This is a genomic window from Limisalsivibrio acetivorans (assembly GCF_000421105.1).
GTDB lineage: Bacteria > Chrysiogenota > Deferribacteres > Deferribacterales > Geovibrionaceae > Limisalsivibrio > Limisalsivibrio acetivorans.
In genome coordinates this window covers 346,030-403,700 of the sequence record NZ_ATWF01000001.1, presented here as the reverse complement: position 1 = coordinate 403,700, position 57,671 = coordinate 346,030, and the positions used below count along the sequence as shown (strand labels likewise).

General features: G+C 48.0%; 46 protein-coding genes and 1 tRNA gene (1 of these 47 running past the window's edge). 17 read left to right on the top strand and 30 right to left on the bottom strand.

Annotated elements, in window-relative coordinates; all coding sequences use genetic code 11:
* Window positions 1-245: 245 nt before the first annotated feature.
* The 4 genes from K300_RS0101900 to K300_RS0101885 all read right to left on the bottom strand — a co-directional run bounded on the left by K300_RS0101900 (window position 246) and on the right by K300_RS0101885 (window position 4,820).
* Window positions 246-584 (bottom strand): hypothetical protein, encoded by a 339-nt coding sequence (locus tag K300_RS0101900; protein ID WP_022849972.1) that lies wholly within the window; start codon window positions 582-584, stop codon window positions 246-248.
* Window positions 585-1,465: 881 nt separating this feature from the next.
* Window positions 1,466-2,899 carry an adenylosuccinate lyase gene (gene purB / locus K300_RS0101895; RefSeq protein ID WP_022849971.1) on the bottom strand — a complete coding sequence of 478 codons (1,434 nt, stop codon included), beginning with the start codon at window positions 2,897-2,899 and terminating at the stop codon, window positions 1,466-1,468.
* Complete coding sequence (locus K300_RS0101890; protein WP_022849970.1) at window positions 2,899-4,188, bottom strand: amidohydrolase family protein; 1,290 nt, start codon at window positions 4,186-4,188, stop codon at window positions 2,899-2,901. The genes purB and K300_RS0101890 overlap by 1 nt, the downstream gene beginning before the upstream one ends.
* Window positions 4,185-4,820, bottom strand: a complete 636-nt coding sequence (locus K300_RS0101885; RefSeq protein WP_022849969.1) for an HAD family hydrolase — start codon at window positions 4,818-4,820, stop codon at window positions 4,185-4,187. The genes K300_RS0101890 and K300_RS0101885 overlap by 4 nt, the downstream gene beginning before the upstream one ends.
* Before the next feature lie 111 nt (window positions 4,821-4,931).
* On the opposite strand from K300_RS0101885, the gene K300_RS15870 reads away from it, so the two are divergent.
* The 3 genes from K300_RS15870 (at window position 4,932) to cydB (ending at window position 9,337) form a co-directional block, all read left to right on the top strand.
* On the top strand, window positions 4,932-5,363 hold the full coding sequence (locus K300_RS15870; RefSeq protein ID WP_162139835.1) for an RrF2 family transcriptional regulator: 432 nt from the start codon (window positions 4,932-4,934) through the stop codon (window positions 5,361-5,363).
* 1,602 nt (window positions 5,364-6,965) lie between these two features.
* Window positions 6,966-8,309, top strand: coding sequence for a cytochrome ubiquinol oxidase subunit I (locus K300_RS0101875; protein ID WP_022849967.1), 1,344 nt, complete (start codon window positions 6,966-6,968; stop codon window positions 8,307-8,309).
* Complete coding sequence (gene cydB / locus K300_RS0101870) at window positions 8,309-9,337, top strand: cytochrome d ubiquinol oxidase subunit II (RefSeq protein WP_022849966.1); 1,029 nt, start codon at window positions 8,309-8,311, stop codon at window positions 9,335-9,337. The genes K300_RS0101875 and cydB overlap by 1 nt, the downstream gene beginning before the upstream one ends.
* Window positions 9,338-9,503: 166 nt before the next feature.
* Here cydB and K300_RS16795 read toward each other — a convergent pair whose 3' ends face one another.
* The 3 genes from K300_RS16795 to K300_RS0101855 all read right to left on the bottom strand — a co-directional run bounded on the left by K300_RS16795 (window position 9,504) and on the right by K300_RS0101855 (window position 11,512).
* On the bottom strand, window positions 9,504-9,650 hold the full coding sequence (locus K300_RS16795; RefSeq protein ID WP_022849965.1) for a hypothetical protein: 147 nt from the start codon (window positions 9,648-9,650) through the stop codon (window positions 9,504-9,506).
* A 9-nt stretch (window positions 9,651-9,659) separates the two neighbouring features.
* Window positions 9,660-11,114 carry an ABC1 kinase family protein gene (locus tag K300_RS0101860; RefSeq protein WP_238320631.1) on the bottom strand — a complete coding sequence of 485 codons (1,455 nt, stop codon included), beginning with the start codon at window positions 11,112-11,114 and terminating at the stop codon, window positions 9,660-9,662.
* 101 nt (window positions 11,115-11,215) lie between these two features.
* Window positions 11,216-11,512: a phasin family protein gene (locus tag K300_RS0101855; protein ID WP_022849963.1), complete on the bottom strand. Its 297-nt coding sequence runs from the start codon at window positions 11,510-11,512 to the stop codon at window positions 11,216-11,218.
* A 147-nt stretch (window positions 11,513-11,659) separates the two neighbouring features.
* On the opposite strand from K300_RS0101855, the gene K300_RS0101850 reads away from it, so the two are divergent.
* Complete coding sequence (locus tag K300_RS0101850) at window positions 11,660-12,586, top strand: metallophosphoesterase family protein (RefSeq protein WP_022849962.1); 927 nt, start codon at window positions 11,660-11,662, stop codon at window positions 12,584-12,586.
* Window positions 12,587-12,781: 195 nt separating this feature from the next.
* Here K300_RS0101850 and cimA read toward each other — a convergent pair whose 3' ends face one another.
* The 5 genes from cimA to K300_RS14215 form a co-directional block, all read right to left on the bottom strand.
* Entirely contained in the window at window positions 12,782-14,365 is a 1,584-nt protein-coding gene (gene cimA, locus K300_RS0101845; RefSeq protein ID WP_022849961.1) for a citramalate synthase, read from the bottom strand.
* A gap of 3 nt (window positions 14,366-14,368) precedes the next feature.
* On the bottom strand, window positions 14,369-15,583 hold the full coding sequence (locus tag K300_RS0101840; protein WP_022849960.1) for an aspartate kinase: 1,215 nt from the start codon (window positions 15,581-15,583) through the stop codon (window positions 14,369-14,371).
* Between the two features lie 12 nt (window positions 15,584-15,595).
* Window positions 15,596-16,771, bottom strand: coding sequence for a cofactor-independent phosphoglycerate mutase (locus tag K300_RS0101835; protein WP_022849959.1), 1,176 nt, complete (start codon window positions 16,769-16,771; stop codon window positions 15,596-15,598).
* Window positions 16,772-18,091 carry a homoserine dehydrogenase gene (locus K300_RS0101830; protein ID WP_022849958.1) on the bottom strand — a complete coding sequence of 440 codons (1,320 nt, stop codon included), beginning with the start codon at window positions 18,089-18,091 and terminating at the stop codon, window positions 16,772-16,774. It lies immediately after the preceding gene.
* A gap of 177 nt (window positions 18,092-18,268) precedes the next feature.
* Window positions 18,269-21,127, bottom strand: a complete 2,859-nt coding sequence (locus K300_RS14215) for a DEAD/DEAH box helicase (RefSeq protein WP_022849957.1) — start codon at window positions 21,125-21,127, stop codon at window positions 18,269-18,271.
* A 116-nt stretch (window positions 21,128-21,243) separates the two neighbouring features.
* Between K300_RS14215 and K300_RS0101820 the strand changes: the two genes are divergently transcribed.
* Window positions 21,244-23,769: a cache domain-containing protein gene (locus K300_RS0101820; protein ID WP_081646856.1), complete on the top strand. Its 2,526-nt coding sequence runs from the start codon at window positions 21,244-21,246 to the stop codon at window positions 23,767-23,769.
* A 102-nt stretch (window positions 23,770-23,871) separates the two neighbouring features.
* Here the strand turns inward: K300_RS0101820 and K300_RS15865 are convergent, their stop codons facing one another.
* Window positions 23,872-28,068, bottom strand: coding sequence for a beta strand repeat-containing protein (locus K300_RS15865; protein WP_155827552.1), 4,197 nt, complete (start codon window positions 28,066-28,068; stop codon window positions 23,872-23,874).
* A 192-nt stretch (window positions 28,069-28,260) separates the two neighbouring features.
* On the opposite strand from K300_RS15865, the gene K300_RS0101805 reads away from it, so the two are divergent.
* On the top strand, window positions 28,261-29,403 hold the full coding sequence (locus tag K300_RS0101805) for a response regulator (RefSeq protein ID WP_022849954.1): 1,143 nt from the start codon (window positions 28,261-28,263) through the stop codon (window positions 29,401-29,403).
* Here the strand turns inward: K300_RS0101805 and K300_RS0101800 are convergent.
* A complete protein-coding gene (locus K300_RS0101800; RefSeq protein ID WP_022849953.1) occupies window positions 29,400-29,780 on the bottom strand; it encodes a hypothetical protein in 381 nt (126 codons plus the stop codon). The two genes, K300_RS0101805 and K300_RS0101800, sit on opposite strands and share 4 nt — an antisense overlap.
* Window positions 29,781-30,095: 315 nt before the next feature.
* On the opposite strand from K300_RS0101800, the gene K300_RS0101795 reads away from it, so the two are divergent.
* Both K300_RS0101795 and K300_RS0101790 read left to right on the top strand, forming a co-directional pair.
* On the top strand, window positions 30,096-31,511 hold the full coding sequence (locus tag K300_RS0101795; RefSeq protein WP_022849952.1) for a sigma-54-dependent transcriptional regulator: 1,416 nt from the start codon (window positions 30,096-30,098) through the stop codon (window positions 31,509-31,511).
* Window positions 31,512-31,522: 11 nt separating this feature from the next.
* Window positions 31,523-32,959, top strand: a complete 1,437-nt coding sequence (locus K300_RS0101790; protein ID WP_022849951.1) for a flagellar assembly protein A — start codon at window positions 31,523-31,525, stop codon at window positions 32,957-32,959.
* Here the strand turns inward: K300_RS0101790 and K300_RS15860 are convergent.
* Window positions 32,956-35,445, bottom strand: coding sequence for a PAS domain S-box protein (locus tag K300_RS15860; RefSeq protein ID WP_081646854.1), 2,490 nt, complete (start codon window positions 35,443-35,445; stop codon window positions 32,956-32,958). The two genes, K300_RS0101790 and K300_RS15860, sit on opposite strands and share 4 nt — an antisense overlap.
* 98 nt (window positions 35,446-35,543) lie before the next feature.
* The gene (locus tag K300_RS0101780) at window positions 35,544-36,560 is read right to left on the bottom strand and encodes a hypothetical protein (protein ID WP_022849949.1); all 1,017 of its coding nucleotides are present in this window, start codon (window positions 36,558-36,560) and stop codon (window positions 35,544-35,546) included.
* A 193-nt stretch (window positions 36,561-36,753) separates the two neighbouring features.
* On the opposite strand from K300_RS0101780, the gene K300_RS0101775 reads away from it, so the two are divergent.
* Window positions 36,754-36,969, top strand: a complete 216-nt coding sequence (locus K300_RS0101775) for a hypothetical protein (protein WP_022849948.1) — start codon at window positions 36,754-36,756, stop codon at window positions 36,967-36,969.
* 115 nt (window positions 36,970-37,084) lie between these two features.
* On the opposite strand, the gene K300_RS0101770 is transcribed toward K300_RS0101775, so the two are convergent.
* Window positions 37,085-37,158 (bottom strand) — tRNA-Pro (locus tag K300_RS0101770).
* A 144-nt stretch (window positions 37,159-37,302) separates the two neighbouring features.
* A complete protein-coding gene (locus tag K300_RS0101765) occupies window positions 37,303-37,668 on the bottom strand; it encodes a molybdenum cofactor biosynthesis protein MoaE (RefSeq protein ID WP_022849947.1) in 366 nt (121 codons plus the stop codon).
* A gap of 165 nt (window positions 37,669-37,833) precedes the next feature.
* On the opposite strand from K300_RS0101765, the gene K300_RS0101760 reads away from it, so the two are divergent.
* A complete protein-coding gene (locus K300_RS0101760; RefSeq protein ID WP_022849946.1) occupies window positions 37,834-38,853 on the top strand; it encodes a sodium:calcium antiporter in 1,020 nt (339 codons plus the stop codon).
* Window positions 38,854-38,872: 19 nt separating this feature from the next.
* On the opposite strand, the gene K300_RS0101755 is transcribed toward K300_RS0101760, so the two are convergent.
* The 3 genes from K300_RS0101755 to K300_RS16655 all read right to left on the bottom strand — a co-directional run bounded on the left by K300_RS0101755 (window position 38,873) and on the right by K300_RS16655 (window position 39,637).
* The gene (locus K300_RS0101755) at window positions 38,873-39,106 is read right to left on the bottom strand and encodes a hypothetical protein (RefSeq protein WP_022849945.1); all 234 of its coding nucleotides are present in this window, start codon (window positions 39,104-39,106) and stop codon (window positions 38,873-38,875) included.
* A gap of 17 nt (window positions 39,107-39,123) precedes the next feature.
* The gene (locus tag K300_RS0101750) at window positions 39,124-39,387 is read right to left on the bottom strand and encodes a hypothetical protein (protein ID WP_022849944.1); all 264 of its coding nucleotides are present in this window, start codon (window positions 39,385-39,387) and stop codon (window positions 39,124-39,126) included.
* Window positions 39,388-39,466: 79 nt separating this feature from the next.
* Entirely contained in the window at window positions 39,467-39,637 is a 171-nt protein-coding gene (locus K300_RS16655) for a hypothetical protein (RefSeq protein WP_022849943.1), read from the bottom strand.
* 372 nt (window positions 39,638-40,009) lie between these two features.
* Between K300_RS16655 and K300_RS0101740 the strand changes: the two genes are divergently transcribed.
* The 3 genes from K300_RS0101740 (at window position 40,010) to K300_RS14195 (ending at window position 43,582) form a co-directional block, all read left to right on the top strand.
* Entirely contained in the window at window positions 40,010-41,416 is a 1,407-nt protein-coding gene (locus tag K300_RS0101740; protein ID WP_022849942.1) for a sigma-54-dependent transcriptional regulator, read from the top strand.
* Window positions 41,417-41,547: 131 nt separating this feature from the next.
* A complete protein-coding gene (locus K300_RS0101735) occupies window positions 41,548-42,813 on the top strand; it encodes an HD-GYP domain-containing protein (protein WP_022849941.1) in 1,266 nt (421 codons plus the stop codon).
* Window positions 42,814-42,826: 13 nt separating this feature from the next.
* Window positions 42,827-43,582 (top strand): ABC transporter permease, encoded by a 756-nt coding sequence (locus tag K300_RS14195; RefSeq protein WP_022849940.1) that lies wholly within the window; start codon window positions 42,827-42,829, stop codon window positions 43,580-43,582.
* Here the strand turns inward: K300_RS14195 and K300_RS14190 are convergent.
* From K300_RS14190 to K300_RS0101685, 9 genes are all read right to left on the bottom strand, one after another.
* A complete protein-coding gene (locus K300_RS14190; protein WP_022849939.1) occupies window positions 43,579-44,004 on the bottom strand; it encodes a bifunctional nuclease family protein in 426 nt (141 codons plus the stop codon). The two genes, K300_RS14195 and K300_RS14190, sit on opposite strands and share 4 nt — an antisense overlap.
* An 18-nt stretch (window positions 44,005-44,022) precedes the next feature.
* The gene (miaB, locus tag K300_RS0101720) at window positions 44,023-45,333 is read right to left on the bottom strand and encodes a tRNA (N6-isopentenyl adenosine(37)-C2)-methylthiotransferase MiaB (RefSeq protein ID WP_022849938.1); all 1,311 of its coding nucleotides are present in this window, start codon (window positions 45,331-45,333) and stop codon (window positions 44,023-44,025) included.
* A 4-nt stretch (window positions 45,334-45,337) separates the two neighbouring features.
* Window positions 45,338-46,759, bottom strand: a complete 1,422-nt coding sequence (gene wbaP / locus K300_RS0101715; RefSeq protein WP_022849937.1) for an undecaprenyl-phosphate galactose phosphotransferase WbaP — start codon at window positions 46,757-46,759, stop codon at window positions 45,338-45,340.
* Window positions 46,752-47,792, bottom strand: coding sequence for a glycosyltransferase family 9 protein (locus K300_RS0101710; protein ID WP_022849936.1), 1,041 nt, complete (start codon window positions 47,790-47,792; stop codon window positions 46,752-46,754). Before K300_RS0101710 ends, wbaP begins: the two co-directional genes overlap by 8 nt.
* A 1-nt stretch (window position 47,793) precedes the next feature.
* On the bottom strand, window positions 47,794-48,732 hold the full coding sequence (gene rfaD / locus K300_RS0101705) for an ADP-glyceromanno-heptose 6-epimerase (RefSeq protein ID WP_022849935.1): 939 nt from the start codon (window positions 48,730-48,732) through the stop codon (window positions 47,794-47,796).
* A 1-nt stretch (window position 48,733) separates the two neighbouring features.
* Complete coding sequence (hldE, locus tag K300_RS0101700; RefSeq protein WP_022849934.1) at window positions 48,734-50,137, bottom strand: bifunctional D-glycero-beta-D-manno-heptose-7-phosphate kinase/D-glycero-beta-D-manno-heptose 1-phosphate adenylyltransferase HldE; 1,404 nt, start codon at window positions 50,135-50,137, stop codon at window positions 48,734-48,736.
* Window positions 50,138-50,227: 90 nt separating this feature from the next.
* The gene (locus K300_RS0101695; protein ID WP_022849933.1) at window positions 50,228-50,965 is read right to left on the bottom strand and encodes a hypothetical protein; all 738 of its coding nucleotides are present in this window, start codon (window positions 50,963-50,965) and stop codon (window positions 50,228-50,230) included.
* Window positions 50,962-52,224: a hypothetical protein gene (locus tag K300_RS0101690; protein ID WP_022849932.1), complete on the bottom strand. Its 1,263-nt coding sequence runs from the start codon at window positions 52,222-52,224 to the stop codon at window positions 50,962-50,964. Before K300_RS0101690 ends, K300_RS0101695 begins: the two co-directional genes overlap by 4 nt.
* Window positions 52,209-55,037 carry an anaerobic glycerol-3-phosphate dehydrogenase subunit C gene (locus K300_RS0101685; protein WP_022849931.1) on the bottom strand — a complete coding sequence of 943 codons (2,829 nt, stop codon included), beginning with the start codon at window positions 55,035-55,037 and terminating at the stop codon, window positions 52,209-52,211. The genes K300_RS0101690 and K300_RS0101685 overlap by 16 nt, the downstream gene beginning before the upstream one ends.
* Before the next feature lie 154 nt (window positions 55,038-55,191).
* Between K300_RS0101685 and pdxA the strand changes: the two genes are divergently transcribed.
* The 4 genes from pdxA to accD form a co-directional block, all read left to right on the top strand.
* Window positions 55,192-56,154 carry a 4-hydroxythreonine-4-phosphate dehydrogenase PdxA gene (pdxA, locus tag K300_RS0101680; protein ID WP_022849930.1) on the top strand — a complete coding sequence of 321 codons (963 nt, stop codon included), beginning with the start codon at window positions 55,192-55,194 and terminating at the stop codon, window positions 56,152-56,154.
* Entirely contained in the window at window positions 56,138-56,956 is an 819-nt protein-coding gene (gene rsmA, locus K300_RS0101675) for a 16S rRNA (adenine(1518)-N(6)/adenine(1519)-N(6))-dimethyltransferase RsmA (protein ID WP_022849929.1), read from the top strand. The genes pdxA and rsmA overlap by 17 nt, the downstream gene beginning before the upstream one ends.
* Window positions 56,937-57,557, top strand: coding sequence for a 3'-5' exonuclease (locus K300_RS14185; RefSeq protein WP_022849928.1), 621 nt, complete (start codon window positions 56,937-56,939; stop codon window positions 57,555-57,557). The genes rsmA and K300_RS14185 overlap by 20 nt, the downstream gene beginning before the upstream one ends.
* An 89-nt stretch (window positions 57,558-57,646) precedes the next feature.
* On the top strand, window positions 57,647-57,671 hold the beginning of the coding sequence (gene accD, locus K300_RS0101665; protein ID WP_022849927.1) for an acetyl-CoA carboxylase, carboxyltransferase subunit beta. Its footprint extends 824 nt past the window's final position; the window shows 25 of its 849 coding nt (coding positions 1-25); its start codon is at window positions 57,647-57,649; the stop codon falls past the right edge of the window.

Below are 57,671 nucleotides of genomic sequence, written 5' to 3'. Positions count from 1 at the left end.
ACTAGGAAATATCATATCGATATTTCCTCCTTTGTTGTGTCTTTAGAATCAGATACATCTTAAAAACATACGTTTACACCTTTTACCAATGGTTTACGAGTTTCTGCCCTTCTTCTTATAATCAATTATTATATTCAATAGGAACTTATGCTCCATGAACCGGTAATTGTTCCTTTTTAGCAATAGCTTGATATTAAACACTTATGGGGAGTTCTAGATGGGGTATACAAGGATGAGATATTATTTCAGCATTTCCTGTCAAAGGCCTTGGGGCTCTTCTTTCCGCCGTAATATTTCTTTCTGAGCGATGAACCTTTATTCAAACTCTGGATCACCGCTCTAAGCTTCTGCTTATCATCCTGCAGTTTCGCCTCAAGCTTTCTATGGAACTCATGGAGCCTTTGAAGCTCCTCTCGCTCGGTAGCGTCAATATCTTTTTCTTTAATAATCTGTAGAGCTTGGCCGAAGAAGTTATTGTATTCATTTAGTCTCTGGACATACTTCTCGTCAACATCAGCTTCGAGAAGCTTCTGTCCAAGATCCACAGTTTTCTTACAAATGATTTCGAGGTTTTTATTGCTCATAGCAGGATCTTATTACATGTCGATCATGTTGACAATAGAATAATCCGCGGGGAGGTAGGATGCTTATTTTAGTTACTGTTCAATATCGCATTGTTTTAAGACAGGGCTTATTTTTATCTATGGAATTTTCCATCCATGGAAATTCCATTGCCGCTTCACTCGGCAAAGCCTTCGCTCCGCTTACTTCCGGCTACGTCAGACCAGCAAAGCTGTTCTTTCTTTCGCCTTCAGAGCCAACATCCATGTTGGCTGTTTACTCATAAACCTTCATCGTCAGAATTGAATCAAGTTGGCTATAACGTTTACGCTCAAGAGAAAACAACGTGAGACGTGAAGAGGTTTTCCAGTTAGATGGCTACTAGTAGCCCATAACCAGTTTTGTCACAAACGCTCTTAATCTTCCCCGAATGTTTTACAGCCGAATAAGCTCTTTTGGAACCGCCCGGAAGTTTTGGCCGCACATGATAGATGAGTTAATCTTAAATGTTGAACATCTTAAATATATGAAGTGCGGTTACACTCCTCAGCATCAGCAAAACTTCAGGTGGAAAAAGAGTGAAATGAGGGAACCACGATCTATTACGAATTTATGATAATAAATGAGTAACAATGGCGGCTGGAAAACCCTGAGGGAATAGTTTTGCATACTTTTCTAAAAAGTATGTGGCGCGAAAGCGCAAAACAAATAAGTTAGTGACTAATTACGAATATAAGTGTGAAAGAAAAAGATCGCAGGGAACTTTTTAGGAACAAAGTTCCCCGCACCCCTCAAAAAAACATTTTGAGGAGATTTCTAAATGCTTATGTAGTTTTGCATAAGCAAAATAAAGGGGATTCTAAGGGGAAGGTTTCCCTTAGAGATTTCCCCTTAGTCATAATCCCTATACCTTTATATCCACATCGAGCTTGAGTTCATCCTTAAAGCATTCGAGGACGGGTTTGACCTCTTCATTTATGAACTCAGTTGTTTGCTCCGGTGCACGGCCGACAAATTTGACAGGGTCGAGCAATTCGTCTATTTCATCTTTTGTGAGAGGAACATCCTCATGGGCGGCAAGTCTGTCCAAAAGGTCGTTTTCTAATCCTTCCATCTTAACCTGTTTTGCAGCTTCCATGGAGCACTGGCGCACGATCTCGTGGAGCTCCTGTCTATCTCCGCCACGTTTTACCGATTCCATGATGATATTCTCCGTTGCCATGAAGGGGAGCTCCTCCATAACACGCTTGTGGATCATCTTTTCGTAAACGACCATTCCGTCGGTGATATTGTACAGCAGTTCGAGTATCGCATCGAGGGTAAGGAACGCCTCTGAGTTTGATATTCTACGGTTAGCGGAATCATCAAGGGTACGCTCAAACCACTGCGTGGAGTGGGTCATGTAGGGGTTCATGGAGAGAGTTATTACATGCCTTGCAAGTGAGCAGACACGCTCGCTTCGCATGGGGTTTCTTTTATACGCCATGGCGCTGGAGCCTATCTGGTTCTTCTCAAAGGGCTCTTCGACCTCCTTGAGGTTGGCAAGGAGCCTGATGTCGGTGGCCATCTTATGGGCGGTTTCGGCAACGGAAGCGAGGGCGGAAAGCACCCTTGTATCCTGCTTTCTGGTGTATGTCTGCCCTGTGATGGTGAGAAACTTGTCGAACCCCATCTTATCGGTGACAAGCCTGTCCAGCATGCGGACCTTGTCGTGGTCGCCGCCGAAAAGGTGGAGAAAGCTTGCCTGGGTTCCTGTGGTTCCCTTAACGCCCCTGAATCGTATGTTGTCTATGGCGAAATCTAGGGCTTCGAAATCAAGCATCATATCCTGTAGCCAAAGACAGGCACGTTTGCCCACCGTGGTAAGCTGGGCGGGTTGGAAATGGGTGAAACCGAGGGCAGGCATGGATTTATGTTCCATCGCAAAGCGGGCCAGGTTGTTCATTACAGCGGCAAGCTTTCGCCTGATAACCTGCATCCCCTCACGAAGAACGATTACATCCGTGTTATCACCAACATACGCACTGGTTGCCCCGAGGTGTATGATAGGCATAGCCTTGGGGCACGCCTTGCCGTAGGTGTGTACATGGGCCATAACATCGTGGCGGAACTTGCGTTCCATCTCCTTGGCGTAATCGAAATCGATGTTCTCGATGTTATCCTTCATCTCGGAGATCTGCTCATCTGTTATCTCAAGCCCCAGCTCCTTCTCAGATTCTGCCAGAGCTATCCAGAGCTTGCGCCATGTGGTGAATTTCTTGTGGGGTGAGAAGATATAAAGCATCTCCTCGCTAGCGTATCTTTCGTTAAGAGGGTTTGAATAGGTTTTGGGATCCATCAGTTCTTACTTTCCTTTATCTTTTTTGCCCATCTGCGGGCTTTGTTTTTAATCTCTTCCTCATCTGCCACAAGGATCTGCCTGTTCTCCATGAGCGGTTTGCCTTTCACATATGTGTCTGTAACATCATGCCTTCCTGCGGAATAGACGAGATGGGAAACCGGGTTGTAAACAGGGGTTACTCCGGCATCCTCGAAGCTGAGCACGAAGAAGTCTGCCTTATAGCCCTCTTTCAGCTCGCCAGTATTTCCAAGTCCTAATCCCTTTGCGGCGTTTGATGTTGCCATTTTGAGAACAGTCTCTGCGCTGAAAGCCGTTGCATCATGGTTAACCGCCTTATGCACCTTTGCGGTGGTGGCCATCTCGCCGATCATGTCTATATCGTTATTGCTGGCGGCACCGTCCGTGGCTATGGTGAGGTTTGCCCCAGCATCCATAAGCTTTTTAAGGGGTGCAAAACCGCTGACAAGCTTAAGGTTGCTCTCTGTGCAGGGGGCGATATTTACGTTCTTCTCCCCCATTAGTTCAATCTCTTCATCTGTAAGATGAACGCAGTGGGCGAAGATGGAGCGTATATCGAATGCGCCGGATTCGTTCATTATTTCAACGGGTGTTTTGCCGTATTTCTCTTTTATCTGCCCTATCTCAAAGGCGGTCTCTGCAAGGTGTGTATGCAGAACAAGGTCGTGCTTTCCGCAGAAATCAACGCATTTAAGATAGTTTTCAGGGCTCACTGTATAGGGCGCATGGGGACAGAGGGAAACATCGATATCCGGATGTTCCTTGTATCTGTGGTAAAGGTCCGAAGCTTTCTTGATGTACTCATCGGCGTTGTTGGCAAACTTTGTTGGGAAATCCAGTACACCAACGCCTACCACACCCTTGAGACCCGTCATGGAAAGGGCAGATGCAATTTCTCCTGAGAAGAAATACATATCAAAGGCAGTGGATGTTCCGCATCGTATCATCTCCATGCATGAGAGGAGGGTGGCATCATGAACGAACTCATCGGAGAGCCACTTTGTTTCGGCCGGCCATATATGATTCTGGAGCCAGTCCATGAGAGGCAGGTCATCGGCCATCCCTCTGAATATGGACATAGGAAGGTGGGTATGGGTGTTGATCAGTGCAGGGAATATTGCTGCGTTCTTCTTCTCTTTAATATCGTACCCATCGGGGGCCTTATCTGCCAGTCCTTCTATGATTTCTCCATCAATAAGGAGATACTTGTTTTCCTCTATGCGGCTGTCGTAATGAATAAAATCGGCAAATACGGCAATCTTGTTCATAAATCCCTCACAAATAATGTAATATCGCTGGGTTTAGATGCCCTGTAATCCGGCTCGACGGAGGCGAGTTTACCATATCCGTATTCGCAAAAGCAAGTTTTTACCCCGGCGGCGTGCCCCGATTCAATATCGGTGTAATTATCGCCGATAATCACCGTTTTCTCGATGGGGGAAGCGAAGCGCCGCATTATGACCTGTAAGGGGAGTGGGGAGGGCTTTTTCTCTGGGAAGCTGTCTCCACCGTACCAGGCATCGAAGTACCTGTCGGCACCAAGACCTGTAATGATCCCGTCTGTGAAAATGCGGGCCTTATTTGAGAGGACAATGAGCCGGATTCCCATGCTTTTCAGAACGGAAAGCATCTCTTCTACACCGGAGTAATAGGTTGTTGTCTCAACCATTCTGCGGTTGTACACATCCCTGAAGTGTTCCAATAGTTCTTCGGTGTAATACTCTTTACCCACTGCTCTTTCCAGAAGCTTTGGCAACCCGTTGCCCACATAGCCTGCTGTTACATCTATATCAAATGTGGGTCGACCGTTCAGCTCAAGGGTTTCCATGAGCGATTCGTGGATATCGTTAAGGGTATCTAGGACGGTGCCGTCCAGATCGAATACAGCGGTTTCTACCATTTTTGCCAATCCTTGAATTTTTTAACGATTATATCAGGTATGGATGGATACTAAAACTTGAAATAAATTAAATAATTGTCTAAATTCCTCAAGAGGGTGCGGAATATGAGGATGTCCAAGAAAACTGAGTATGCTCTACATACTGTTTTATATTTAGCATATAAAGAAAGGGATGCTGTTCAGCTTGAGGAGCTGGCCCAGCGTCAGAATATATCAAAGACATATCTGGCGAAGGTTATGCAGGATCTCAGCCGGGAAGGGATTGTTAGCGCAACTCCCGGCGTGAAGGGAGGGTATACCCTTGGCCGTGATGCTTCCGATATAACCTTTGCGGATATATTCCGGATCTTCGAGGACGGAGAATCCACCGTTGCATGTCAGTATGAGCAGAGGGATTGCGATGCCGTTCCGGGATGCGCCATACTGGTTATCGTAAAAAACGCTTTTGAGAAGTTTTACTCCGACCTAGCTCAAACAAGTATAGCAGACCTCAAAGGCATGGCTCAGGAGGCTCCATTCTCTGCCCTTTGGCTGAAGGGGTGATTGAGAATCTTCCTTCTCACTTACGCAAGCGAGCTTTCGTCCATGAAAGCTTATGCTAATCATACAAGCAAGGTTGAAATGCAAAAGGCTTCCATAGATTAGTAAACCTAAGATCGCAGGGAACTTTTTAGGGAACAAAGTTCCCCGCACCCCTCAAAAACTCCTTTATCTATCTGAATAATTTTCCATCCATGGAAATTATTCTGCCGTTCGAAGAAAGAGACTTCCTTCTCACTTACGCAAGCAGCTTTCATCCATGAAAGCTTATGCTAATCATACAAATATGGTTGCTACTCAACAGGCTTCCATGGATGGAAGCCTTGAAGGCGAAAGGAAGAACAGCTTTGCTGGTCTGATGTAGCCGGAAGTACGAGAGAGTGGGGTTCCCCCGCTTGAACAACAATGGAATTTCCATGGATGGGAAATTCCATAGATTTAATCGGTAGCTATAACGTTTACACTCAAGAGAAAACAACGTGTGATGTGAAGAGGTTTTTCAGTTAGGTGGTTACTAGTAGCCAACAACTAGTTTTGTCACAAACGCTCTTAATCTTCCCCGAATGTTTTACAGCCGAATAAGCTCTTTTGGAACCGCCTGGAAGTTTTGGCCGCATATGACAGACGAGGTAATCCTAAATATTGAATACTTTCACGTATGATATGCGGTTACACTCCTCAGCATTAGCAAAATTTCAGGTGGAAAAAGAGTGAAATGAGGGTACCCCCATCACTTACGAATTTATGATAATAAATGAGTAACAATGGGGGATGTAAAACCATGAGGGAATAGTTTTGCATACTTTTTTAAAAAGTATGGGGCGCGAAAGCGCAAGACAAAGAGATTAGTGACTAATTTTGGATGTGATTATGTAAAGAATAAGACTAAGGATAAATTTTTAGGGAAAACTTTCCCCTTAGGATCCCCTTAAAAACTCCTTTATCTATCTGAATAATTTTCCATCCATGGAAATTATTCTGCCGTTCGAAGAAAGAGACTTCCTCTCACTTACGCAAGCAGCTTTCATCCATGAAAGCTTATGCTAATCATACATTTGAGGTTGTTACGTAACAGGCTTCCAAGTATGGAAGCCCTGAAGGCGCAACTAAATTGAATTGTTTTCAATTTATGTAGCCGGAAGTAAGCGAAGCGAAGGCTTTGCCGAGCATAGCGGCAGGGAAATTCTCAGGAGGATGAATTTCCCAGATAAATTAAGACCAGGGTTCCCCCCGCTGATCAGCCAATTAGTAACCATTACGGCATTGGATAAATCAATAATCGACACCGGTTTACAGAGTCATTCAATGCATACTGTATACAATACGCATAAACCCCATCAATTCATACTTCTTGACTAGGATAAAAAGTTCAATATATCTGCATGTTATAATAAGAGTAAAAAGGTACAATTAGTCTTGACAAAAAATAGACAAGGATAGTATAAAATAGATAAGTTAATAATAACGGATAAACAGATCTGAAACTACAGTGTGCGGGCTGTATCGAAAGAAGAAGTTTTTTTGGTTCATTTAATTGGACACAAATTGTCCAAACTTTGGTTGCAGTATGGTCGAAGCAGGTATTTAATTCCTTAGGAGGTATATATGGACGCATTAATGCTATCGCGGCTTCAGTTCGCAATGACAGCGGGTTTTCATTTTATTTTCGTACCGCTGACCCTTGGCCTGGTTATACTTGTTGCTATTATGCAGACTATCTATGTGAGAACCGGTGACCAGGACTATCTCAGAATGACGAAATTCTGGGGTAAACTCTTTCTTATCAACTTCGCCATCGGAGTAGTAACCGGTATAACCCTTGAGTTTCAGTTTGGTATGAACTGGGCTGAATACTCTAAGTATGTGGGTGATATCTTCGGAGCCCCCCTTGCCATCGAGGCTACTGTCGCATTTTTCCTTGAATCTACTTTCCTCGGTGTCTGGATCTTCGGCTGGAAAAAGGTATCAAAGAAGGCGCACCTTTTCGCCATCTGGATGGTTGCCCTCGGTTCAAACCTTTCAGCACTATGGATTCTGATTGCAAACGGCTGGATGCAGCATCCTGTGGGCTATGAGCTACGCAACGGAAGGGCAGAACTCGTAGACTTCGTTGCTGTAATATTTTCACCCTATGCCTGGCTTAAATTCTTCCACACCGTATCCAGCGGCTGGGTGATAGGCGCATTCTTCGTGATGGGAATATCCGCATACCATCTCCTTAAGAAGAATGAGATACAGCTCTTCAAAAAATCCATGAAGATAGCCTCGGTATTCGGTCTCCTTTCCGCTTTTGCAGTATTTCTCATTGGTGATTTCCACGCTGCAGAGGTTGCTAAAACACAGCCCTCAAAATTTGCCGCTATGGAATCTATATGGGAAACCCAGGAAGGTGCTCCCGTTATAATGTTCGCAGTACCCGATTCTGAGAACGAGCGCAACAGTGTAGAAATACTCCCCCTCCCCAAGCTCGCATCCATACTCGCTTATCACAGTCCCAATGCCGAGGTGACAGGTCTTAAGGATATTCCAAAAGATGAACGTCCTCCTGTGGGGCTGACATTCTTCAGCTTCCGTATCATGGTGGGTCTTGGAACACTGTTCCTTCTGCTCACTGTGCTTGCATACTACTATTCGAGAAAGGGTGTTATAGAGAACAAGACGCTCCTTCTAAGGGTTCTGCTCTATTCCATACCACTCCCCTATATTGCGGCACAGGTGGGCTGGATTGTTGCAGAGGTTGGCAGACAGCCCTGGATCGTTTACGGACTCATGAAAACATCCGATGCGGTATCGGTTAATATAACTACTTCACAGGTATTCCTCTCGCTCCTCGGCTTCCTCGTCTTCTACGGAACCCTTGGCGTTGTAGATATATACCTTCTTTTTAAATTTGCCAGAAAAGGTCCTGAAGCTCCTAAAAACGCTCAGACCGCAGGGGAGGTGCAGTAATGTTAGAAACAATCTGGTTTGCACTCTGGGGACTGCTATGGGCGGTCTACTTTATGCTCGACGGGTTTGATTTCGGTGCCGGAATGCTTCATCCCGTCCTCGGTAAGGACGACACCGATAAAAGGATAATCATCAACACTCTGGGCCCTGTATGGGATGGTAACGAAGTATGGCTTATCACAGCTGGCGGTGCCACTTTTGCGGCATTCCCAACAACATACGCCTATATGTTCAGCTGGCTCTACACACCGCTTCTTCTGATCCTCTTCGGTCTCATCATAAGAGGCGTTGCCTTCGAATTCAGAGGAAAGGCGGAGAGCGAAACATGGAAAAAAGTATGGGATACCTGTATATTCCTTGGAAGTTTTGTACCTGCTCTTCTATTCGGCGTGGCATTTGGAAACATCTTTGAGGGGCTTCTCATTGATGCAAACAACGTATACAGAGGAAACCTTTTCAGCCTCCTCAATCCCTACGGGCTGCTCACAGGCGTGCTCTTTGTAGCCCTCTTTCTTACCCACGGCGCACTCTGGCTAAGCATGAAGACAGAAGGGGATTTACAGGTAAGGGCGAAGGCTTTGGTTCCCAAACTTTGGATTGCAACGGTTGTAATAGCGGTACTTTTCCTTGTTATGACATATTTCGTAACTCCGCTTTTCAACAACTTCTTTGATATGCCTGCATTCCTGCTCGTTCCTGTAATAGCAGTGGCGGCACTCCTAGCCCTGGGCATACTCTTTAAGAAGAGCTCTTTCCTGGCTTTCATCGCATCATGCTTAACCATAGTTATGGTTACTTTCACAGGTGTAATCGGGCTTTTCCCCAATCTTCTCCCATCGAAGATCGATCCTGCTTACAGCCTTACAGCCTTCAACACCTCTTCAAGCGAGTATACTCTTACGATCATGACAGTAGTTGTTGTTCTGTTCGTTCCTGTTGTTATCGCTTATCAGGTTTGGACTTATTACGTTTTCCGCCATTCAGTAAGGCCGGAGGATGTTACGGATCCTGATGTGGAGGCATACTGAGGCTGATTTTATGTATGGAATTTTCCATCCATGGAAATTCCATCGTTGTTCGGGCAGGGAAACCCTGCCCTCTCGAACTTCCGACTACATAAATTGAATACAATTCAATTTAATTGCGTCTTCAGGGCTCCCATCCATGGGAGCCTGATTTAATCTGGGAAATTCATTATCCTGAGAATTTCCCTGCCGCTCCAATTGGCAAAGCCTTCGCTCCGCTTGCTTCCATATATTTTATGAAGCGGAGCTTAATAAAATCTATTTCAGGGCTCCCATCCATGGGAGCCTGATTTATTCTATGGAGTTTTCCATACATCAATCCAAGTCAAATCGCAAAAAACACCCTCAACATACCAACAAAAAAGAATGCCGAACCAACATACTCGCTCTTGTCAAAACCAAGAAATACCACAAAAAAGCCGACAACAACAAGCATCGCTCCATTGACTATGGGTCGGTAGTAGCTTCTGGACTTCTCTCTAATATAATCGATACTCTCCTTGGAGATCTTTATCTCAAGGGAGTTGTCGCTAACATCGTTGATAATCTTCTTCATCTTGCGAAGGGTGAAGGGAACTTCAATAGCCTCACCCTTGAGGAACTCGATGAATTTGTCATCAATACCAAGCGCTCTCGGCATGTTCTCCTTGAGCACGGGAAGTATATCTTTGATGCCGTTGAAATTATCTATATAGTTGGTGCCCAGCCCCTCTATGATGGAGCTCACACGCATTATGTATATCGCCTCCTGAGGAAGCTTGAAGGGGAGGTTTTTCACCGAGTTCAGAACCTCAAAGGCTAATGTCTGCATGCTCTTTGCATCAAGCGTTTCATTGGAGAAGATATCGAACATCCGCTCTGCAACCTCCTGCAGAAGGTTGTCGGGTGCATCCACACCTATGATGCCGAGCTTCTTACACGCTTTGATATAGGTCTCAAAATCCCTTTCATTTGCAGCCTTGATAATCTCGATTATGGATTTCCTGGTACGCTCTGAGATACGCTTCACCATGCCGAAATCGAGCAGAATAAGCTCTCCATCCGGTGTAATCATAAGGTTACCCGGGTGGGGATCCGCATGGAAGAAGCCGTTTACAAGCATCTGATCCGTATAGAAATAGATCAGCTTCTCCATAACCTCTTCGAAGCTTACATTGAGCCTCTCAAGTACACGCCTGTCGTCAAACCTAAAACCATGCTCAAAGCTCATAACAAGGGCATCGGAACTGCAGTATTTATCGTAAGGCTCCGGATACCGTATCCCGCTGTTGGGATATGTTTCAGCGAATTTTTTCATATTCTGGAGTTCGACGTACAGATCCACTTCCCGGGTGATCATGTTAGTAAATTCCTCGATCACCCCTTCTATGGAGTTCTTCGTATACTCCGAAAAGAGCGGCTTAAAAATACGGTTAAAGAAACGCAGAATCTTAATGTCCGCCCGTATAATCTTCTCAATATCATAACGGCGGAGCTTAACGGCGGCCTCGGTTCCATCCATTAGTACAGCATGATGCACCTGCCCTATGGATGCGCTGGCAATGGGGTTTTCGAGGAATGTTTTGAACGGATCCCGCTCCCCGAAGGCCTTTTCATAAACCTTGCGGAAATCCTCATGGCTCATCTTCGGGATGTCGTCATGCACACCCCGAAGCTCATCAAGGTATTCTTCTGTAAAGAAATCTGCTCTGGTAGCAAGCACCTGGGCAAGCTTTATAAAGCTCGCACCCAGTGCCTGAATATAAGCCCTGAGCCTTGCCGGCCTCAGGGGCTTTATCATCAAAAAACTCTTTCGGTTCTTGATGATAAGAAATGTAGTAAGGAGAACCATAAAAACACGGTAGATTCTCCTCGGCGAATAAAGTTTCAGGATTTTTTTTTTCACTTGCTCTCTTCCACCTTCTTCCTGAGTTCTTCAAACTCCTCTCTGGTAGGGATATCAAGTTCCTTGAGTATTTCCTGAACCTTCTCTTTCAGCTTACTGTCGAATTCGCTTTCGAACTCTTTGGCCTTCTTTTTGGCCTCTTCACTCATTTTATCCTTCGCATCCTGGGCTGCTTTACCTCTGTGCATAAAGGTTTCGATCTCCTTATCCAGCTTCTCCTTTGCCATGAGAGCCGCTCCAAGACCTACATAGAAAAAATCCTTCAGTTCGTTATCTTTGTCGCCTTTATTCATGTTTCACCTCCGCTACCTAAATAATATCTGTTTTTGTCAGTATTTCAATGTTTTATGAGTTATTCATTTCTGCATAAAATAGTCATTTATGACTGTAATTCAATTTTTCTGTAACATTTTGATCACAGTAAATACAGATAATGACTCATGATAAAGAGATTGCGGTTCCTTTCAAGAAGACGGTTCTGGAAGCTTCTACTTGTCACGCTGTTCTCCACGGGCGTGCTTTATATAGCATTCATATTCTTTATATTTCTCTACTTTCATTACGAAATTAAACACGACCCTATTTCACGTATACCTAAGATAGTTATATATGGCGACACACGAACCTATCACGACACCCACAGAAAGATAGTCGAGATGATAAGGAGCGAGAGCCCTTCTGTTGTTTTCCACACCGGGGATCTCATGACCCATGGATGGGGGCTCCCGGACTGGTTCGCCTTTCACCGCATCGAAAAGGAGCTTATCAAAGAGACGGACTACTACGCGACCCTTGGCAACCACGAACATAACTCTCTGCTCTATTACCTGTACTTTGACTTTCCCGGCAACGAGGAATACTACTCCGTCGATCGATACGGCATACATTTCACTGTACTTAATTCAACTGGGGATCTCAGCAAAGATTCGGAGCAGTACAAATGGTTTGTGCATGATTTGCGTGATCATAAGGATGCGGCATTCAAATTCGTAATATTCCATCACCCCCTATACAGCCGGATGAAGGTTGAGGATGAGATGAATATCGGTGAATCTATTCTCCCAATTATGAAAAAGTTCAAGGTTCATGCCGTATTCAACGCCCATCTGCACAGCTATGAACGCTCATATGTTGACGGCATACACCATATAATCACGGCAGGCGGCGGCGCACCTCTGAGGGGACCGAGAAGGGAAAACGACTACAGCAAGGTATACGTAAGAAATTATCACTACACAAAGATGTACTTTGAGGGTGATGAACTTGTTTACAAAGCGATCGATATCGACGGCAAAGAGATCGACTCCCTCCGCTTCTACCCCCATAAGGACCCCCATTACAACCTGGTCAAGCATAAAAGAGACTAGGCAGAGAGGAGTATACTTCTCTTAATTATAAAGAATCCTGTAAGCAAAAAAATCCCGGCTACATGCTTTAAGGGGGGAGGAGGGATAAAGCATAGAAATAGCCGGGCAATAGTACTGTTATATTCTAGAAACCTATTATTATTTCACTGATAACGAGTGTAATTATACAAATATCTTTGCAATTTTCAAGAGTTTTTAAACACCGTTATCACGATCCTTTAAAAGCTTATACTCAATGGAATCGATGAGCGCCTGATAGCTCGCCTCGATAATGTTGTGGGCAACACCCACAGTGCCCCAAACATCCTTGCCGTCCTTAGATTCGATAAGCACTCTTGTGAGAGCCTTTGTGCCCGTTCCGCTTGTAAGGATACGAACCTTGAAGTCCACAAGGGTCATCTCCTCAAGGTTGGGATAGAACTTACTGAGCGCCTTCCGGATTGCGTTATCGATGGCGTTAACAGGGCCGTTCCCTGTGGCGGCTGTATGCTCCGCCTCGCCGTGCACCTTGAGCATAACGGTGGCCTCTGCATGGGGCTGTTCACCCTTTGAACGTTTCTCATCTATAACACGGAAGCTGAGAGAGTCGAAGAAGGGTTCGAATTTGCCCATGGTCTTACGCATGAGAAGCTCAAAGGATGCCTCTGCACCTTCGTACTGGAACCCTTTGTTCTCAAGCTCCTTAAGCTGCTCCACAACCTCGGCAATCTTCGGGTCCTTGCTGTCGATATCAAGACCAAAATCCTTCGCCTTGTAGATAAGGTTGCTCCTGCCGGAGAGATCAGAAACAAGAACACGCTGGGTGTTCCCCACAAGCTCCGGTTCAATATGCTCATAGGTTCTTGAGTTCTTAAGGATTGCACTCACGTGCACACCGCCCTTATGGGCAAAAGCGGAACGTCCTACGTAGGGCTGATGTATGTTGTGCTTAAGGTTGCCAAGCTCATTAACAAACCTTGAAACCACACGCAGATCGCTTAGCTTCTCCGGCGGTACGCATTCATGCCCCAGCTTAAGCTGTACGTTAGGGATTACAGAGCAGATGTTCGCATTACCGCACCGCTCCCCGTATCCGTTCACCGTACCCTGTACCTGCACGATCCCCTTCTCCACAGCTATGGTGGAGTTGGCAACGGCGCAGTCGCTGTCGTTATGACAATGGATACCCAGGGGATAATCCCCCAGCTCGGATTTAACATCGTCTAAGATATCTGCAAGTTCAAAGGGCATGGTTCCGCCGTTTGTATCGCAGAGAACGAGGCAGTCCGCACCGGCATCCCTTGCAGCCTTGAGGGTCTGGATTGCGTAATCCCTGTTCGCCTTATAGCCGTCGAAGAAGTGCTCTGCATCGTAGAATACCTTATCCACCTTGGTTTTAAGGTATGCCACAGAATCATTGATAAGCTCAAGGTTCTGGGGAAGCTCAAGCTTAAGCGCTTCGGTTACGTGGAGGTCCCATGTTTTGCCGAAGATGGTGAGGTTGGGAACCTCCGCTTCAAGCAGAGCCTGAAGGTTCTCATCGGTATCGCATGTCCTCGCCGCCCTTCTTGTACTTCCGAAGGCCGCAACCTTATCTATGGGGACATTTGAGTCCTTCACACTGCGGAAGAACTCGATATCCCTGGGGTTGGAACCTGGCCATCCCCCTTCTATGTATGCTATGCCGAAATCACTGAGTGTCTCGGCTATCTTCACCTTATCCTTAACGGTGAAGTTGACATCCTCCGCCTGGGTTCCGTCCCGCAGGGTGGTGTCATATATGTCGATTTTACGAGCCATATATTAATCCTCTACAAATGCCTCATGGAGAACTCTAACAGCGAGTTCAGAGTATTTTTCCTCAACAACACAGGAAACCTTTATCTCGCTGGTGGTAATCATTATAATGTTGATATTGTTGTCCGCAAGAACCTTGAACATCTTGGCGGCAACACCCGCATGGCTTCTCATTCCAACACCGACGATGGAAACCTTGGCTACCTCCTCGTCTGTGAGAACCTCGCCCGCTCCGATCTGCTCGGAAACCTTGCGGCAGGACTCCATTGCCCTGTTAAGATCGGTCTTTGCAACGGTGAAGGAGAGGTCTGTATTACCTTCAACGCTCACATCTTGTACGATCACATCAACATTTATAGCATCCTCAGCAAGACTGCTGAAGATAGTAGCAGCGATACCGGGCTTGTCCGGTACGTTCCTGATTGTAAGTTTTGCCTGATTTTTATCGCTCGCAACGCCTCTGACTATTACCTGCTCCATCTCATCATCCTCCTTGGTAACAAGAGTTCCGGGCTTTTCCTCGAGGGAGGAAAGCACCATGATGTCAACTCCGTAGTTCATGCCGAATTCAACACTTCTTGACTGAAGTACCTTTGCTCCGAGTGATGCGAGTTCGAGCATCTCATCGTAGCTTACCCTGTCCATCTTCTTCGCCTTGCGCACAACACGGGGATCGCCGGAATAGATTCCGTCAACATCCGTATATATCTCGCATACATCCGCCTTGAGTGCAGCGGCGATGGCAACGGCTGTGGTATCTGAGCCCCCTCTTCCGAGGGTGGTTATATCGCCTGTGGGGGGATAATATCCCTGGAACCCTGCAACGATACAAACCTTGCCTTCGGCAAGCTCCTTGCGGATTCTGTCACCTTTTATATTCATAATGCGGCATTTAGAGTGTGAGCCGTCCGTTTCCATACCGATCTGGATTCCTGTGAGCGAAACTGCGGGGCAACCCATCGTTATGAGTGTCTGCGCAACGAGGGGGGAGCTCGCCTGCTCACCTGTGGAAACTATCTGGTCATACTCGCGAAGGCTGTAGTTTTCATCGACCTCTTTAAGAAGACCGATGAGCCTGTCCGTTTCGCCTGCCATTGCGGAGACTGTAACCACGACATCGTGTCCTGCTTCCTTCTTCTTCGCAATAATCCGTGCTACGTTCCTGATTCTTTCGATGGAGCCGACGCTGGTTCCTCCGAACTTCATTACAACAAGGCTCACTAATGTTCCTCCTTAACCCTTTATGACAGGAGCCTTAAGAAAAAGCTCCGCTATCTTGTACCCCTCTTCCATAAAGAAGGATGGGTCCACATATTCGGTATATTCGCTGTTGGAATCCGCCTCTACCCCGGTTCCGTATATTATAGCGGGAACGGGTTCGTTAACGTGGGTCCGCAGAGCGACAGGCGTCGGATGGTCCGGCGTTACGAGAATTCTGAAATCCCCGAAGGATTTCATCCCTTCAAGGATAGTCGGAATCATAAGGCTGTTGATATTCTCAACAGCCTTCACCTTCTCTTCCACACTGCCCATGTGACCCGCCTCATCGGGGGCTTCCACATGTACGAATACGTAGTCTGTATCCTCAAGGGCCTTAACGGCGTATTCCGCCTTCCCTTTGAAGTTTGTATCGATAAACCCGGTGGCTCCGGGCACATCTATAATCCTGAAACCGGCAAAATTGCCTATACCTTTGATTAGATCCACTGCTGCAACAACGGAACCTTCAACGCCGTAGAGATCTTTGTAGAGGGGCATCTGGGGTCTTCCACCCTCCCCCCAAAGCCATATAGCGTTGGCACGCTCATAACCACCGCCGGCAAAAACAACCCTCGCCTTGGCCATTATCTCACGTACACGCTCAGCACCCTTACCTTCGGGAAGGTGATCCGCAATCTCCTTACCCATTATATCGTGGGGGGCTGTGGTTTTTAGCTCGAAATCCACATCACGCAGGACAAGTATATGGCGGTAGCCCACTCCGGGGTAAAACTCAACGCCATCATCATCTTGAAAAACTTCCTTGAGAGCCTCAATAGCCCTCTTACCGGTTTCGTTACCCGCATGATGGGCACTGAAATCGTCCATTGTTTTGCCGTCTTCGGTGAGTGTAACGAGGTTGCAGCGAAAGGCCATATCCCTGTCACCCAGTTCGATATTCATCGCACCGGCCTCAAGGGGGCTTCTGCCGCTATAGTATTTATGGGGGTCATACCCCATAACGCTCAGATTGCATATGTCGCTCCCGGGATAGAGTCCTCCGGGGGCTGTGGCTATCTTGCCGCATACGCCGTTTTTTGCCAGATAGTCAAAGTTGGATGTATCGGCATATTCCATTACGGTTTTATTGCCGAGCTCTTCTATTTTATGGTCGCTCATGCCATCGCAGAGCAGTACTAGATATTTCATTTAGTCAAGTCCTTCAACTCTTATTACAACAGTCTTGTCACGTACAACGCCGAGGTTGTTTATCTCCTCCACTGCATTCATAACCTTGGAGCCCTCTGTGAGGTGTGTCATAAAAACAAGGGGGACCACCTCTCCCGTATTCTGGGGGGTGGACTGGATTGCCTGGGATATGCTTATGCCGTACTTGGAGAGTATTCCGGCGATCTCCGCCATGGAACCGGGCTGGTCCACTGCGGAGAAACGGAGATAGAAGCTTGATTCGATCTCCTTGATGTCTCTGAGCGGGAAGTAGTATGTGTATTCCTTGGTGAAGCCGAGCACAGGAACACGCTTATCGCCGCCTGCGGCAACATCCCTTGCGATGGAGATTATATCACCCGCAACGGCGCTTCCTGTGGGTTCGCCACCGGCACCTCTGCCGTAATGCATGGTGTCGCCCACCATATTACCCTTAACCTGAACGGCGTTGAAAACATCCCCAACCTGTGCCAGAAGCTCTGTTTCGGGGATGATGGTGGGGTGCACACGCACCTCAATATCGTCATCGTGTCTTTTTGCTATGGCAAGGAGCTTTATCTTGCATCCAAGCTTCTTGGCAAACTGTATGTCCACCTGCTTAATGCTAGTTATACCCTCAACGTAGATCTTCTCGAAGGGTACGAGGGTTGCAAAGCCTATGGATGCGAGAAGGGCAATCTTATGGGCTGTATCCTGCCCCTCCACATCGAATGTGGGATCCGCCTCTGCGTAGCCGAGCTCCTGGGCATCGGCGAGTACCTCGTGGAACTCCTTCCCCTCGGTTTCCATACGGGTAAGGATATAGTTTGCTGTTCCATTGATAATACCGGAGATCTCAAGTATTCGGTTTGCCGCCAGATCCTCTTTCAGGACACGGATTATAGGGATGCCCCCAGCCACTGCAGCCTCAAAGCCAATATTAACACCGTTGTCCTGGGCGGCTTTGAAGAGCTCCGCACCGTGAACAGCCAGAAGAGCTTTGTTTGCTGTAACAACATGTTTTCTGTTATTGATTGCGGCAAGGATAAACTCCCTCGCCACGTTGTAGCCTCCGATAAGCTCCACAACGATATCTATCTCGGGATCGTTTATAACGTCCATTCCGTTCGTGGTTTTTACGGGCACTTTCTCCAGAAGCTCATCACTCGTGAATTCCTCGATTTTAAGGTCGGCAACCGTCTTAACCGTTATATCCAGCCCTGTTTTAACTGCGATACTATTGGTGTTGCTGAACAGGTTTTTGAGAGTCCCCTGCCCCACTGTGCCGTAACCGATAATTCCGACGTTTACTTGTTTAGCCATGTAAGAAAATACCTCCAAAATGATTTGCTTCTCTGCCAAAGGTCTGTGCCCTTAAAATCTAAGCCTTTCGGCAGTTTACAGCAGTACAAAAATAGTCTGCAAATACTACTTTATAAAGGATGCCAAGTCAAGATAAGGAGACAAAGCCCCTCTTTTAGAACCATGGTTTAAATCAGATTATTCTGTACTGCTCCCTTCGGGGGTGTAGCTTTCGAGTATCTCCCCCCATTCAACGGGGATCCGGATAACGCTTCCATCCTTCATGGGGGCGTGTATAAACCCTTTATTCACGCCGAAAAGGAACAGATCCCTCGTTACCTCCACATCCTTGCGGCAGTATTCCTCTATGAGGTCGAGCCGCCCCTCCTTGTACCAGCGCAGAGCGGCCAGACCGTCCGCACTTTTGGCCGCATTTATGGTCGCCCCCGCCAGCTTGTCCAGAGAGAAACGCTTTCCCGTTTTAGTGCGTATATCCGCCAGCATATCGAAGATAAACGTACCCCTGAAGTCAAGCTTCCTGTAGCCGGAGAGTACTTTGTTGTCGAAGGATATATTATTGAAGCCGAAGACCATTCTTGCCGCCTCGAGCCTCTCTATCATCTCTTCAACCCGCTCCTCTGTGTAAGCTGTAAAGGTGTTGTCTATCATATTGCACACAACGGCCACGGAGACACCCATTTTGTGGGCATTGTTCCATCCCCCCACCTCATCGGCGGAGTATTTTGTCTCGATATCGTAAACCAGCACCTCATCGCTGATCCGTTTCTCACCCACCTCTTCGGATACTTCCCTTGCGGGTCCGCAGTTTTCCTCTATGTCGCAGTCGAGCAGCCGCTCCATGAGGAAAACCGAGCCTGGTTTATCCAGCGGATAGTTTCCGCTTCCGCACTTGGGTGAATAGATGCAGGAGGGGCACCCCTCCTCGCAGTCGCAACCCTTCACCTGCTCAAGGGTCCGCCTCACAAGGGACAGCATATCCGGATACATGCGCTTTGTTATCCCCACACCGCCGGGGTAGCCGTCGTATACAAAGACCGCTGAGGCTTCGGTCTGGGGGTGCATGGGGTATGAGATACCCCCAATGTCATCACGTGAGCTTAGTATGAATGTCGGGATCATAGATATTACGGCGTGCTCAAAGGCGTGGATGGCGCCCATGAAGTTCATACCTTTCTGGACGATCTCCTCACGAAGCTGTTCGGGGATACGTATGTAGAAACCCTTGGTCTCAAACTCTATGGGCTCCGCCTCCAGAGGAACATCCTGAATCTTCTCCCCTGTCTTTTCGGATACCTTGGAATAGCCTGTGAGCGTTTCGGTTACCCTCAGATCGCAGAAGGAGTATGCCAGATTCCCTTTCAGGGCTGTGTCATGATCTTTGAGTATGGTGGTCTGCTTGTCCGTATTAGGCCATGTGTAGTAGTTCCCCCGGAAAGGCTCAACGATAATCTCCCGCTTCTGCTTATCCATCTTCTTAACGATGAAACGGCTCCCCCTGTGGAGATATACGGCTCCGGGGAAGTTCTCCGTATAGGCTCTGCGTCCGGAGTTTGTGGCAATAAGCGAGCCTGAGCAGTTAAGGGTATAGCTCTCACCCGCCATGCGGAGATCCACGTTTCTATAGGGGTAACTGCCTAGACTGAACAGGCGTTCGCCATCCGTCTCCACAAACAGCTTCCCCTCCCGAACCATCTTTTCGGCGAGCTCCCTGTTGTTCTCGAGGTAAGCTTCACCACCCTTCAAGGGTTCCTCATAGGCAGCACAGATAAGATGGCCGGAGTTTATCTCATGGTTGTCCCTATCCACGGTGAGTTCCTCATATCCACTTTCAAATAGGAGGTGGGGGTATTTAACGTAATACTGATCCAGGGCATCACGCCCTGCGATCAACATGATAAGGCTGTCTTTCTGTTTCCTGCCGGCCCGCCCTGCTCTCTGCCAGAGGCTCATCATCGAACCGGGGTAGCCCACAAGGATGGTGGAGTCAACACCGCCTATATCTATACCCAGCTCAAAGGCGGATGTTGATATAACAGCCTTCAGCTCCCCCCCGGAGAAACGTTTCTCTATGTCCCGCCTCTCTTCGGGCAGGAAGCCCGCTCTGTATGAGCTGACGTATCTGGAGGCTGTGGGCTCGGCGGATATGATTCGGGAATATATGGTCTCGGTCTGCTTGCGGCTCTTAGTGAAGCAGAGGGTTTTAATCCCAGCTTCAAGGTTTGTTTTGAGCAGATAGTTTGCCATGGCCGCAGGTGGGATCTCCGGATTGAACATCATGAACCGCTTACGTCCCGCCGGTGCGCCGCTTTTATCTATATGCACAAACTCACGCCCGAAGAGCTGTTTTGCAAACTCCGAGGCTCCACCAATGGTGGCGGAGCTTGTGATTATCCTGACATCGGGATAAAGCCTCAAAAAACGCTGGAAGAGGTTGTGTACATGGGTTCCGAAGACACCCCTGTAGGTATGAAGCTCATCGACTACAAGATATTTAACCCTGGAGAGGAATGGATCCCAGTCGTTGCGTTTGACGAGCATTGAGTAATGGAGGAGATCGGGGTTACTTATGATTATGTTGGGCGGATCCTTGAGGATCTTCCGTCTTGTCTGCTTATCCGTATCGCCGTCCACAACCGATGAGGATATCCCTCCACCAAGGGGTATCTCAGACAGCAGTTCATCTATGCCCCTCTTCTGGTCGTGCCCCAGAGCCTTGAGAGGAAAGAGGTACAACGCTCTAACGTTACGGTTATGGTACATATCTTCAAGGATGGGTAGATTATAGCAGAGGGTCTTCCCGCTGGCGGTAGGGGTAGTCACGATAATATTATCCCCACCCCTGACACGCCGGTAGCTCTCCGCCTGATGAGAGTACAGTGAGTTGATCCCCATATCGCGCAATGCTTCACGAACTATCTCAGACTCAATTATCTCGAGGGGCTCGGTATCGGTTCCTTTGGCAGGAATCTCACCCTCATAGGAGAGGGCATCACCGAACTTTCCCGACTTTATGTATCCGGCGGCGGCATCGATCATGGGTAAATCTATAGCATGTTTTTCTCCATTGCAACTTGCTTTATCCAAACCCTATCTATGAAGTATTGAAAAAAACATTCATATGGTACAAAATAATAAAAACACAAGGGAAAATTATGTCCAACAGATTAAAGAGCCTGAGTAGTCTTTTTTATTTATCAATGCTGATAACAGCTCTTATATCTGTTATCCCCATAGCCTATTTCTGGATCTCCTCCGAATACAGCCGCTTTGAGGATGAGGCTAAAAACCTGCGAAGAGAATACATAGAAGAACGCAAAGCCCGTATAAAATTCGAGGTTAAACGTGTTGCGGAGTATATCGCCTATGTCCGCTCCAATTCAGAGGTAGAGCTTAGAGAAAGGCTTAGGGAAGAGGTAAATAAGGCCCACGCCATCGCACTCTCACTATACAACACCCATAAGGAAACCCACAGCAGTGTTGAAATAAAAGGGATCATCAAGGAGGCTCTGCGGCCTGTACGTTTCAGTGACGGCAGAGGGTATATATTCATCGGCAGTATGAACGGAACCGAGATCCTGTACCCCATAGCACCTGAATATGAAAACGAGAACATAATAAACCTCGTTGATGCCCTCGGCAACTTCGTGATCAGAAAAGAGATCAGACTTGTAAAAAACCGTGGGGAGGGGTTTGTTAAGGGTCACTGGCGAAAGCCCGCCGGCAACGGCGAGATGATATACCCAAAACTCACCTATGTTAAAGGGTTCAAGCCCTTTAACTGGTACATTGGCACAGGGGAATACCTCGATGATCAGGAAAAAGATCTTCAGGAAAGTGTCCTGGACCGCATTTCATCCATACGTTATGAGGATGATGGTTATGTTTTCGCCGCCACATGGGACGGGCTCAGCCTTTCGGGCCCTGCCAAGGGCAAAAACATGTACAACGTCACAGATATAAACGGAAAGAAGATCGTTCAGGAGCTTATAAAGGCGGCCCGTGAGGGTGGAGGATTTGTGGATTATGTACTCCCCCGCTTCAACTCCGATAAGCCAAGGCCGAAAATCAGCTACGCCCAAGGCATTGAGGACTGGGAATGGTACATAGGGACAGGGGTAAACATAGACCAGATCGATGATATTATCGCAGTGAAGCGTCAGGAACTTGAAGAGAGTATCCAGAAGCAGCTCGTCTTCATCGGGATCATCTTCGTATTCTCCCTTATAGCGGGGGCCACCGCAGGACTGTTTTTCACAAACCGGCTTAACAAAGAGCTTGGAAGCCTCATGGTTCTGTTTCGAACGAGCATCGAGGATGGAGATACCGATTCAGTTAACCTTAAATACAACGAGTTTATCAATATCGGAGAGTCACTCCATGAAATAATCGAAATGAAGAAGTCGGCAGAGAATGAGGCTGTAAGGAAGGAGATCTTTTTAACCTCCATTATTGAGAATCTGCCGGTGGGTCTTTTCACAAAGGATCCTTCCGATGGTTTCAGGATAGTACTCTGGAACAGGATGGCCGAAAAAATCTTCGGCGTATCAGTTTCAGAAGCAAAGGGTAAAACCATCTCTGAGATAATGGACAGTACATCGAGAACATCCTTTGCTGACTACAAAGATCAAGAGATTGCCACAGAATCGGATATAGCAACCATCCAGGAGGGTATTGTCACCCGTAATATTGTCGAGATCAAGACGCCGGAAGGGTTAATCACTGTTCGTAACACTAAGGTCCCGATATTTGACAACGAAGGAAAGGCTTATATGCTTCTGGGTATCCTCGAGGACCTCACCCAGGAAAAGAACATGGAGAACGAGCTCAGGAGTAAAACAAGGGAACTGGAAATGCTTAACAGAAACCTTGAAAAAACAGTAGAGGTGGAAACGGAGAAGCGCAGGAAGAATGAATCCCTCCTCTTTGAGCAGTCGAAGTTCGCATCCATAGGGCAGATGATAAGCGCCATAGCCCACCAGTGGAGACAGCCGATAAACGCCCTCGGTCTTTATATTCAGGATCTTGAGGACTCCTACGAACTCGGCGAGCTGGACAGGGAGTACATAGACAGCATGACAGAAAGCTGTATGCATCTTATTATGTATATGTCGAAAACCATCGATGACTTCAGAAACTTTTACATAACTAACGACTCACCGGCAGACCTTGATATTCTCAAGCATATATACGAGTCCTCCTCCCTTGTTTATGCACAGATGGAGAGCAAGGATGTAAAGCTACTCATAGACAGCGGCATCGGTGCTGTACCCTACAGACGCACATCCAAAACAGATGAGGAGAGCGACTTTAAGGTACGGGGCATACCGGGCGAGTTCAAGCAGGTTGTGATAAACATCCTTCACAACAGCATTGAAGCGATAACCAAGTACAGAAAGAAGGGTGATATCCGTGTTGGAGAGATAGTTATTGCCGTATCCAGAGATAACGGAGATATTATTGTAAGCTTTTCTGACAACGGCGGCGGTATCCCAGAGAATATAATGTCCATGATTTTCGACCCCTATTTCACCACCAAGGGGGAGGGTGAAGGAACGGGGATAGGTCTTTTCATGTCCAGAATAATTGTGGAAAAACATATGAATGGCCGAATGAAAGCAGAGAACAGTGAAAGGGGTGCAGTTATTACACTGCGCTTTCCTGCTGCTGATTCAGAGTAAAAGCACCCTTCCTGTATACCCAAGTAATAATAAAAAAGGGTCCCCCGGTATTTACTGGAGGACCCTTATGTCTGTTGTTATTCTTTCCGTTAACCGTCTCTCTTAGTTAACCGTAATGCTTGTTGAGCCCTCCACTCCGGATTTCTGAGCCCTTACGTTAGTTGTTCCCGTATTGACAGCATCACCCGTCGCTAGCCCTGTTGCATCGACTGTGGCGATATCGGTATTATCCATCACCCACGTACAGCTGTTGGATATATCCTCGGTGGAGAAATCGCTGTAAGTACCGGTTGCGGTAAACTGGATGTTAGCACCGGTAAGTATGCTTGGATCCGCAGGGGTTACGGTTATATCGATGAGCGGAAGTCCGGTTACCTGAAGGGGTGTTGTACCTGTAATCCCGTCCAGAGTAGCCTCGATGTTGGTGCTTCCCGCCACGATGCCGGTTGCCAGCCCCTTATCAACCCCCTGGGTGTTTCCAACGCTTGCCACAGAGGCTGTGGTGGAAACCCATGTTGCCTGATCGGTGATATCCGAAATGCCGCCGCCTGAATAGTTACCTATGGCCGTGTACTGCAGGGTATCCCCAACGGCTATGGATGTGTTCGCAGGGAGAACGCTTACGCTCTGGAGCTGGGGAGCTGTAAGCGTTATGGAGGTTGTTCCGGTTATTCCTCCCATATCTGCAGTAATATTGGCAGTGCCCTGAGCCATGGAGGTCGTGAGTCCTTCACTTCCACCCGCATTGCTTACAACGGCCACTGTATCATCATCGGACTGCCAAGTAACCTGCGTGGTTATATCCTGTGTGGTGGTGTCGCTGTATGTACCCGTAGCGGTGAACTGCTGGGTAGTGCCCAGAGGTATGGAGGGATCCGCAGGTGTTATGGCTATGCTCTGGAGCGTTGCGGCTGTTACGGTAAGGTTCGTGGAGCCTGCTTTGCCGTCTAGAGCTGCGAGTATGGTGGTTGTACCAGTTCCGGCGGATGTTGCAAGACCTTCGCTGCCACCAGCGTTGCTTATGGAGGCCACACCCACATCGCTGGAGAGCCACGTAACCTGAGTCGTGACATCCTGGGTGGAACCGTCGCTGTAATTGCCTGTTGCGGTAAACTGCTGGTTTGTACCATTAACTATAGAGGGGTTCGCCGGTGCTATGTCTATGCTCTCGAGCTGTGCCGCAGTTACAGTAAGCGGAACGGTTCTTGTAACGTTATCGTAGGAGGCGGTTATATTAGCCGAGCCAGTACCAACGGAGCTTGCTATACCCTGTGAGCCAACGGCGTTGCTTATGGAGGCCACAGCGGCGTTATCCGAGGTCCATGCAACGATGTTAGTAAGGTTCTGGCTGGTGCTGTCGCTGTAGTAGCCCGTGGCTGTATATTGCTGGGTATTCCCCTGCGCTATGGATGCGTTTATGGGGTTAACAACGATCGATGTCAGCGTAGCGGGTGTGACTGTGAGCTTCGCCGTTCCTGTTACGCTGTTGTAATCCGCTGTGATAACAGCATTCCCGGTTCCTGCGGATGATGCAAGACCCTCGCTACCCCCGGCATTGCTTATGGAAGCGACGCTAGCATTATCAGCCGACCATGTAACAGATGCTGTGAGATCCTCAGTGGTAAGATCGGAGTATATACCCGTAGCCGTATACTGCTGGTCGTTACCCAGCGGCAGAGACTGGTTCGCAGGGGTAACAGTGATATGCTGAAGCGAGACGGGGGTTACACTCATCACCGTACTGTCGGTAATGTTATCCATGGTTGCACACAATGTTGAGGTTCCTGTGGCAAGGGATACGGCAAGTCCTTCGGAGCCGCCGGCATTACTTATGCTTGCCACTGTTCCATCCGAAGAAGCCCATGTAGCCTGTGATGTTACATCAACGTTCGTGTTGTCCGTATATATACCCACTGCGTTCATCTGTTTGGAGCCGCCAAGAGCCACAGAGGGGGTTACGGGGCTCACTTGAAGCTGGGTCAGCTCTGCAGGGGTTATGGTGAAGCTGGTTTCATCGGAAAACTCACCATAAACCGCCCGCACCATTGTGGTGCCCTCCCCTATGGTTTTAGCGAAGCCCTTTGTTCCGGAGGCGTTGCTTACGGCCGCATAGGGATCCGTTATATACCATGTGCACGATTCGGTCATGTTTTGGGTCGTGTTGTCTGTGAAAACAGCCGTAGTGGTGAACTGCTGGTCCACACCAAGGGGAACGGATGACCCCTCTGGGGTAAGCTGTATCTCCTTGATCTGGGCGGAGGTTACCGTAACTGTTACTGGAGCACTGGAAACACCTGCCAGAGCGGCTGTAATATCCGATGTGCCGGATGTGAGCGTACTGAACAGCCCCTTGCTGTCCACGGCGTTGCTTATCACGCCCACCGATGTGTCCGAAGACTGCCACGTAACCACTGATGTCAGGTTCTGCTTTGAGCCGTCACTGTATATACCTGTGGCGGTCATCTGCTTCTCAAGACCGAGGGGAACCTCCGGGGATGCTGGGGTTACCTCTATCTTATCAAGCTCCGCCGCCTTTACTGTTACCTGTGCCGTTCCGCTTACACCGCCGAAGATTGCCGTTACCGTTGCAGTACCTGAGCCAACTGCAGTGAGAACTCCGTCCGTATCAACGGTGGCTACGGAGGGGGTGCTTGTGGACCAGACAGCATCGGAGGTAACATCGGAGGTGGAGTTGTCGTTGTATGTACCGGTAGCGGTCATCTGCTGTGTATTCCCTGCGGCAAGGGTTTTAACCGCAGGTGTAACGCCAATGCCCGTTATCTGAACAGGTGCCACCTTTAAGGTTGTCATCGCGGTAACACCACCTTTTGTGGCCACAATACCTGTGGTTCCTGTATTGTCACCGGCCTCTGCAAGTCCGGCTGTGCCGTTATCGTTGCTTATCTCTGCAACGCTCGAGTTGTCCGAGATCCAGATAACAGAACCGGTTATATCCTGTGTTGAAGAATCTGTGTAAATACCGGTGGCTGTGAACTGAACGCTCCCGCCGGGGCCTATCTGGGGCGCAGAGGGGGATATGTTTATGTACTGCAGTTCGGAGTTTGACACGTTTATATTTGTGCTTGATGAATACCCCTCAAGGGATGCTGTGACAGTAGCGGTTCCAGAGGCTATCGTGGTCACAAGACCCTTAGTGCCGTTGTCGTTCCCTACCTTCGCAACCGATTCAGCGGAGCTTGCCCAGTCCGCACTCTTTGTAACATCCATCGTTTTGGAGAAACCCTGGGTTTCTGAGTCGTAATAGATGCCCGTGGCGGTAAGCTGTTTTGTATTGCCGTAGGGGACAGAGGGATTGACCGGGGTAACGCTGAGACCGATGAGGTAATCACCCCCTTCACTTACAGTAATATCCGCGGTTTTACTCACAGAGCCAAGTGCCGCCGTAAGCAGAGCAGAGCCAGTGGAAAGGCCTGTCACTATACCCGTATCCACAGATGCCACCGATGAATTGTCAATGCTCCATGAGGCCACCCTGTCGATATTATGAACCGAGCCGTCCACATAGGAACCCACTGCGGCAAAGGTGCGAGAATCTCCAGGACGAAGGGTTGCCTCAGCAGGGCTAAGGGATATGGATGTGAGGTAGGAATTATCGTTTATTGTATCGAAGGTATTATTGTCGAAATAAAGACTAGGCGAACCGCCCGATGAGTACTGAACATCTATGAGAGGATGACCGGAAATCTTTGAGCTTATCTCTGCATCCGATGTATTAAACCGGAAATACATATCATCGAGAATCATATCCAGATTGCTCCCCACGTAAAGATTCCCTGTGAAGGGGCTGACAGCTGTTTTATAGCTATCATAGGGTGTGGAGAACATGCTGTTCACATCACTTTTCGCAGTTTCATAGCTGAGAAGCGTATTCTCGAACAAAGTTGTATTATCCCAAGCCTGTGCGAGGGTAACATTCCCTTCACCTGCAAGCAAGAAGGCAAGATGGCTGAAGGGTGTAATATTGTACCGCCCTCTCCCCTCGGCGATTGCAGCATATTCCATACCGCTTTCGGAGGATACCGCCTTCAGGAGATAAGGTGCCCGAAGTGTTGATGTGTTGAAGCTGAAACTGCCGTCGGACTCTATGGAGACAGCATCGGAACGTACACCGTTGGAATCGGTGAGATAGACAGTACCGTTGATGGCCTCCCCTTCGGCTGCGACACCGTAAACGGCAAAATCACTTCCGCCGCCTCCGCCGCCCCCGCCGCCTCCGCAGGCGCTGAGGAGCAATGTTGAAAACAGAAGAAGCATCAATAAGGTAAATTTATTTCTCACAGGGAAACCTCCGGTATTTTTCTCTATTATGGCACGAACACAAAGAGTAATAAACAACAGGTTGCACCTTTTTGAAAGTGAATATGAACCGGTTTTCGAATAAGTATGGAAAATATACCCATACTGTTGGTAATGAATTCCAGTTAATTTTGCTCTATAATGTAATTGAATTATGCTATAGGGGGAAAGGCTGTGAGAATCCTTATTGTTGATGATGATTTAGATACCAGAAAACTGCTCGTAAGGAGCCTTGAAAACTGGGGGCATGAACCCGTTGAGGCTGAGAGCGGCGAGGAAGCTCTTGAGATCTTTGCAAGAGAGCATATCAGCATGGTTATTGTGGACTGGATGATGCCGTATATGGAGGGAACCGAGCTTGTCAGAAAACTGCGCTGGGAACTGACCGAGCGATACATCTATATCATCATGCTCACAGCAAAATCAGGCTCTGATAACTACATAAAAGGGATGGAGGCAGGATGCGATGACTTCCTGAGCAAACCCTTCGATCCTCAGGAGCTCAGGGTTCGTGTCCGTGCTGGAGAAAGGGTTGTCCAGCTTGAAGCGGCTCTGGAGGAGAAGAACCGTAAGCTCGAGGAGATTCTCAGGTATGCCGAGAAGGATCTCGCCTCGGTACATTACATTCAAAAGAGCCTGCTCCCTGCGGCGGAATACAGCTATAAATCATTCACTCTGCGCCATGTCCTGTTTCCGGGACTCCATGCACCCTGCGATCTGCTGAACTACTTCCCCTTCGACAGCCGGTTCGTGGGCTTTCTATCAGCTGATATGGCATCCTCCGGTGTCAGCGCATCGATGATGGCCATCGCTCTTAACCGGATTCTGATGCCCGATGAACCCGGCTCACCCCTTTTTGCAGACGGCACAAAGAAACCCGCCCGCCCTTCGAGTGTTATGGAATACGTAAACAACCACTTCTCCGAGGATGAATCAAACTATTTATCACTCACCTACGGAATTCTGGATACAGAAACGGGCGACATCACACTCTCATGCGGAGGCCAGCCCTCCCCTATCCTTTACAGAGACGGAGACCTGCAGGAGATCATAACTCCCGACACGGATCTCGGACTTGTGCCGGATATGGTATTCAACGAGAAAACATTTAACCTGGGCAAGGGGGACATACTGCTTATACACACGGACATCTATGGTATGACAAAGAGTTCCCAAAGGAGACTATCCGAGAGACTGATGGACTACGCCTCCAGAATAAAAGAGGCCGCAGACCTTGAGAAGGAGTTCTCCAAAGAGATAGACACCTCCGCCCTCGAGGACGATGCGGCCTTTATGCTTATTGAGAACAGAGCCTAGCAGTTAGCGCATATATCCAGTACCTGGAATATGCTGTCGCCGATGACGGGCTTAACCATAACGAAGTCCGCTTCGACAATATTATCCGCTACATCACCCGGTTCTGAGATTACTATCACAGGAAAATCGCCGCTCCTGCTCTTAACCGCACCGATAAAGCTGTCCACCTCCGGAGCATCGTTGTTCTCGATGCTTATATCAAGGAGCATCATATCTATGTATCCATCCTCCATAAGCTGGAGTCCGTAAACCTTGTCCATTCCTATATAAAGCTTATCCACCGATGTATTAAGCGCTTTAAAGAAAGGTGTTGCCGCAACGCTTCCATCCGCCATGAAATAAACTCTGGAGCATTTTATATTGTATCTTGTGTTCATAATTTCACCCTCTATTACATACTGAATGTTCACTTGCTCGCATCTCTATTGCAACGCCTATGCCATATGGCCAGCCGCCGAGGTGTATAAAGATGAAGCTTGTTCAGATTCTCCCGCACATGAGGGATTTGGGTTCGAATAATTCTCTTCGAAACGTTAGTGTCTAATGTATATGACTAAATATAGCCTTTAAAAGTGAACAAAATCAATACACTTTGTTTTTTTACCTAGTAATTACCCGTAACAAAAAAATACATTACCCTAATACAACGCATTTACTTGAAAAAGTTAGACTATGTGAATAATATTTTTATTATGACTAATTATAAAATCATGATCGTGGATGATGACCACGAATTCCTTAAACTCTCCGAGAGGCTGCTAAAGGAAAACGGAATTGGAGCCATTGAAGCTGTTGCAGACAGTAGAGAGGTTCTTGGAAGGCTCAGTGAGGAGAGATACAGTGTTATCCTCCTGGATCTGAACATGCCACACATAAGTGGAGAGGAACTCCTGACAGAGATAAACTACACCTTCCCCGATATACCCGTAATCATTGTTACGGCAAATGAAGGGAGTGAGGCTGTGGTTTCTGCCATGAAAGGGGGCGCCTTCGACTATGTGACAAAATCTTCTGGAACCAACAGGCTGATTACTTCTGTACGCAAGGCATCGGAACATTTCTTTATGACCGTTGAGCTTAACAGGCTCAAAACAGACTATATGGAACGTCCCGAGGAACCTGGTGCAAGGGAATCGGGGTTTATCACAAACAGCCGGAAAATGCTGAGAATCTTCCGGTATATCAAGAATATTGCAGCCGCACCAGTGCCGATACTCATAACAGGAGAAACGGGAACAGGGAAAGAGCTAATGGCGGATCTCATCTATGAGATGAGCGGTTTCAGCGGTGAACTCGTGAAAGTGAACGTTTCCGGTCTGGATGATACAGTGTTTTCCGACACCCTCTTCGGACACACCAGAGGTGCATTCACAAACGCTGATTCCAAACGGGAAGGTCTTATCAAAACAGCCGAAAACGGTATACTGTTCCTCGATGAGATAGGGGATCTTGAGACAGGTTCGCAGGTTAAGCTTCTCAGGCTGCTACAGGATGGAACCTATTACCCCCTCGGTTCGGACAAGGTGATGAAAACCAATACAAAGATCATCGCCGCAACTAATAGAGACATCCGCAAGCTTGCCGACGAAGGGGAATACCGGAAGGATCTTTTCTACAGGCTTTCATTCCATCATGTCAAGATTCCCCCGCTCAGGGAACGCCGTGAGGATATATTCCCCATCGCAGAGCATTGTCTTAGCGAAGCGTCACAGATATACGGTGTTGAACAGCCGGAGATAACCCCCGAAGCACTGCTGGAGTTGACCAAATACGACTATCCAGGCAATGTTCGTGAGCTGGAGGGGATCCTCTTCGATCTCACGGCTAAGCTGAGAACAGAGAGGATCGATGAAAGGATGGTGCGGGAGCATTTCCGAAATAACGGCATCGAGGTTGAGGACGAGCCCGGCTATGATATATTCAGCGGCCTCAGCATCAGCTATTCCGGAAGATTCCCAACCCTTAAGGAGATTACAGACTACGCAATAAAAACAGCTCTTGAAGAAACCGAAGGCAACATAAGCCAGGCCGCTTTTATACTGGGAATAAACAGACAGACAATATACAGGCATCTCTCCAGAATCAAGGGAGAGGAAGCTGATTATTAGAGGGTTGGATAATGACAGGGGATGTTGGTAAACGTGGAACCCTCTTTGGTGAGGACATAAGCGAGAACGTTGAACTCGTTATCTCAGAAGATAATATCACTGCAGAGATAGTTATCCCCATCAAAGACTACAGCTATGTCTCCGTAAGTGCACTCATAGAGGAGAACGGGATAACTGAAGGCGTTGACGAAAAGAATGCCTACCGTGCCGAAAAACTGATACAGGCGGGTGACGGCAAGGGTGAAAGGGTAATCATCGCCTCTGGAACACCTCCTCAGCATGGAACCAACGGCGAAATCATCCTTAAGTCCGAATCACCCGAGGATGAGATCATCTCCTCCGATGACCTCCAGAAGGTCGACTACAGAACATACCGGCAGAAGAAACTGAGCCTCGCCAAAAAGGATGAGGCGCTGGGGCTTATCATCAAAGCATCCGAAGGGTCCGACGGCTCGGATATCTTCGGAAACATCTCCAAAGCGATACCCGGAGAGGATATTGAGATCGAACTGGGTGAGAATGTATACCTTGAAGACAACAAAGTAATCAGCACCATAGACGGCCTTCTCGAGTACAGCAGAGAGGGGCAGAAGGTTCGTATGGATGTCAGCGAGGTTCTTACCATCAAAGAGGATGTGGACTTCTCCACAGGTAACATAAACTTCCCAGGCTCGGTTATTGTAAAGGGAATAATCAAAGCTGGCTTTGAGGTTTACGCCAGAAATAACGTTGTAGCAGATACTGTCAAAGACTCCTACGTTGAGGCGGGGGGAGATATCATCATAAAGCAGGGAATAATCGGTGACAGCCCCTCAAAGATGGCCGTATGCAGAGCTGGGAGGAACATCTCCGCCAAGTTCGTTCAGCATGGGGATATCATCGCCGCTGAGGATATTCATATAAAAAAATCAATAATCCATTCAAAAATCCTTTCCGATGGTGAGGTAGTCTGCGAGGGCTCTCCGGGAGCCATTATCGGAGGAGTATGCTACGGAGTTAAAGGGATACGGGCTAAGATTATCGGCTCGAAGTTTTTCATAAGAACAGAGGTTGGCGTTTTCCCCTCATCCAGAATGATTGAAGATATAAAGAATCTCTCCAGCGAACTCTTTGCCGGACAGAAAACACTGAAAAAACTGAATGCATTCCTTGGCCCCGGAAGGAACATTGATACCAGTGTCTATGACAGCGACAAACGCGAAAGGGTGGAGAAGCTCATAAAGAACAGGGAGCGGCTTGAGGTTCGAACACAAAGGCTTGAGCAGAGAACCAAGAATATAAAAGAAGGTCTGAAGAATATAAAAAACTCCTCAATTCGCTTTGAGAAAGAGATCTGGAACGATGTGAAGGTTATCCTTGGGGATAAGTTCATCAGGCTTACCAACAGCCAGCACAGGGGGAGGTTTGTGCTGGACGAGAAGAATGAGATAACACTTAAAAATATCTAGGAGGGGAGCTTAACCACAGCTGTCAGACCGTCATTGTTGTTCTTAAGCTCAATCATACCGTTCATATGCTCCTCGATAATCATTCTGGACATGTGAAGGCCTATACCGGTGCCGGAGGCCAGCTTTGTTGTGTAGTAAGGCTCAAATACACGGTCTAATATCTCCTCCGGTATACCGCCGCCATTGTCTGTAATGCTGATAAGTATCCATTCGCCAGCCTGTTTAATTTCAAGATCTATAAAAGGCTTTAGTTTTCTGTAACCCTTTCTTCTCTCAAGCATTGCATCATTCGCATTCTGTATGAGATTTAGAACAACCTGCTTAAGCTCGCTAGGATAGCCATAAACCTTCAGAAGGTTCTCCTCGCAGGTGTTTTTAGTAATCTCGTTTATCCCCTCGAAGCTTTTCACACCACACTGACAGCTGAAACGAAAGCTTATACCATTAGCCTCCAACTGGGCATATATAAGCCCGATAACATCTTTGACCGCAGTGACTATATCAAAATGCTTCTTCTCTCTGGAGGGCTTGAAGAAGTCTTTAAAGTCATCGATGGTGTAGGACATGTGGTTAATGATGCCGGTTGTTGTGTCTATGAACTCTTCCAGATACCCCTTGTCGATGTCGCCGGAGTCGTAATCGTCATCCAGAACCTGTATTAGAAGGCTCAGGGCGTTGAGTGGCTGTCTCCACTGGTGGGCGATGGCTCCCATCATCTCAACCATAGCCGCCAGCTTGGACTGCTGCACGAGGAGCTGCTCATTCTGTATCCTGCGCTGCTCTGCGGCGATCTTGTCCTCAATATCCCGAAATATGATGCAGGAAGTGCGCTTGCCTTCATAGGTGAATAGTGTTGCATTCCATTCTACATTGAGGATTGAGCCGTCTTTCCTGATAAGCTCTGCTGTTGCATAGGCGTAACCATTTTTTACAAGGTTGTTTATGTGGTCCTGTGCATTTACAGCAAATGCAGGTGATAGAAGCTTTTCCGGATGTATAAGATACAGCTCATCCTTCCTGTATCCAAGCATCTTACAGGCGGAGTCGTTCGCCTCGAAGATAGCCCCCGTCTTACCGTCCACAACGTAGTTCAGGAGTACACCGTCATGCATGGCGTTGAAGAGATAGCTGTATTTGATCTCGCTCTTGATTCTGCTCATCAGCTCATTCTCAACACGGTTCTCAAGCTCCTTGTTGACCTCAGCCAGGTCACGCTCCGCCTTCACCTTATCTGTTATGTCCTGAATAACTGAGAACAGGAGTGTCTCTCCACCTTCTATTATGGGTGATGAGAACACCTCCACTGTTTTTATCGTGCCGTCAGCAAGCCTGTGGGGGAATACGAAGCGGTTAGTTTTCCTGATCTCCGCCTCACGGCGTCTTGCTCTTACAACCTCCGGCGGAAGTGTGTTAAGGGATGTTATACTCATCCTCATAAGCTCTTCACGGGAATAGCCATAGAAGGATGCCGCCGCTTCGTTAGCATCTGTTATCTCACCAGTAACAGGGTTTATCAGGAGCATAACTGAGCTGTGCTTATAGAACAGATTAGCCCATTTTTCCTTCTCACGCATGAGCTTTTCAGCGGCGCTGACGTCATCGGATATATCCGAATGGAAGCCAACCATCCTTACAGCTTTTCCATTCTCATCCCGCACGATACTGCCTCGGGAGAGTATGTTTATGTATCCACCGCTTCCTTTCTTGAGCCTGTACTTCTCTTCATAGAATTCGTAACCGCTTTCCAGACATTCGCTGAAACTTTGTAAAACTCTATCCTTATCGTCCGGGTGGAGCAAATTAACAACGGAGTCCTTATCCGTAAAATAGCCCTCCGGATAACCAAGCATGTAAGAGAACCGAGGGGAAACATGGAATGAGTTATTCTCAATGTCATAGTCGAAAACGCCGTCCCTTGTGGATTCAACGGCGAGACTGAAACGCTCCCTCTCCTTCTCAAGCTCGTGTTTATTTGCACCGAGCTCAAGGATATTCTCGCACTGAAGTTTAAGGTAACGGACGCTGTTAATCAGATAATCTTCATCCACCACCGGTACACGCTGGATCTCTGCTAAATATTCATCCTTATCATAGCCGTATCTCTCTGCCTGATTAGCAAAATAATCCAAATCAGGCTTTTGGGTGAAAACCTGTCCGGTTAGTATTACAGCAGCTTTCACTCCACCAACCATAAGACTTGCCGCGGCATGGTTCATGCCGTTGTCGCATGTTATGACGGCATATTCCTTGTTGCCGTCAAGCTCATCCGCCATTTCTGACCCAAGTCTGTTACAAGCCTCATGGCTCTTTTCGTAAGACTTATGGAAGTGCATGCACACATCCCTCTGTTTAGAACAGACAAAGCTTGCCGAACATTCTGCATCTGCAATACACGCTGTAATATCAGTGGTTTCCAAGTATAGGTCGAATATCTTGGATAGGTTGGAAGAGTCGGCAATTAATGAAAGTCTACGCACTCCGCTCATTGAATACTCACTTTACAATGGGTTATATATGCAAATATATACCCATGTGATGGTTATAAGAAGGGGAATTGTCAAATTTTAGTTATACTTTTTGTGTATCAGGCGTTTTCCTCCCCTTTTTCCATGAGAATTGTCTTTGCTGCAGCAATTGCCCACATGTCAAAGAATATATCATCAAGGGCGGTAACAACTTCCTGATCAAGCCTTTTTAGTGTTCTACCCTGCATAACCTGGGCAAAAAGGCTATTAAACCTTCCAAACATATCCCCCTGTGTGCCTACCACCCTCTTTAACACGTTGTCAACTTCTTTGCGAAAGTCCATATACTCGGTCGTACCAATGGAGAGGATATGGTTTACTGGATATTTAGAGGGGCGCTTCTTCTCCCCCTCCCAGAAGATAAAACGGAAAAGCCAGAGAAGGTTCGCCGTTTCAACCGTTCGTCCGCCGCTGAGATGGATATAGTCCGAGGTGTAGTTTCTCGCAAACTCTCTATTGTTGCGAATGCGTCTTTGGGTAAACTCTGTTGCGATATCCTGAACGGCGATACGGAACATGTACTCAAGGGACTTGTATAGCCCTTCCACAGACTCCTCGGTACCTTCGACGATATCAGTATGTACACATTCAACATCGTAGCGGTATTTTGATATACGGCTGAGTGATGCTCTTATATTTCTACAGACATCCATAAGATTGCGCAGGTGGCTTCTATCGTCATCATCAAGGGCAACGAGGAGCTCCGCCTTACAGAAGGTTATTAGCGACTTCATATGTGAAAGGGAGGCGTTGTAGTATGCAAAGGGCTCTGGTTCGGGCTCTTCGACCTCAAGAACACGCATCAGAGAGCTTTCACCTCTGCGCAGCTTAGCGTTTCCTGCGTGGATCCACTCTACAAAGTCGCTCTCAAGCTCCTGAGCCTTAACCTCGATATTATCGGCAATATTCACAATCTCTTCCACAACAGAATCGATATCCGCCCTCCCCATCTCTTTTCGATGGAAGGCACTATCCGATGAGAAGATCTTTTTCACCACAATAAGTCGTAATATAAGCTCTGCGTTCTTCAGCAGTCTCACTGCGATGTTTTCAACACCAGCAGTAGCAGTGGGCATCCTGCATCCTCCTTATATTCATTTATAATAATGTAAGTGGTAATTTTGGATGTGTTTGACAATAAGATATACAAATGTTTCTGTCTTTCAATGGGAAAATACGCCCAATTACTATCATGAACTGTAATATCATTTAAATCGCCACCTGTTTGAAAAGGGCTTCTTTTTGGGGTATTATAAGTATGGGTGGCTTATGGAAAAGGGTACGGATTTTCTTGTGGAATTTGGAGGATTGAGGGAGGATGAGGACTTTCGAAGTTGGCTCACCCAGCAACCAGAGGCATACAGTCAGCTTGAAGAGATTCGCATAACCTCGTTAAGATTCAATAAAGCAAGCAGGGCTTACTTCTTGAAGGAACAGCGAAAACACTTCGATCTATACTGGTTTTCAGTATACAGCAGAAAATAACCCAAACTTCCACTACATTGTGGATTAGTTTAAGCTACATATTAATTATCTTAATCTCGTCAAATAAAAAAAGCCGACTGAATTACCAGCCGGCTTAATTGGGGATTTTTTAAAATCGGGACGACTGGATTTGAACCAGCGACCACACCCACCCCAAGGGTGTACGCTACCAAGCTGCGCCACGTCCCGCAGTGCTTTCTCTGTCGAGAAAACAGGTTATATCAAAGACTTAATTCCAAGTCAAGGAATTTTTCATATATTGTCAAAATGCCGTAAAACCCTGCAAAAAGCGGAAATATCGTGAAGGTAAACGTACCCCGACATAGCAAAAAACTACCCTTCAATGTGTTCTTTCTTCGTAACCGCTTCCGCCTTAACACGATCCAGAAGCAGCGCCAATGCAGGCTTAACATTCTCTCTGATATCACCAGCAACAACAAGGAACAAAAGGTCGTCACCCGGCTTCATAACTCCGGACTTCGCCTCGATGGCGATATTGTAAATCCCTTCCATCTCGAGGATTTCTTTCCTTATCTCCTCTATCTTATCGTAATCGGGATAGACCTCAAGCTTGGTAACCTTTGATTTATCCCCACGGGAGCTTCCCCTCACAATACCGTTGTGCACTAGGATCATCCCAACGTTCTCTGCGAAGTCTGGGTCCTGCTTCATCTCTTCAATCTTCTTTGAAATATCCATGAACAACCTCGAGTCTTAGATTTCAGAATTATAAGGATACCGAAGAATACCCCGCCAGTCCAATCACAAAACCATTCTCACCGATAATTACCCATGTTCTCTTCCCTTTACGGCTTGTATCGTTTACATTAAATTTAATAGGAACAATTATTTTAGAGGGGTTTAATGGACATCCTAACAGCTTCGGCTGTCTTTATCATATCAACAGCGGTTATTGCAGTAAGCGGTACTTACCTTGCGAAAACATCCGATGAGCTTGCGGATGTAACAGGTATGGGGGAAGCAGTATTTGGTGCCGTTCTTCTCGGCGGAACAACATCTCTTCCCGGAATCATAACCTCCGTAACCGCCGCATACTCAAACCATCCCGAGCTTGCCGTAAGCAACGCAATCGGCGGGATCGCCGCCCAGACATTCTTTCTCTCCATTGCTGATATATCATACAGAAAGACCAACCTTGAGCACGCCGCAGCATCATTTCCAAACCTGATGCAGGGCACAATGCTCATCGCCCTGCTCTCTCTGGTTATGGCGGGCATAGCGGGACCATCGGCGGAGATCTTCCATTTCCATCCGTTCTCCCTCCTGATTATCATCTTCTACATTGGAGGCTCAAAGCTGGTTTCAAAGGCTAAGGACGAACCTATGTGGCGCCCCAGGCTTACTAGGGAAACGGTTGAGGATGAGCCTGATATTAAGAATATTCGCAAACTCAGCATGAAAGCCCTGATCATAAAATTCGTTCTGCTTGCCGCTGTAGTGGGTACTGCAGGTTACAGTGTTGCAGAATCGGGGATCATCATCGCAGACAAGACCGGCCTTTCCGAATCGTTGGTCGGAGCCCTGTTCACAGCAGTTGCCACTTCCCTTCCAGAGCTTATTGTATCTGTGGCGGCCGTTCGTTATGGCGCATTGACCATGGCCGTGGGGAATATTATCGGAGGAAATACATTCGACGTAATGTTCGTGGCGTTTGCGGATTTCGCCTACCTTGAGGGGAGCATACTGCAGGCGGTTACGATGAACCAGGTATACATGATCGCCATGACCATACTTATGACAGGTGTTTTGATAATGGGCCTGCTGCACAGAGAGGAGCAGGGGCTCGGCAAGATAGGCTGGGAGAGCAGTCTCATATTCGCTGTTTACATACTTGGCAATGCTTTTCTATTCTTTCTAACCTGAGTTTATAAGAAACTGGAGCTTACCCGAAGTATGAAAGAAACTGCTCCAGAGTTGCATTAGGCGCACCGTTTTTAATATGCCTGTAATAATACCTTTTAAGATTTTGAGGTGGTATTGAGTTCTCTTTGACGTATTCGATTATCTCCGCAATGGGCGTTCTGTGGAAGAACTCTCTGACAGTGTGCTCAAAATCACCGGGCGACCTTTCGTTAATAATGAGCTCAGCCACATCAGTTGTTTTCAATGTTGTCATGTACCTTTGCTCCAAGCCTAAACTGCATTCTGACGCTTACTGATAAACTCATCAACAAACCTTCTCAGTGCATTCCTGATAAGGTCCTCAATATCCTCAAACTCTCTTCTTTCACTCCGGCTAATGCTAACTTCCTTCATGATGATCCCAGAGCAGTCCTCCATGAATGTCATAAGACCGCTGTCACTTAGCTGTTGAACGAAATCATCGGTACTAGACCCTGGTCTGTTCTGGAAGTACATGGCAATCCTGTTTTCCCAAATACTTTCACCCTTCTTCATATATCTACCTCTCGGCTCTTCACCGGAAACTGAAAAAACGGAACTTCCCCCCTGAATAAAATCAGTCCGGCAGGCGAACCTATATTAAATATTTCTTAATTCTGCTTATTTTACCAAGATAGTCATCAAGCTCCACATCATGCCCGGATAAACCGGTTTTGTAGTTCTCATAACGTCTTATTCTCTCAAGTTCGGATTCTGTCCTTGATCTTCCTGAATCAATAATTCTGAAGTTCTCGTTTCTCTGCATGTCTTTTAATTCTCCTAAACTAAAAAGGGCTCCCCCCTTATCTTACAATCCGGCGATTGTGCTTAATAAACATGCAATCACTGTGCCATAAAGAATATTTGACTATTAATAAATTATTAATTGCATATGTTAAAATTTGGTTGATTAATAAGGATCTTAGATACGAAAATAGAACTTGAATGCAACTTTTATACATTTATGATGCAACTTTTGTTGCAGCCCTACAATAATTGTTGCACTCTTTCTTAAGGGTAGCGGATATAAAACTGCTTGTAATGAAAATGAATTATTTTTATAATGTGCAAAACAGATTGAAGGGTACAACTTCCCGGTTGATTTTTCAGTGCAGATAACAATGAGGTAGCCTATAGTATGAAGCCAACGATTATAATCGTTGATGATGAAAAGAGTATTTTAGAAGCCTGTGAACTGGTTTTACGTTCAGCCGGCTACGAAAACGTGATCCCTGTACAGGATGGCAGAAATCTGCACGATACCCTCTCAGACAACCCCTATTCCATAGTTCTGCTTGATCTTAACATGCCCCATATTACAGGAAAGGATCTCCTGAACAGCATTGTTAAGGAATATCCCAACATACCGGTAATCATCATCACAGCAAACTCAGATATCGATTCCGCAGTGGACTGCCTGCGAGTGGGTGCATACGACTACTTGGTTAAGCCCCTCGACATAAAGAGGCTGCAGTCATCCATAAAGAACGCCGGCGAACTGCTTAACCTAAGATATGAGGTTTCCTCCCTGAAGTACCAGGCATTCAGGGAGGAGATAAAAAGGCCGGAAGCGTTCTCCCATGTGCTAACAGCAAACCCGAAGATGTCATCCATATTCAGCTATATCGAGGCTATATCAAACTCTGGCCAGCCTGTGCTGGTGCTTGGGGAGACAGGTTCGGGAAAAGAGATGATCGCAAGAGCCATACACAATTCCAGTGGCCTTGAAGGTGATTTTATTCCTGTGGATCTCTCCGGGCTGGATGATACGATGTTCTCCGATACGCTTTTCGGCCATACAAAGGGGGCTTACACCGGTGCGGACAGGGAGCGGCAGGGTCTTGTGGAAAGGGCCGCAGGCGGTACGCTCTTCCTCGATGAGATAGGTGATCTGAACGAACAATGTCAGCTCAAGCTCCTCCGTCTGATTCAGGAGGAGAAGTACCTCCCCCTTGGCTCTGATAAACCCAAGAGGTCGAAGGCGAGGATTGTTGCTGCGGCAAACAAGGAGCTGCATAACATTGTCGGCTCAGAGTCGGGACTGAGGAAGGACCTGTACTTCCGTCTCAGCACACACCTTATTATAGTCCCCCCTCTGCGTGAAAGACCGGAGGATATACGCCTTCTTACGGAGTACTTTGCAGAGCAGTCCGCCGAAGCCATGGATAAACCTAAGCCCGGTATTGATGAGGAGATTATCAATATCCTCTCCTCTTACTCATTCCCCGGAAATGTCCGTGAGCTCAAGGCTCTTGTGGTTGATGCTGTTGCTTTCTCAACTGGCGGAAAATTCCCTGCGGAGATCCTTCGTTCAAGGATGAATACCCACCATACGGTCACAAAGAGCAAGGACACCAACCCTAACGACATCCGTACATTCTTCGGTAAATTTCCCACACTGTCTGAGATGACAGAGCATATTATTGATGAAGCAATGAAGGTCTCGAACAACAACCAGAAGGAGGCGGCAAGGCTTCTGGGGATATCAAGACAGGCGCTCAACAAACGACTCCTAAACCGAAAGGAGCTTTCTGAACAACAGTAATATACATTTGATATAAGGAAACTTATGTCGTAAAGTATATGGAGCTCTCATCATTTATTGGGACTGGCACATGATTTCTTCGGAAGTATATTTATAATCACCAGGCATCCAGACCACTTAACGGAGGCCCTATGGCTGAATTAAAAAAGATACCATTATCAGAACTTAAAACCGGAATGACCGTTGCAAGGGCGGATAGAGCAGGTATATACTTCCCCTTCTACGGAACGCCCATTAAGGATGAAAAACCGATCACCACCCTCCGCAGGGCTGGTGTGGAGTTTGTGTTTATAAAGGAAGAGAAGAAAAACAGCGAATCCTCTCTCTCCGAAGGTGATAAGCTCATTGAGCAGGAGCTTATCGAGCGAACTCAGGATATGGACAAGGCTGAGTTCATCTCTGTGGAAGACACCTCTCCCACCATCGAGGAGGTAAAAAGGGCAGCCCTCATCCACCGGCGTGCCAAGGAGGTTGCCAAGGGGATCCTCACAGATGTCCGCATGGGCAAATCCATCGACACCAACGCCACCAAGGATGTTGTGAACGAGCTTGTGATCTCCTGCATGAACAGCCCCGCAGTTTTTGCCAGCATGACAAGGCTTAAGGACTACGACGACTACACCTTCACCCACTCCCTCAATGTAAGTATCATAAGTATCGCCATAGGCAGAAGGCTGGGCAAATCTGAGAAGGATCTATCCCTCCTAGGTCTCGCCGGCATCATGCACGATGTGGGAAAGATGCTCATACCGGACAGGATCCTCAACAAGCCGGGCAAGCTCACCGATGACGAGTTTAAGATTATACAACAGCACCCTGAGAAAGGGTATGAAAGGTTGAAAAAGGATACAAAATTCCCCGAGGATGTTTCCATAGCAACACTTCAACACCATGAAAAGTCCGACGGATCCGGTTATCCCTGCGGGCTCATGGAGAGGCAGATAAATCCGGTGGCTAAGATTGTCTCCATCGCCGATGTTTACGATGCTGTAACAAGCGACAGGGTCTACCATAAGGGGGTATCCCCCTCCGAAGCTCTCAAGCTTATCTTTGAGAATGCAGGAAAGCACTTTAATGAGACTCTGGTGAAATTCTTCATAAACATCATGGGTATATACCCCGTGGGCACGCTCCTTATTCTGGACACGCAGGAGCTGGCCATTGTTTTTGAAACCAGCCAAAAGGATATAATGCGCCCCACTGTGTTAATGATAACCGATGAAGCTGGCAAGCCCGTTGTGCCTTACCTCTTTGATCTGAGGCAGAACTCCATTAAAACTGGAAAACCTCTTAAAAAGATCATATCATCCATACGGTCGGAGAAATACGGTATAACAACAAATGAGATTATTAATGACTTCGTCTCCGGTAACCCGAAGGCGGTCAAGGTAGGCTGATAAAATAGACGGAATGCTCAGCATCTATATAGGCTCAACGGTTCTCATAGCCCTTGTTGTGTATCTCAGCTGGCGGTATGAGCTTAGTCTGGAGAAGACTACGGTTATCTCAACATTACGGGGCTTTATCCAGCTTATTCTTCTGGGGTATGCCCTTAAATATATCTTCGCCCTTGAGCACCCGGCATGGATAATCCTTGTTATACTTTTCATGACCACCTTCGCTACCCATGCCGCAAGGCAGAGGGCAAACAAGAGGCTGGGGAGCTACAAAACCGCCTTTCTCACCATACTCATATCATCCGGACTGACACTATCCCTCATGTACTTTCTGCGTATCATCCCCTTTGAGATAGAGAAGGCGATACCCGTCGCAGGGATGGCCATCGGCAAAACTATGAATACCTATGCACTTATGGTGGACAGGCTCGAGGGTGAGGTTCAGAAGAGCATAGATATAATCGAAGGTAAAATCGCTCTGGGTGCAAACCTGAAGCAGGCGCTCCAGTCTGTGGAGAAGGCCTCCATACGGATGAGCATGATTCCGGTTATTAATAATATGGCAACGGCGGGTGTGGTTTTCATACCCGGCATGGCAACGGGAATGCTGCTCGCTGGAGCAAGCCCTGTTTACGCCGTATCGTTTCAGATAGCGATATTCTGTATGATAATCTCAGTAAGCATCCTTACTGGTATAATAGGCACAACACTCTTCCGCAGCACCGTTATGTCGGCGGCTATGCTGCGCCCTGCGGATGAAAACTCCTAGCACTCCTTTTGGAAACAGAGCTTTCGGCTCCCTGTCTTTCCGGTAACTATTCTTTCACTTACGTAAAGGGGTACATCCATTTTGAGTGAAAAACGGATTGCATCGGAGGGGCGACAGTCTATATCCTTCTCAACACCCTCAACGTTAAGGTAGAGCTTGGCTGTGAAAACTCCGTCAACGTAATCCTCAATGACAACCCTGTCCACGTTCACATCATCCAGCCCCTTCAAAAGGAAACCGATGGAGTTTATCAGGTTTCTCTCATCGGTATTTTCACCGCAGAGCCGTTTATGAATCATTCTTGCGCCGTCGCTTCCGACGGGGATAGGGAGAACGGTTAATGAATCCAAGGACTCCAGCAGTACCATATACCGCTGGGTAATAGGCTCCTTCAGCACCTGTTTGATCGTCACTTCCTGCATAATTCCAATCCTCTTAAGTTATCTTACCCTTCCGTGGAGACTGTTCGGCTTTGCCTCGTCTATATAGACCATAACGAAGTCCCCCGGCTTGAGATCCCTGTCAGATTTAAAGTTAACTACCCTATTCTGCCTGTTCCTTCCAGTGAAATGTTTTGCATCACGCTTACTCGCCCCTTCTACCATAACCTCAACGCTCTCCCCCTCGAAACGGGTGGAATTCTCCATAGAGATACGCCTCTGCACATCCAGAAGCTCGGCCAGACGCATCTTCTTAACGGAGAGGGGCACATCATCCTCAAAACGCTCCGCACCGGTTCCGGGTCGAACGGAGTAGTTGAAGGCGAAAAGGGTATCGTAGCGTATCTCCTCCAGCGAATCAATGGTTCGGCGGAAATCCTCATCGGTCTCTCCGGGAAATCCTACAATAAAGTCTGAGGAAAGAGCAAGCCCCGGGATCTGTTCTTTTGCTGCCAAAACCTTATCACGATATTCCCCGTAGGTGTACTTCCGGTTCATCCTCTTCAGTACAGAATCGGAACCCGCCTGGAGCGGGAGATGGAGGCTTTCACAAACCACGTCAATATCTTTAACAGCCTCAACAAGTTCATGTGAGAAATCCTTTGGATGGGATGTCACAAAGCGTAACCTCTTCACACCCTCAATCTCACTCACCTTAGTTAGAAGTTGTGGAAAATCTATTTTTTCTTCAAGGTTTTTTCCGTATGAGTTCACATTTTGTCCAAGAAGAGTTATCTCCCGGGCACCTTTATCTGTAAGATAGCTTATCTCATCCAGTATCTCGGAGACATCCCTGCTCTTCTCACGCCCACGTACATAGGGGACGATGCAATAGGAGCAGAAGTTATCACACCCTTTCATGATCGTAACGAAGGCGCTCGGGCCTGTTTCCCTCTCAAAACCGGGCAAAGTGAGCTCGCCGGAATCCATCTCGGTGAAGCAGACCTTCTCCCCCTTCTCCACAAGGCTTACAGCCTCCTGAAGCCTTCCCACGGCATCGGTTCCAAGGACGAAGTCTGTCTGGGGGAAGGATTTGATAAGGTTCTCCCCCTCCTGCTGGGCAACACATCCACACACGCCTATCTTAAGCTCTGGATTTTTCCCTCTAAGCTGCTTAAGCCGCCCGAGTTCACTTCCGACTTTGTGCTGGGGTTTTTCTCTTACGCTGCATGTATTTATAAGGCAGTAGTCCGCATCCTCGGGGGAATCTGCCTGTGAAAAGCCCATGGCGGTGAAGAATGCGCCTATCCTTTCCGAATCGTACTCGTTCATCTGGCACCCGTAGGTGCTTATATAAAAACTCCTGCTCAATTTCTCAGTATGCTCCTTCTTTCTTTATCACAACCCCGAGGGTCTTCATAATTATCAGTATATCGAGCCATATGCTCCAGTTTATAACGTACCAGCTGTCCAGGCGGACACGATCATCGTATGCAGTATCACTCCTGCCGCTTACCTGCCACAGCCCTGTTATACCGGGCTTAACCATGCGGTAGTATTCGCCGTCTTTACCGTAGTGCTCCTCTATCTCGCTTTCCACTATGGGTCTGGGACCCACGACGCTCATATCACCCTTTAGAACATTGATAAACTGGGGCATTTCGTCAATGGATGTTTTGCGCAGGATTCGCCCCACTTTGGTTATGCGGGGGTCATTCTTAAATTTGCGGCTCCGTCTCCACTCCTCTGCCCTCACTGGATCGTTCTTAAGGATATGCTCAAGCCTTTCGGCGGAATCGGTATACATGGAACGCATCTTGAGTACACGAATCCTCTTTCCGTTCTCCCCCACCCGCTCGTGGCTGTAGAAGATGTTCCCCCTCGAATCCAGCTTTATGAGTATCCCCGCAACAAGCATGATAAGCCCAACAAAGGGGAGAACTGCTAGGGTGAAGGCTATGTCGAAGGCTCTCTTGGCGTATTTATTGAAGCGTGAGGCGAGGTTGTTTTTCGCCTTAAGCAAGAATGTCCTGTGGCGAAAGAGGTAATGAAACTCACTGTTCATCATTATCCCGCGTCCTGCATCGGGAACGGTTACAATACCCTTTATCCGCCTGCGCACCTTTGTGGTAAGCTCGGTTATCTCATCCTGGGTAAACTCGCTCTCCACGAAAACCACTGTATTAACAGCCTCGAGGAGTGAATCGATTCCGCCGGTGTATACTGGGTATTCATGCCCCGCCGCCCGCAAAGTCTTTGAGCCGCATTCAAGCTTCCCGTAGAAGCCGTATATCTCATACCCGTAGTTCCTCTCCGCCAGAATCGCCTCAGCGGCAGAGGCGGAATCTGCACCGCATCCGGCAACAAGGATTTTATCCGTACCCACCCCTAGAGCAAAAAGAACCCTTTTGCCTGCTATGCGGAGAAGGGGGAAGATAAGCATGGAATAGAACCAGAGAAAGAAAAGCGTAAGACGTGATACCATATCGGTCATGCGACCGATGGATACGAGGGCAAAGACTATGAGCAGACTGAAGGTTACAGCGCCCATAATGTTCTTTGCCTCCTCCATGGCGGGCTGTCTGCCACCGTAGAGCCCTTTGTAGGAGATGGTTCCAAGGAGTATGAGAGGGATCCACCAGAGACCTGCAAAGTAGGCAAATGAGAACTCGAAATCTATGACCCCGGGGAAAAGAACATCCACTGCGGTTCTTGAAAGCACCGCCGCCTCAAGGGAAGTATAAAAGGCAAGCAAATCTATGATAATAAGAAAGATAAAGAAACTGCGCCTAGCCATCACTCAACCTTTTTATCGCCTCGTAAACACGCTCCGGCGTAATCTCTTCCATGGGAAAACCCTTAACATCCTCGAAACCGAGGCTTATGACAGGCTTGCCCGATGCCAGTGATATTACGTTACCGCATCCACCCCACCTGTCCGGACGGACGGGTCCGCATATATCCACAACACGGCAACCAAGAGCCGCCGCAAGATGCATTATACCCGTATTAACACTGATTACAAGCTTAGAGCAGACAAGAAGCCGTGCCGTATCCTCAAGGCTATTACCCGTGAACGCCCTACCTCCGCACAGCTTCGCCAGCTCCTCCGCCCTTCGGGCATCCTTGGCTGCTCCTGTGATGACTATATCGCAATTTCCGAGCATGGAAGCCAGCTTTACCCAGTTATCATCCCGCCATTCCTTCTTCGCCGCAAGCCTTCCACCGGAAAATGGGTGGAAGACAACAACATCCCCCTTTTCAGGCTCTTTATCAAGCCCTATGGACGGTTCTGCTCCTGTGGTGACACCCACCTGTTTTATGAGGCATCGGTAATTATCAAGCTCATGGAGCGTTCCGGAGTGTGGAACGGTTATATCGTAGCAGTAGTGCCTGTACTGGGAGGGCGTACGGAAGCCGATACGGCATTTCCCCTTTGATGAGAGCGTTAGAAGTGCATCGAAGCGTGGCCATGAACCGAAATCAATGGCCAGATCAAACTCCCCCAGCCCCCTCACGGTACGAAATGCCCCAACGGGGTCCTTGTGGTTAACTGGCACAACCCTGTCTACCCCGTCTATCATCCCTGCCAAAGGTGCGTTATCGTGCCCTGTGACAAATACAATGCTGCATCCGGGGAAGCTTCGGCGAAAATCCTCCACCACTGCAGAGATCAACACAGTATCACCTATGGCTGCGCTCTTTATGAAAAGAACACGCCTGAGGCTCCGGGGGATTGGGCGTTTTATCCTGAAGACGGAAAGTGAGAACAGGAAAGGGGGCAGCACATACCTGTCCAGAAAGCGTATTAGCCCCCCTGTTCTGCCCATATTACTTTATATATCCGCCGGTATTCTCCAGCACCATCAAATACTCTCCAACACCCTCTTCAAGGGTTCGGAAATCCCCCTCATAGCCAATCTCACGAAGCTTTGAGAGATCCGCCTGGGTATATGCCTGATACTTCCCTTTAAGCTTCTCGGGGAAGGGAACAAACTCAACCTCAACATCCGGATAGCTCTCCTTCATAGCCTCTGCAATGTCGAAGAAGCTTCTTGCCTTTCCAGTTCCGCAGTTGAAGATGCCTGAGAGCTTGGGGTTTTCGAAGAAGAACATATTAACATCCACAACATCCTGAACGTGAATGAAGTCCCGCCGGAAATCCTTGCTCCCCTCAAAGAGCTTGACCTTGTTGTCCTCCTTCATCTGGTTGAAGAAGTGATATGCAACGGAAGCCATACTCCCCTTATGATTCTCCTGGGGACCGTATACGTTGAAATAGCGAAGCCCCACAACCTGGGAATTAAGCTTGCCGAGCCCTCTTATATAGTTGTCGAAGCTGAACTTGGAGAAGGCATAGATATTCAGAGGATACTCGCACTCCTCCGCTTCAACAAAGCCGTCGTCCCCGTTGCCGTAAATTGAGGCGGAGGATGCATAGATGAAGCGGATCTTCTTCTCAAGGGCGAAGAGGAGGAGTTCACGGCTGAACTCGTAGTTGTTCTCCATCATGTAGCGGCCGTCCGTCTCCATGGTGTTGGAGCAGGCTCCCTGATGGAAGATAACATCGATATCCTCCTCGATATAGCCTAGGAATTCGAAAAAATCTTTCTTATCAACATAATCTCTGTATTTAAGCCTGTTAAGGTTCAGGTGCTTCTGAGAGTTTGAAAGGTTATCGACTATGAGGATATCGTCTATCCCCCTGTCGTTCAGCCCTTTCACAATATTGCTGCCGATGAATCCGGCTCCGCCTGTTACTATATACATTCTATTCTCCTTTACTCTTATCGATTATTTTAGTCGTGGAATAGCCGTCCACAAAGTCGATTATTACCGTCTTTGCGGCATACTCACGCCCCACAACAGTTTCTGGGGTGTAGTCCCCCCCTTTCACAAGGAAATCGGGCTTAATACGGGAGAGCATCTCCGCAGGGGTATCCTCACCGAAGGGTACAACGTAGTCCACCGATTCCAGAGCGCTCAGAACCTCCGCCCTGTCCTCTTCGCTGTTAACAGGTCTCGATTCACCCTTGAGCCTTCTCACCGATTCATCGGAGTTAAGCCCGAGAACAAGCACATCCCCCAGTTCCTTGGCCTGCTTGAGATAGGTCACGTGACCTTTATGGAGGATATCGAAGCATCCATTGGTGAAGACAACCTTCTTCCCCCTGCCACGAAGCCCTTCCAGCTCGTCCATGAATTCATCAAGGGTCATATATGAACGCCTTGTGTTAAGACTGTTCAGTTCGTCGATCTTAACGGGGACGGTGCCCATCTTGCTAACAACGATACCCGCCGCCTTATTGGCTGTGATCGCAGCTTCCTCGAGGCTTGCACCTCTGGAAAGGGAAGCGGCCAATGTGGCAACCACCGTATCCCCCGCACCGGAGACATCGTAGACCTCCTTGGCAACGGTGGGTATATGAACAACGCTCTCCTCGGTGATAATACTCATCCCCTTCTGGGATCGGGTTACTATAATGGATTTAACACCGAAACGTTCGATAACCTCACGGGCGCATTCGATTATCTCATCGTCCTCGTTCGGGATGTTTCTCCCGGCGACCTCGCCGAGCTCCTTCACATTGGGGGTAACGATATCCGCCCCCTTATAGCGTGTCCAGTCATGCCCCTTGGGGTCTATGATAACGGGTATCTCAAGGCCTATGGAGCGGCCGATTATATATCTGCATACCTCATCGGTACATACACCTTTGCCGTAATCGGAGAGTATCACAGCACCGCACCCATCTATGGAGTCATCCACACGCCGGCGCATCTCCTCCATATCATCAGACTGAAGAGGAGCGGGCTCCTCGAAGTCGAGCCGAACTATCTGCTGTTTCTCCCCCACAACACGAAGCTTGGTCACTGTGGGGAAATCACGCTCAATGAAACTGCATTCCGCCCCAATCTCGCTAAGGAGGGAGCGGACCTGCTCCGCATTCTCATCCCTGCCGCAGGAACCAAGTACAACGGCATCAGCCCCCAGATGGGCTATATTGCTCACAACGTTTCCCGCACCGCCAAGGGTGTCCCGGGTACTGTTTACCTTAACCACGGGTACAGGTGCTTCGGGGGAAATCCTCCCCACGCTTCCAAAGAAGTACCTGTCCAGCATTATATCTCCGACAACCAGCACCTTAACGCCGGTAAAATCGTAAACCTTCATCCTTTCTATCTCCATAAATTCATGAAATTTTATCAGTTCCGTGTGGAACAGGGGGTATTTTTAGCACGAAGATAGGATTAACTCAATCAGTTACTCCGACAGCATCTCACGCAGACGGCCCTTCTTGCGCAGAGACTCCTGATAGTTAGGGTCACCGGGGCGTACCTGCTCCAGCCAGTACAAAGCATCGTTCAGCTCAACATCGCTCGGTTTCTGTCTTTCGAGGAGCTCGTTATACCTCTCTGAACCAATCCTGTAGGCTATCTCACTCCGAAGGCGCATGGAGCGCTCGGTCTGTTCGGGAAGGGTGTTAAGCGCCTCAAAGGCACGCTCACTGTAACCCTGTTCAAATAGTCTCTGAGCTCGCTTGAACTGCTGTTCGGGGGCCTTGTTAAGAACCGTTTCCGATTCGGAGGCTATCTTCTTCATAAGCTCCAGTGCCTCCTCGTAGGAGACCGAATCCGATGGCACATTATCCGCAAGGTCATAGGCACGGGACAGGCTGAGCTTTGCCTTATCGTACTCACCCTGCATCGCCTGATTCATACCCTGCTGGTAGAGCTTTTTAGCGTTTTTGAGATTTTCAAGACCGGTTATGATAGCATAAAGATCACCCTTGAGTATGAGTGCACGGCGGTTGTACTGGTTCTCGTCCAGCGCCTGCTTCACAGTTTCATGGGCTTCGTAGTACCGCTCTTCCTCGTAAAGTTTTTTCGCCTCCCGGTAGTAATCCCAGCTCTTGTCCTGCATGGTGTTGTATATACCCGCAGCGGCCAGTATAAAACCGAGAGTCAGGGCTATTATCGCCCTTTTCCACCGTTTGCTCATTGAAGCTGGCTCTCCAGATACGCCTTGATATCCTCGGCTTTAACCTTAGCGGTTATCCCCTTCGCTTCATCGGTTTTGCCAAGCTTAATCTTTGCCATGGCAAGGAAGTAACGCTCTCTGTCCTCATCAGCATCCTGCATAAGAGACTCAAGCTCTTTGTACCGCTCACTGTCCAGCAGGATCTGCGCAATGCTCTCTCTGTTGGAACAGCCGCTAAGGACATCGAAATCGCCGGGATAGAGTTTCTTATCTATCATGTACGGTATGTAGTCGCATATATCTATGAGCCTTTCATCCGAAAGACCATCCACGAATTCTGTGAGACCTTCGCCTCCGTTTTTCACAAGGCAGGCGGTTTTAAGCCTTACAAACTCACGTCCACCGCCGGGGATACACCTGTCTGCAAGGGAACAGTCAAAGCTTTTGTCCTGCTCTCTGTATGCCTCTATAGCTCGGCAGTATACACCTTTGTCGTAGTTGTACTTGTCGCCGTGGAGCTCGTATATATCTGTATAGATCTTATACTTTTTAAGATCCCACACCCGGGAAAAGGCCAGAGACAGGATATCCCTGTCCTTATAAACCTCGTATACATCCCAGAAGTCGGGGAAGTTTCCGTTCTTGTAGAAGTAGTGTCCGAAAAAACGTGCCTGGGATTTATTAAGCTTCTTCTCATTCAAGGAGTTAAAGAGTTTTTTGACCGATTCAGGGTGGTCCTTTATCTCCAGGGCTGCGTTCACACGCACATCCGTTCCTCTCCCCTTATCCGCCACAATGTCTGCAACATCCGAATCCACCGGGCATTCGGAATCAACATATATATCGATCCTCCGGGGCCCTGCATCCTCCTGCAGATAAGTTTTCGCACCCGTACAGTCGAGCCTTACAAGCATGCGCATACGATCGGTAAGCATCTGTACCCTGTCGAAACGCTCATCCTGCACATCCTCGATCTGCTGAAAGTACGCATAGGCCTCTTTGTAGTCTTCGCCGATTATTTTTATGCGGTAAAGGAGGTATTTGCTGTAGTTAATCTTTGCTGTTTCCGATGCATCGGCAAGATACTCGTTCAGGCTCATCTCGGAGATTTCATATAAGCCGTCCCGAAAGGCGTTAAGCCCCACAAGGTAGTCACCCTCTGCACTGCGGGCAGAAGGTGCCGAGACTAAAATAAGGATGGCCGCAAGGAATGCGGCCCCAAGGTTTTTCGTAATGTAAACGGGAAATACTCTGGATACTCCCCCTAGTCTTTCAAGCATTGTGCAAGCACCTCAACGGGGTGTTTTATCTTTTTATCCGACATGTGCTCCATCTGGATGGTGCATGTGGGGCAGTCGGTAACACCGTAGTCGCAGTGTGCGGCATTCAGCTTACGCAGCATAGGCTCGCCTATTTTAGCAGAGGTTTCATAGTTTTCCGCCATCATTCCCCAGCTTCCCGCCATACCGCAGCAGGAGCTGTTCATATCCTCCACCTCAACGCCGGGGATATTACCCAGCATCTCAACGGAAGCGTTATCATCCTTCTGAACCCTCAGATGGCAGGACTTGTGATATGCAAGCTTGAGGCCACACTCCTTCATATCAAGCCTGTCAAGCCTCCGGTTTACCAGAGTGCTTATATGGATCGTCTTCTCTTTGATCTCGCTTATTATATCATCGCTTAGCATATATGCCCACTCTTTCAGAAGTGAAAGCCCGCAGGAGGAGCATGTAACAACGACATGATCCGCCTCTTTGACCATATCACCCCATTTATCAAGGTTCTTCTTGATCCTGGCTCTCGTCTCCTCAAGCATACCCTTGGAAATAAAGGGGACACCGCAGCAGACCTGTTCGGGAACGCTTACCCTGCAGCCGAGCTTTTCGAGAACGTCCACTGCGCTTGTGCCAATCTCCGGATTGATATATCCGGCGTAGCACCCTGCGAAGTAAACTACCTTAAGATCCCCACCTTCGCCAAACTCTCTTCCATCCAGTCTTTCATAGAGGGACTTACCTTTGAAAGATACAAAGGGACGCTCGGCTGATACACCTGTAACAAGCTCCATAGCCTTTCGGTTAAGCTTGAGCTTCATACTTGCGGCGATGAGCGGGCTCACCTTATGGGTGTATTTACCCATAAGATCGCAGCTTGATACTATCTTCTTATCAAGGGGTGCTCCGACACGCTTAACATACTGCCCCTTCGCCTCGATGGCGAGCTTCGGGATATTTACGTTAGAGGGGCACTCCATAACACAGCTTCCGCAGTTGACGCATTTATTCATGACGCTCTGGAAGGCCTGCTCATAGAGGGATTCATTATCTATGGCGCCGCTGATCAGTGCACGAAGGACGTTCGCCTTCGCCTTCGGGGCGGCGGTTTCATCCCTTGTGGCCTTAAAAACGGGGCACATGCGGGTTGCGGTGGTAACAGTCGTACATTTTGAGCACCCGTGACACTTCTCAGCCTCATCGGTGAACCCTTCGTTCCATACCAGCATCTTCCCGGTGAGATCCCTGCTGCCGTAGTCCGAGCCGAAACGGAGGAACTTCTGCATCTGATATGGGTCATGTATGGTTTTTATATCGGGATTGAGAAGAAAGTCACCATCAAGGATGCTCTTTGTCTCCATAAAACAGCCGTAGAGGTCCTTGTACTGGTCCTTGACATAGGTGGAGCGGATTCTGCCGTCCCCGTGCTCACCGCTCACGACTCCGCCGAGGGAGCTAACCAGCTCAAACAATTCATCGGCAAGAATTTTGAGAAGGTCTATATCGTGGGGATCCTTCATATCAAGGAGGGGTCTTGTGTGGAGGAGCCCCTTGGCTATATGGCCGTAAATGACGAAATCGCACCCGTGTTTTTCAAGGAGGGAGTAGATCCCTTCGAAGTACTCCACAAGGTTGTCCGTAGGTACAGCGGCATCCTCAATAAGAGCGATGATCTTCTTGCGCCCCTGCAGTTTATAGAGTATCGGAACCGCAGCCTTGCGCACAGCCCAGAACTTTGCCTTCTCATCGGCACTGGCGGCGACGTTCGCTTCGGTGGTAAGATGCTCCACCGTCTTCATAGCTTCTTCGGCCTTCTCCCTCGTTTCGTTCTCATCAAAGCCGTCGTACTCGATCATAAGAACGTTGTCGATACCCTCGGGTATCGCCTTCTTGAGCTTTTCGTCGGATTCACGTGCAAGGTTCAGCAGGGATTTATCCATTATCTCAATACCGGAAGGACCGGAGGGCAGAACCGCCTGAACAGCCTTTGCGGACTTGACGATATCATCGAAATAGGCAACAACGAGGCTGTCGTAAGGGGGCTTTTCATGGAGGCGGAAGGTCATGCGGGTAACTATGGCAAGGGTCCCTTCGGAACCGCCAAGGAGCTTACCGAGCTTAAGCTGACCATCCTCCACTAGGGAGCGTAGGTTATAGCCGGAAACGTTGTATTTAACATCGGGGTAGCCGTTCTCTATGGTCTCCCTGTTCCTTTCATAAAGATCAAATAACCTTCTGAAGCGTGGAGGAAGTTTATCATAGGGAGTCTGTTCGATCTCTTTTATGGTTGTGACAAGACCGTCACTGAAAACAATCTCCGCATCCTCGATATAATCCGATACGTTGCCGTATTTAACCGAATGGGCTCCGCTGGCGTTTGTTCCGTACATGCCCCCGAAGCTGGCATATTCACCGCTTGAGGGATCCGGCGGGAAGAAGAGATTCTTACCCTTAAGTTCCGCCTCCAGCTCTCCGAACCGGTAGCCAGGCTGGCAGGTGAAGGTTTTCCCTTCGGAGTCTATCTCTATAAGCTTGTTCATGTATTTGGTAAAATCGAGGACAATACCACGCCCCACACTCGAACCACAAAGGCCGGAACCGGCTCCTCTGGAGTGTATTGAGAGTCCGTAGCGTGTGGCAAAGGCCGTTACGGCGAGAACATCTTCCCTGTCCAGGGGATAGATAACGCAGGCGGGCTCCACCCTGAAAATACTTCCGTCTGTGGAATGGAGGTATCTGCGCACCGTATCGGTGTATACATCACCCTTTATGTTATCCGATAGTTCCTCAAAGATATTTCTCGTAAGCTGGGGCATTTCATCTCCTCACATAAGATCGTATCAGTTTAGCGGTTAAGTATTAATAATAGTTTAAAACGCAAAAATTGAAAGTGAATTTATCCCCATAATTCCTCCGTTTAGTGATCATAATGCTTGCCAAATAAGACACTGGTGGATTATCGTTACCGTCATGAAAAAGATAAGAATTGCTGTAACCATAGGTGACCCTTCAGGTGTAGGCCCGGAGATTGCCGCCAAGCTCGCCCTTGATGAAGAGATAAACAGAATTGCAGAGCCCGTATTCATAGGCTACAGGTTCATTATGGAACACGCCTTCAAGAAAATTCTTGGACGGGATATACCCGAAGACATAATTATTGAAGAACCCGATGCTACCGAAGAATTCGAGCTTATCCCCGGAACTATCAGAGGGGAGTACGGTAAAGCATCCATGATGTTCATAGAAAAGGGTGTCGACATGTGCATGAGCGGCAATGCAGATGCGCTATGCACCTGCCCCATAAATAAGAAGGCGATCCAGCTCGGAGGATACCCCTACCCGGGACATACCGAGTTCCTCGGCTACCTCACCAGAAGCACCAGTTTCTCCATGCTCCTTGTGGGAGAGAAGATCCGAAGCGTTCTAGCGACTACCCACCACGCCATCGCTGAGGTTCCCGAGATCCTGAACGAGGATAAGATCATTACCGCCGTAACAAACGCCCATAAAGCGGGCCCCTTCTTTGTCGGCAGAGAACCGAGGATAGCCGTCTGCGGTCTTAACCCCCATGCGGGCGATAACGGTGCTCTCGGTATAGAGGAGCAGACCTTTATTAAGGATGCGATCCGCAAACTGCGCAGGAAGGGGATAGACATCGATGGTCCCCTTCCTGCAGATTCTGTTTACCCAAAGGCGCTCAAGGGTGAATACGACTTTGTCGTTGCCATGTACCATGACCAAGGGATGATCCCTGTCAAGATGGAAGCCTTCGGGGAGGCTGTTAACGTAACGCTGAATCTTCCCATCGTACGTACCTCTGTGGATCACGGCACAGCCTTCGACATTGCAGGAAAAAACACCGCCGGTTACTCAAGCCTTAAAAAGGCGTTCACAACCGCTGTTAAGATGGTGGAAAATGCTCGATCTGCTTAGCATATTCAAATCCGAAGCGGGAAGAACAAAGAAATACTTCGGTCAGCACTTCCTCACCAATCCCCACATACTCGAGCTTATCGCCGAAAGTGCGGGAGTTGGAAAAGGTAGCAATGTGATGGAGATAGGACCCGGCTGCGGAGTGCTCACCCATCGCTTCCTTGAAAGGGGTGCCAGTGTACAGGCTGTGGAGATAGACGGCGATCTAGCCTCCTTCCTGAAAAGATATCTGCATATATACCCCGGTTTCTCCGTTATCAACGAGGATTTCCTCAAAGCGGATCTCAGCCTTATTGAGGGTGAGGATCTAATCATAGCGGGCAACCTCCCCTATAACGTCTCTGTGGATATCACCGTAAGATGCACAGATCTCCACAGCCGCACCAAAAGCATGGTGTTCATGTACCAGAAAGAGGTTGCGGACAGGATCAATGCAAAACCTAAAACGAGGAATTACTCCTCCATAACCGTACTAACCGACTACTACTACACCAAGAAAAAGGTGCGTGACATATCGGGCGGACAATTCTGGCCCAACACAAAGGTAACCTCAACCATACTCCTCTTCACCCCGAGGGAGAGACAGCTTGAGGATAGTGAAACCGAACAGCGGTTCCTAACCTTCGTTCGTACTTGCTTCCAGAAGAAGCGTAAAACCCTTCGCAACAACATGGCCGCCCACGGAAATGCCTCCGAACTCATAAGACGTGCAGGCTTCAAGGAGAGCATACGGGCGGAGGAAATGGAGCTGGAGGATTTCATAAAGCTATTCAGGATAATAAATGAAAACAACGAGATTTGACGAGCTTACATTTACGGTTTTTGATACGGAAACCACCGGAATATCACCCAAAAAAGGGGCTAAGCTGTTGGAGATAGCCGCAGTTCGTGTGGAACCGGGCTTTAAGATAAACCTTAACGAAAGATTCGAAACACTCATCGACCCCGAATGCAGCATCCCCTATCAGGCCTATGCAGTGCACGGAATCAGCCGTACCATGGTTAAGGGGAAGCCCACCGACAGGGAGGTTATACCCTCCTTTCTTGAATTTACAGGCGAAAGCATTGTAGCAGCCCATAACGCAAGGTTCGACTGCTCATTCATAATGCACTGCGTTGATAAACACTCACTCGGGGATGTGCCCCCCATGGTTATCGATACAGTGAAACTTGCCAGAGCCGCCTTTCCCGGTCTGCCAAGCTACTCCCTTGATAGCCTTATGAGAAACCTTGAGCTGGATGTACCCCTCCCCGCAACATACAGGCACAGAGCACTCTTCGATGCGGCACATACCGCACTCCTTCTGGCAAATTGCTTCAAAGAGCTGTATGCCAGAGGAATAGAGACTCCCGAGGCACTTTACAATGACACAAAAGGATCATTTTACCGCTGGCCCGCTTAAAGCACTTGCAAAAATGATAGAACACAAATAGAATTTTACTGTTTTAATAACAATCATACTTATACTACTAAGCCCGCCGAGGAGGAACCATGGGTATAAAGGACTTCCTGACGG

What these genes read in the sequence shown, in the direction of transcription:
- K300_RS0101900 (WP_022849972.1), bottom strand. Translation starts at nt 584, where the DNA reads ATGAGCAATAAAAACCTCGAAATCATTTGTAAGAAAACTGTGGATCTT.
- purB (WP_022849971.1), bottom strand. Translation starts at nt 2,899, where the DNA reads ATGGATCCCAAAACCTATTCAAACCCTCTTAACGAAAGATACGCTAGC.
- K300_RS0101890 (WP_022849970.1), bottom strand. Translation starts at nt 4,188, where the DNA reads ATGAACAAGATTGCCGTATTTGCCGATTTTATTCATTACGACAGCCGC.
- K300_RS0101885 (WP_022849969.1), bottom strand. Translation starts at nt 4,820, where the DNA reads ATGGTAGAAACCGCTGTATTCGATCTGGACGGCACCGTCCTAGATACC.
- K300_RS15870 (WP_162139835.1), top strand. Translation starts at nt 4,932, where the DNA reads ATGTCCAAGAAAACTGAGTATGCTCTACATACTGTTTTATATTTAGCA.
- K300_RS0101875 (WP_022849967.1), top strand. Translation starts at nt 6,966, where the DNA reads ATGGACGCATTAATGCTATCGCGGCTTCAGTTCGCAATGACAGCGGGT.
- cydB (WP_022849966.1), top strand. Translation starts at nt 8,309, where the DNA reads ATGTTAGAAACAATCTGGTTTGCACTCTGGGGACTGCTATGGGCGGTC.
- K300_RS16795 (WP_022849965.1), bottom strand. Translation starts at nt 9,650, where the DNA reads ATGTATGGAAAACTCCATAGAATAAATCAGGCTCCCATGGATGGGAGC.
- K300_RS0101860 (WP_238320631.1), bottom strand. Translation starts at nt 11,114, where the DNA reads ATGATAAAGCCCCTGAGGCCGGCAAGGCTCAGGGCTTATATTCAGGCA.
- K300_RS0101855 (WP_022849963.1), bottom strand. Translation starts at nt 11,512, where the DNA reads ATGAATAAAGGCGACAAAGATAACGAACTGAAGGATTTTTTCTATGTA.
- K300_RS0101850 (WP_022849962.1), top strand. Translation starts at nt 11,660, where the DNA reads ATGATAAAGAGATTGCGGTTCCTTTCAAGAAGACGGTTCTGGAAGCTT.
- cimA (WP_022849961.1), bottom strand. Translation starts at nt 14,365, where the DNA reads ATGGCTCGTAAAATCGACATATATGACACCACCCTGCGGGACGGAACC.
- K300_RS0101835 (WP_022849959.1), bottom strand. Translation starts at nt 16,771, where the DNA reads ATGAAATATCTAGTACTGCTCTGCGATGGCATGAGCGACCATAAAATA.
- K300_RS0101830 (WP_022849958.1), bottom strand. Translation starts at nt 18,091, where the DNA reads ATGGCTAAACAAGTAAACGTCGGAATTATCGGTTACGGCACAGTGGGG.
- K300_RS14215 (WP_022849957.1), bottom strand. Translation starts at nt 21,127, where the DNA reads ATGATCGATGCCGCCGCCGGATACATAAAGTCGGGAAAGTTCGGTGAT.
- K300_RS0101820 (WP_081646856.1), top strand. Translation starts at nt 21,244, where the DNA reads ATGTCCAACAGATTAAAGAGCCTGAGTAGTCTTTTTTATTTATCAATG.
- K300_RS0101800 (WP_022849953.1), bottom strand. Translation starts at nt 29,780, where the DNA reads ATGAACACAAGATACAATATAAAATGCTCCAGAGTTTATTTCATGGCG.
- K300_RS0101795 (WP_022849952.1), top strand. Translation starts at nt 30,096, where the DNA reads ATGACTAATTATAAAATCATGATCGTGGATGATGACCACGAATTCCTT.
- K300_RS0101790 (WP_022849951.1), top strand. Translation starts at nt 31,523, where the DNA reads ATGACAGGGGATGTTGGTAAACGTGGAACCCTCTTTGGTGAGGACATA.
- K300_RS15860 (WP_081646854.1), bottom strand. Translation starts at nt 35,445, where the DNA reads ATGAGCGGAGTGCGTAGACTTTCATTAATTGCCGACTCTTCCAACCTA.
- K300_RS0101780 (WP_022849949.1), bottom strand. Translation starts at nt 36,560, where the DNA reads ATGCCCACTGCTACTGCTGGTGTTGAAAACATCGCAGTGAGACTGCTG.
- K300_RS0101775 (WP_022849948.1), top strand. Translation starts at nt 36,754, where the DNA reads ATGGAAAAGGGTACGGATTTTCTTGTGGAATTTGGAGGATTGAGGGAG.
- K300_RS0101765 (WP_022849947.1), bottom strand. Translation starts at nt 37,668, where the DNA reads ATGGATATTTCAAAGAAGATTGAAGAGATGAAGCAGGACCCAGACTTC.
- K300_RS0101760 (WP_022849946.1), top strand. Translation starts at nt 37,834, where the DNA reads ATGGACATCCTAACAGCTTCGGCTGTCTTTATCATATCAACAGCGGTT.
- K300_RS0101755 (WP_022849945.1), bottom strand. Translation starts at nt 39,106, where the DNA reads ATGACAACATTGAAAACAACTGATGTGGCTGAGCTCATTATTAACGAA.
- K300_RS0101750 (WP_022849944.1), bottom strand. Translation starts at nt 39,387, where the DNA reads ATGAAGAAGGGTGAAAGTATTTGGGAAAACAGGATTGCCATGTACTTC.
- K300_RS16655 (WP_022849943.1), bottom strand. Translation starts at nt 39,637, where the DNA reads ATGCAGAGAAACGAGAACTTCAGAATTATTGATTCAGGAAGATCAAGG.
- K300_RS0101740 (WP_022849942.1), top strand. Translation starts at nt 40,010, where the DNA reads ATGAAGCCAACGATTATAATCGTTGATGATGAAAAGAGTATTTTAGAA.
- K300_RS0101735 (WP_022849941.1), top strand. Translation starts at nt 41,548, where the DNA reads ATGGCTGAATTAAAAAAGATACCATTATCAGAACTTAAAACCGGAATG.
- K300_RS14195 (WP_022849940.1), top strand. Translation starts at nt 42,827, where the DNA reads ATGCTCAGCATCTATATAGGCTCAACGGTTCTCATAGCCCTTGTTGTG.
- K300_RS14190 (WP_022849939.1), bottom strand. Translation starts at nt 44,004, where the DNA reads ATGCAGGAAGTGACGATCAAACAGGTGCTGAAGGAGCCTATTACCCAG.
- wbaP (WP_022849937.1), bottom strand. Translation starts at nt 46,759, where the DNA reads ATGGCTAGGCGCAGTTTCTTTATCTTTCTTATTATCATAGATTTGCTT.
- K300_RS0101710 (WP_022849936.1), bottom strand. Translation starts at nt 47,792, where the DNA reads ATGGGCAGAACAGGGGGGCTAATACGCTTTCTGGACAGGTATGTGCTG.
- rfaD (WP_022849935.1), bottom strand. Translation starts at nt 48,732, where the DNA reads ATGTATATAGTAACAGGCGGAGCCGGATTCATCGGCAGCAATATTGTG.
- hldE (WP_022849934.1), bottom strand. Translation starts at nt 50,137, where the DNA reads ATGAAGGTTTACGATTTTACCGGCGTTAAGGTGCTGGTTGTCGGAGAT.
- K300_RS0101695 (WP_022849933.1), bottom strand. Translation starts at nt 50,965, where the DNA reads ATGAGCAAACGGTGGAAAAGGGCGATAATAGCCCTGACTCTCGGTTTT.
- K300_RS0101690 (WP_022849932.1), bottom strand. Translation starts at nt 52,224, where the DNA reads ATGCTTGAAAGACTAGGGGGAGTATCCAGAGTATTTCCCGTTTACATT.
- K300_RS0101685 (WP_022849931.1), bottom strand. Translation starts at nt 55,037, where the DNA reads ATGCCCCAGCTTACGAGAAATATCTTTGAGGAACTATCGGATAACATA.
- pdxA (WP_022849930.1), top strand. Translation starts at nt 55,192, where the DNA reads ATGAAAAAGATAAGAATTGCTGTAACCATAGGTGACCCTTCAGGTGTA.
- rsmA (WP_022849929.1), top strand. Translation starts at nt 56,138, where the DNA reads ATGCTCGATCTGCTTAGCATATTCAAATCCGAAGCGGGAAGAACAAAG.
- K300_RS14185 (WP_022849928.1), top strand. Translation starts at nt 56,937, where the DNA reads ATGAAAACAACGAGATTTGACGAGCTTACATTTACGGTTTTTGATACG.